Annotated in this window: 59 protein-coding genes and 1 pseudogene (2 of these 60 running past the window's edge); 38 read left to right on the top strand and 22 right to left on the bottom strand. The window is 36.6% G+C overall.

The genetic code is table 11. The annotated features are described in order from the left end of the window. Both OXPF_RS20790 and OXPF_RS23455 read left to right on the top strand, forming a co-directional pair. Nucleotides 1-8, top strand: the final stretch of a protein-coding gene (locus OXPF_RS20790; RefSeq protein WP_054877122.1) for a hypothetical protein. It extends 364 nt beyond the left edge of the window; the window shows 8 of its 372 coding nt (coding positions 365-372); the start codon falls outside the window, past its left edge; it ends in the stop codon at nt 6-8. A 17-nt stretch (nt 9-25) separates the two neighbouring features. Continuing rightward, entirely contained in the window at nt 26-160 is a 135-nt protein-coding gene (locus tag OXPF_RS23455; RefSeq protein WP_278308414.1) for a hypothetical protein, read from the top strand. Nucleotides 161-195: 35 nt separating this feature from the next. On the opposite strand, the gene OXPF_RS20785 is transcribed toward OXPF_RS23455, so the two are convergent. Then, entirely contained in the window at nt 196-1,317 is a 1,122-nt protein-coding gene (locus OXPF_RS20785) for a TFIIB-type zinc ribbon-containing protein (protein ID WP_054877121.1), read from the bottom strand. A 14-nt stretch (nt 1,318-1,331) separates the two neighbouring features. Continuing rightward, nucleotides 1,332-2,465, bottom strand: a complete 1,134-nt coding sequence (locus OXPF_RS20780; RefSeq protein WP_054877120.1) for an SPFH domain-containing protein — start codon at nt 2,463-2,465, stop codon at nt 1,332-1,334. Between the two features lie 200 nt (nt 2,466-2,665). Between OXPF_RS20780 and OXPF_RS20775 the strand changes: the two genes are divergently transcribed. Then, complete coding sequence (locus OXPF_RS20775) at nt 2,666-3,073, top strand: gamma-glutamylcyclotransferase family protein (RefSeq protein WP_242854473.1); 408 nt, start codon at nt 2,666-2,668, stop codon at nt 3,071-3,073. On the opposite strand, the gene sfsA is transcribed toward OXPF_RS20775, so the two are convergent. Further along, nucleotides 3,070-3,756 carry a DNA/RNA nuclease SfsA gene (gene sfsA, locus OXPF_RS20770; RefSeq protein WP_054877119.1) on the bottom strand — a complete coding sequence of 229 codons (687 nt, stop codon included), beginning with the start codon at nt 3,754-3,756 and terminating at the stop codon, nt 3,070-3,072. The two genes, OXPF_RS20775 and sfsA, sit on opposite strands and share 4 nt — an antisense overlap. Before the next feature lie 241 nt (nt 3,757-3,997). Here sfsA and OXPF_RS20765 point away from each other — a divergent pair, with 241 nt between their 5' ends. Beyond that, on the top strand, nt 3,998-4,228 hold the full coding sequence (locus tag OXPF_RS20765; protein WP_054877118.1) for a hypothetical protein: 231 nt from the start codon (nt 3,998-4,000) through the stop codon (nt 4,226-4,228). A 66-nt stretch (nt 4,229-4,294) separates the two neighbouring features. Here OXPF_RS20765 and OXPF_RS20760 read toward each other — a convergent pair whose 3' ends face one another. Next, nucleotides 4,295-5,110: an alpha/beta fold hydrolase gene (locus OXPF_RS20760; RefSeq protein ID WP_054877117.1), complete on the bottom strand. Its 816-nt coding sequence runs from the start codon at nt 5,108-5,110 to the stop codon at nt 4,295-4,297. Nucleotides 5,111-5,366: 256 nt separating this feature from the next. On the opposite strand from OXPF_RS20760, the gene OXPF_RS20755 reads away from it, so the two are divergent. After that, entirely contained in the window at nt 5,367-6,902 is a 1,536-nt protein-coding gene (locus OXPF_RS20755) for a methyl-accepting chemotaxis protein (protein ID WP_054877116.1), read from the top strand. A gap of 40 nt (nt 6,903-6,942) precedes the next feature. Here the strand turns inward: OXPF_RS20755 and OXPF_RS20750 are convergent, their stop codons facing one another. Both OXPF_RS20750 and OXPF_RS20745 read right to left on the bottom strand, forming a co-directional pair. Beyond that, nucleotides 6,943-7,641, bottom strand: coding sequence for a PHP domain-containing protein (locus OXPF_RS20750; RefSeq protein ID WP_054877115.1), 699 nt, complete (start codon nt 7,639-7,641; stop codon nt 6,943-6,945). Further along, entirely contained in the window at nt 7,638-8,216 is a 579-nt protein-coding gene (locus OXPF_RS20745) for a hypothetical protein (protein WP_341443089.1), read from the bottom strand. Before OXPF_RS20745 ends, OXPF_RS20750 begins: the two co-directional genes overlap by 4 nt. A gap of 134 nt (nt 8,217-8,350) precedes the next feature. Between OXPF_RS20745 and OXPF_RS20740 the strand changes: the two genes are divergently transcribed. From OXPF_RS20740 to OXPF_RS20710, 7 genes are all read left to right on the top strand, one after another. Further along, nucleotides 8,351-8,818 (top strand): GNAT family N-acetyltransferase, encoded by a 468-nt coding sequence (locus OXPF_RS20740; RefSeq protein WP_054877273.1) that lies wholly within the window; start codon nt 8,351-8,353, stop codon nt 8,816-8,818. A gap of 16 nt (nt 8,819-8,834) precedes the next feature. After that, the gene (locus tag OXPF_RS20735; protein WP_054877114.1) at nt 8,835-9,548 is read left to right on the top strand and encodes a GNAT family N-acetyltransferase; all 714 of its coding nucleotides are present in this window, start codon (nt 8,835-8,837) and stop codon (nt 9,546-9,548) included. 523 nt (nt 9,549-10,071) lie between these two features. Beyond that, nucleotides 10,072-10,608: a GNAT family N-acetyltransferase gene (locus tag OXPF_RS20730; RefSeq protein WP_054877113.1), complete on the top strand. Its 537-nt coding sequence runs from the start codon at nt 10,072-10,074 to the stop codon at nt 10,606-10,608. A 269-nt stretch (nt 10,609-10,877) separates the two neighbouring features. Further along, a complete protein-coding gene (locus OXPF_RS20725; protein WP_054877112.1) occupies nt 10,878-12,482 on the top strand; it encodes a hypothetical protein in 1,605 nt (534 codons plus the stop codon). Between the two features lie 74 nt (nt 12,483-12,556). After that, nucleotides 12,557-12,874: a hypothetical protein gene (locus tag OXPF_RS20720; RefSeq protein WP_054877111.1), complete on the top strand. Its 318-nt coding sequence runs from the start codon at nt 12,557-12,559 to the stop codon at nt 12,872-12,874. A 19-nt stretch (nt 12,875-12,893) separates the two neighbouring features. Further along, the gene (locus OXPF_RS20715) at nt 12,894-13,403 is read left to right on the top strand and encodes an HD domain-containing protein (RefSeq protein ID WP_242854472.1); all 510 of its coding nucleotides are present in this window, start codon (nt 12,894-12,896) and stop codon (nt 13,401-13,403) included. Then, on the top strand, nt 13,400-13,831 hold the full coding sequence (locus OXPF_RS20710) for a GNAT family N-acetyltransferase (RefSeq protein WP_054877110.1): 432 nt from the start codon (nt 13,400-13,402) through the stop codon (nt 13,829-13,831). Before OXPF_RS20715 ends, OXPF_RS20710 begins: the two co-directional genes overlap by 4 nt. Before the next feature lie 45 nt (nt 13,832-13,876). Here the strand turns inward: OXPF_RS20710 and OXPF_RS22000 are convergent, their stop codons facing one another. Beyond that, nucleotides 13,877-14,026 carry an aspartyl-phosphate phosphatase Spo0E family protein gene (locus OXPF_RS22000; RefSeq protein WP_160317286.1) on the bottom strand — a complete coding sequence of 50 codons (150 nt, stop codon included), beginning with the start codon at nt 14,024-14,026 and terminating at the stop codon, nt 13,877-13,879. 314 nt (nt 14,027-14,340) lie between these two features. Here OXPF_RS22000 and OXPF_RS20705 point away from each other — a divergent pair, with 314 nt between their 5' ends. Both OXPF_RS20705 and feoB read left to right on the top strand, forming a co-directional pair. Further along, the gene (locus OXPF_RS20705) at nt 14,341-14,631 is read left to right on the top strand and encodes a FeoA family protein (protein WP_054877109.1); all 291 of its coding nucleotides are present in this window, start codon (nt 14,341-14,343) and stop codon (nt 14,629-14,631) included. Between the two features lie 11 nt (nt 14,632-14,642). Continuing rightward, nucleotides 14,643-16,804, top strand: a pseudogene (feoB, locus tag OXPF_RS23450) (ferrous iron transport protein B). 27 nt (nt 16,805-16,831) lie between these two features. On the opposite strand, the gene OXPF_RS20690 reads toward feoB, so the two are convergent. Then, on the bottom strand, nt 16,832-17,248 hold the full coding sequence (locus OXPF_RS20690) for a metal-dependent transcriptional regulator (protein WP_054877106.1): 417 nt from the start codon (nt 17,246-17,248) through the stop codon (nt 16,832-16,834). A gap of 211 nt (nt 17,249-17,459) precedes the next feature. After that, entirely contained in the window at nt 17,460-19,205 is a 1,746-nt protein-coding gene (locus OXPF_RS20685) for an ABC transporter ATP-binding protein (protein ID WP_054877105.1), read from the bottom strand. A gap of 187 nt (nt 19,206-19,392) precedes the next feature. Here OXPF_RS20685 and OXPF_RS20680 point away from each other — a divergent pair, with 187 nt between their 5' ends. Next, on the top strand, nt 19,393-20,355 hold the full coding sequence (locus OXPF_RS20680) for a tocopherol cyclase family protein (protein WP_054877104.1): 963 nt from the start codon (nt 19,393-19,395) through the stop codon (nt 20,353-20,355). A 6-nt stretch (nt 20,356-20,361) separates the two neighbouring features. Here OXPF_RS20680 and OXPF_RS20675 read toward each other — a convergent pair whose 3' ends face one another. Continuing rightward, the gene (locus OXPF_RS20675; protein WP_054877103.1) at nt 20,362-21,204 is read right to left on the bottom strand and encodes a MurR/RpiR family transcriptional regulator; all 843 of its coding nucleotides are present in this window, start codon (nt 21,202-21,204) and stop codon (nt 20,362-20,364) included. A gap of 230 nt (nt 21,205-21,434) precedes the next feature. On the opposite strand from OXPF_RS20675, the gene OXPF_RS20670 reads away from it, so the two are divergent. The 7 genes from OXPF_RS20670 (at nt 21,435) to OXPF_RS20640 (ending at nt 29,913) form a co-directional block, all read left to right on the top strand. Continuing rightward, complete coding sequence (locus tag OXPF_RS20670) at nt 21,435-22,286, top strand: DUF8171 family membrane protein (protein ID WP_054877102.1); 852 nt, start codon at nt 21,435-21,437, stop codon at nt 22,284-22,286. A 1-nt stretch (nt 22,287) separates the two neighbouring features. Next, nucleotides 22,288-23,337, top strand: coding sequence for an energy-coupling factor ABC transporter ATP-binding protein (locus tag OXPF_RS22905; RefSeq protein ID WP_054877101.1), 1,050 nt, complete (start codon nt 22,288-22,290; stop codon nt 23,335-23,337). 2 nt (nt 23,338-23,339) lie between these two features. Further along, nucleotides 23,340-24,035, top strand: coding sequence for an energy-coupling factor ABC transporter ATP-binding protein (locus OXPF_RS22900; RefSeq protein ID WP_054877100.1), 696 nt, complete (start codon nt 23,340-23,342; stop codon nt 24,033-24,035). Further along, nucleotides 24,007-24,816, top strand: coding sequence for an energy-coupling factor transporter transmembrane component T family protein (locus OXPF_RS20655; protein ID WP_054877099.1), 810 nt, complete (start codon nt 24,007-24,009; stop codon nt 24,814-24,816). Before OXPF_RS22900 ends, OXPF_RS20655 begins: the two co-directional genes overlap by 29 nt. A gap of 16 nt (nt 24,817-24,832) precedes the next feature. Continuing rightward, nucleotides 24,833-25,570, top strand: a complete 738-nt coding sequence (locus tag OXPF_RS20650) for a PHP domain-containing protein (protein ID WP_054877098.1) — start codon at nt 24,833-24,835, stop codon at nt 25,568-25,570. Between the two features lie 224 nt (nt 25,571-25,794). Next, on the top strand, nt 25,795-27,858 hold the full coding sequence (locus tag OXPF_RS20645) for a putative bifunctional diguanylate cyclase/phosphodiesterase (RefSeq protein ID WP_054877097.1): 2,064 nt from the start codon (nt 25,795-25,797) through the stop codon (nt 27,856-27,858). 36 nt (nt 27,859-27,894) lie between these two features. Then, nucleotides 27,895-29,913 (top strand): PAS domain S-box protein, encoded by a 2,019-nt coding sequence (locus OXPF_RS20640; protein ID WP_054877096.1) that lies wholly within the window; start codon nt 27,895-27,897, stop codon nt 29,911-29,913. A 2-nt stretch (nt 29,914-29,915) separates the two neighbouring features. On the opposite strand, the gene OXPF_RS20635 is transcribed toward OXPF_RS20640, so the two are convergent. Further along, on the bottom strand, nt 29,916-30,704 hold the full coding sequence (locus tag OXPF_RS20635) for a LytR/AlgR family response regulator transcription factor (protein ID WP_054877095.1): 789 nt from the start codon (nt 30,702-30,704) through the stop codon (nt 29,916-29,918). A 243-nt stretch (nt 30,705-30,947) separates the two neighbouring features. Here OXPF_RS20635 and OXPF_RS20630 point away from each other — a divergent pair, with 243 nt between their 5' ends. The 4 genes from OXPF_RS20630 (at nt 30,948) to OXPF_RS20615 (ending at nt 35,097) form a co-directional block, all read left to right on the top strand. Beyond that, nucleotides 30,948-31,331: a GntR family transcriptional regulator gene (locus OXPF_RS20630; RefSeq protein ID WP_054877094.1), complete on the top strand. Its 384-nt coding sequence runs from the start codon at nt 30,948-30,950 to the stop codon at nt 31,329-31,331. Then, nucleotides 31,328-32,227, top strand: coding sequence for an ABC transporter ATP-binding protein (locus OXPF_RS20625; protein ID WP_054877093.1), 900 nt, complete (start codon nt 31,328-31,330; stop codon nt 32,225-32,227). Before OXPF_RS20630 ends, OXPF_RS20625 begins: the two co-directional genes overlap by 4 nt. After that, complete coding sequence (locus OXPF_RS20620; RefSeq protein ID WP_054877092.1) at nt 32,202-34,328, top strand: DUF6449 domain-containing protein; 2,127 nt, start codon at nt 32,202-32,204, stop codon at nt 34,326-34,328. The genes OXPF_RS20625 and OXPF_RS20620 overlap by 26 nt, the downstream gene beginning before the upstream one ends. Before the next feature lie 115 nt (nt 34,329-34,443). After that, entirely contained in the window at nt 34,444-35,097 is a 654-nt protein-coding gene (locus OXPF_RS20615; protein ID WP_083480081.1) for a TraX family protein, read from the top strand. Between the two features lie 98 nt (nt 35,098-35,195). Here the strand turns inward: OXPF_RS20615 and OXPF_RS20610 are convergent, their stop codons facing one another. Together OXPF_RS20610 and OXPF_RS20605 are read right to left on the bottom strand one after the other, a co-directional pair. Next, entirely contained in the window at nt 35,196-36,464 is a 1,269-nt protein-coding gene (locus OXPF_RS20610; RefSeq protein ID WP_054877090.1) for an MFS transporter, read from the bottom strand. Between the two features lie 516 nt (nt 36,465-36,980). Further along, a complete protein-coding gene (locus OXPF_RS20605; protein ID WP_054877089.1) occupies nt 36,981-38,375 on the bottom strand; it encodes an SLC13 family permease in 1,395 nt (464 codons plus the stop codon). 553 nt (nt 38,376-38,928) lie between these two features. Between OXPF_RS20605 and OXPF_RS20600 the strand changes: the two genes are divergently transcribed. Next, complete coding sequence (locus OXPF_RS20600) at nt 38,929-39,513, top strand: hypothetical protein (RefSeq protein ID WP_054877088.1); 585 nt, start codon at nt 38,929-38,931, stop codon at nt 39,511-39,513. Between the two features lie 94 nt (nt 39,514-39,607). Here OXPF_RS20600 and OXPF_RS22720 read toward each other — a convergent pair whose 3' ends face one another. Both OXPF_RS22720 and OXPF_RS22715 read right to left on the bottom strand, forming a co-directional pair. Further along, nucleotides 39,608-39,766, bottom strand: coding sequence for a hypothetical protein (locus OXPF_RS22720; protein ID WP_160317285.1), 159 nt, complete (start codon nt 39,764-39,766; stop codon nt 39,608-39,610). A 512-nt stretch (nt 39,767-40,278) separates the two neighbouring features. Beyond that, the gene (locus OXPF_RS22715) at nt 40,279-40,428 is read right to left on the bottom strand and encodes a hypothetical protein (protein WP_160317284.1); all 150 of its coding nucleotides are present in this window, start codon (nt 40,426-40,428) and stop codon (nt 40,279-40,281) included. A gap of 307 nt (nt 40,429-40,735) precedes the next feature. Between OXPF_RS22715 and OXPF_RS20595 the strand changes: the two genes are divergently transcribed. Genes OXPF_RS20595 through OXPF_RS20585 form a run of 3 tightly spaced genes read left to right on the top strand, consistent with a single transcriptional unit; the run spans nt 40,736 to nt 45,144 of the window. Continuing rightward, entirely contained in the window at nt 40,736-41,677 is a 942-nt protein-coding gene (locus OXPF_RS20595) for an AAA family ATPase (protein ID WP_054877087.1), read from the top strand. Further along, nucleotides 41,670-42,869, top strand: a complete 1,200-nt coding sequence (locus OXPF_RS20590) for a DUF58 domain-containing protein (protein WP_054877086.1) — start codon at nt 41,670-41,672, stop codon at nt 42,867-42,869. Before OXPF_RS20595 ends, OXPF_RS20590 begins: the two co-directional genes overlap by 8 nt. Continuing rightward, complete coding sequence (locus OXPF_RS20585) at nt 42,850-45,144, top strand: transglutaminase domain-containing protein (protein WP_160317283.1); 2,295 nt, start codon at nt 42,850-42,852, stop codon at nt 45,142-45,144. Before OXPF_RS20590 ends, OXPF_RS20585 begins: the two co-directional genes overlap by 20 nt. A gap of 127 nt (nt 45,145-45,271) precedes the next feature. On the opposite strand, the gene OXPF_RS20580 is transcribed toward OXPF_RS20585, so the two are convergent. From OXPF_RS20580 to OXPF_RS20570, 3 genes are all read right to left on the bottom strand, one after another. Continuing rightward, nucleotides 45,272-45,769: an SEC-C metal-binding domain-containing protein gene (locus OXPF_RS20580; protein WP_054877084.1), complete on the bottom strand. Its 498-nt coding sequence runs from the start codon at nt 45,767-45,769 to the stop codon at nt 45,272-45,274. Nucleotides 45,770-45,858: 89 nt separating this feature from the next. Continuing rightward, nucleotides 45,859-47,961, bottom strand: coding sequence for an RNA degradosome polyphosphate kinase (locus OXPF_RS20575; protein WP_423230591.1), 2,103 nt, complete (start codon nt 47,959-47,961; stop codon nt 45,859-45,861). A 14-nt stretch (nt 47,962-47,975) separates the two neighbouring features. Further along, nucleotides 47,976-49,529 carry a Ppx/GppA phosphatase family protein gene (locus tag OXPF_RS20570; protein WP_054877082.1) on the bottom strand — a complete coding sequence of 518 codons (1,554 nt, stop codon included), beginning with the start codon at nt 49,527-49,529 and terminating at the stop codon, nt 47,976-47,978. A gap of 242 nt (nt 49,530-49,771) precedes the next feature. On the opposite strand from OXPF_RS20570, the gene OXPF_RS20565 reads away from it, so the two are divergent. Then, nucleotides 49,772-51,274 (top strand): Ppx/GppA phosphatase family protein, encoded by a 1,503-nt coding sequence (locus tag OXPF_RS20565; RefSeq protein ID WP_054877081.1) that lies wholly within the window; start codon nt 49,772-49,774, stop codon nt 51,272-51,274. A 68-nt stretch (nt 51,275-51,342) separates the two neighbouring features. Next, entirely contained in the window at nt 51,343-51,930 is a 588-nt protein-coding gene (locus OXPF_RS20560) for a hypothetical protein (RefSeq protein ID WP_054877080.1), read from the top strand. Between the two features lie 28 nt (nt 51,931-51,958). On the opposite strand, the gene OXPF_RS20555 is transcribed toward OXPF_RS20560, so the two are convergent. The 4 genes from OXPF_RS20555 to OXPF_RS22710 all read right to left on the bottom strand — a co-directional run bounded on the left by OXPF_RS20555 (nt 51,959) and on the right by OXPF_RS22710 (nt 54,595). After that, nucleotides 51,959-52,696: an amino acid ABC transporter ATP-binding protein gene (locus OXPF_RS20555; RefSeq protein WP_054877079.1), complete on the bottom strand. Its 738-nt coding sequence runs from the start codon at nt 52,694-52,696 to the stop codon at nt 51,959-51,961. After that, nucleotides 52,686-53,471, bottom strand: coding sequence for an amino acid ABC transporter permease (locus OXPF_RS20550; RefSeq protein WP_054877078.1), 786 nt, complete (start codon nt 53,469-53,471; stop codon nt 52,686-52,688). Before OXPF_RS20550 ends, OXPF_RS20555 begins: the two co-directional genes overlap by 11 nt. 12 nt (nt 53,472-53,483) lie before the next feature. Continuing rightward, nucleotides 53,484-54,284: a transporter substrate-binding domain-containing protein gene (locus OXPF_RS20545; RefSeq protein WP_054877077.1), complete on the bottom strand. Its 801-nt coding sequence runs from the start codon at nt 54,282-54,284 to the stop codon at nt 53,484-53,486. A 167-nt stretch (nt 54,285-54,451) separates the two neighbouring features. Continuing rightward, nucleotides 54,452-54,595 (bottom strand): hypothetical protein, encoded by a 144-nt coding sequence (locus OXPF_RS22710; protein ID WP_160317282.1) that lies wholly within the window; start codon nt 54,593-54,595, stop codon nt 54,452-54,454. Nucleotides 54,596-54,770: 175 nt separating this feature from the next. Here OXPF_RS22710 and OXPF_RS20540 point away from each other — a divergent pair, with 175 nt between their 5' ends. From OXPF_RS20540 to OXPF_RS20515, 6 genes are all read left to right on the top strand, one after another. Beyond that, nucleotides 54,771-55,337 carry a class I SAM-dependent methyltransferase gene (locus tag OXPF_RS20540; protein ID WP_054877076.1) on the top strand — a complete coding sequence of 189 codons (567 nt, stop codon included), beginning with the start codon at nt 54,771-54,773 and terminating at the stop codon, nt 55,335-55,337. 181 nt (nt 55,338-55,518) lie between these two features. Beyond that, a complete protein-coding gene (locus tag OXPF_RS20535) occupies nt 55,519-55,770 on the top strand; it encodes a hypothetical protein (protein ID WP_054877075.1) in 252 nt (83 codons plus the stop codon). 99 nt (nt 55,771-55,869) lie between these two features. Next, nucleotides 55,870-56,328: a methylated-DNA--[protein]-cysteine S-methyltransferase gene (locus tag OXPF_RS20530; RefSeq protein ID WP_054877074.1), complete on the top strand. Its 459-nt coding sequence runs from the start codon at nt 55,870-55,872 to the stop codon at nt 56,326-56,328. A gap of 1 nt (nt 56,329) precedes the next feature. After that, nucleotides 56,330-56,932, top strand: coding sequence for a DNA-3-methyladenine glycosylase family protein (locus OXPF_RS20525; RefSeq protein ID WP_083480079.1), 603 nt, complete (start codon nt 56,330-56,332; stop codon nt 56,930-56,932). Between the two features lie 13 nt (nt 56,933-56,945). Then, nucleotides 56,946-57,410 carry an aminoacyl-tRNA deacylase gene (locus OXPF_RS20520; protein WP_054877073.1) on the top strand — a complete coding sequence of 155 codons (465 nt, stop codon included), beginning with the start codon at nt 56,946-56,948 and terminating at the stop codon, nt 57,408-57,410. Nucleotides 57,411-57,527: 117 nt separating this feature from the next. Next, on the top strand, nt 57,528-57,671 hold the 5' portion of the coding sequence (locus tag OXPF_RS20515; protein ID WP_160317281.1) for a hypothetical protein. Its footprint extends 1,686 nt past the window's final position; 144 of the gene's 1,830 nt are visible here — the first part of the coding sequence; the start codon lies at nt 57,528-57,530; its stop codon lies off the right edge, out of view.

The raw sequence follows: 57,671 nt of genomic DNA, 5'->3' as shown, positions 1-57,671 counted from the left end.
AATTTTAAAAAGGGAGGTGAGTTAAGTGGAGCCTATAAGAATCTTTCTGGCAATAGTTTTTGTGTTATTTATTGCAGGGGGAATATGGGCTATCTATATGTCAGGCAGGCATATAGATGCCGGCAAGGATAAAAGGCGTAAAAACAATAAAAAAATTTAATATAAAAGCCCTTGCAAAAGCAGGGGCTTGTTATATTATCTGCTTTTATTGAATATAAACACCAACGCCGATATAACTGCTATAAATGCGAGGATAACCAGACCCACCTTAAGAGGGCTTATGGGTGCGTGACCCTGGACTTCCCCGGTCTGCCCGTTCACCATATATCTATAGGTTTTCCCTTTGTAAATATATGCCGACATCCATACAGGCAGCAGTATGTGTTTGAATTTTATATCGCAGTAAGTAGTGTCAACAGATAAGCACCTGACTTCATCAGCATTTATTTGCCGGATGACTGCGTTGTTTATTTCCTCACGGATATGATTTTTCGCCCTGTCCCAGCCTTCCTTAAGGTTTATGCTATATCTTTCCGCGAGGAAACCGGACAGGAACTGGGGTTTGTACATAACAAGCTCGTTTAAATGAAAGGGCTCCAGCTTTTTCATAAGTCCTTCATTCACCTGATTTGAAGCATTGACCAGTACATCGTTGAAAAACTCATCATATCGACCTGAGACATATCTCCACCTTATCTTCCTAACCTGCTCCGTAACCATTTTGCGATGTCCGTTTTCCTCCACCCATCTGGTTTCTGTCTCATAGTAATATGTACCGGCTTCTGCCGTGTATGTTGAGTATGCATTGGAGTCATATGTCCAGGAAGGTATGTATACCCCGGATAGCCTGCCGCCCTTGAACTCATTTTTAAGGGCTTTGGGGGCAAAAAACCTATTTTTTATCCACATTTTGAAGCCTTCCAGTGCATTCTCTCTGGTAATTTTGAAAGGTATGAGGGATTCAGGTACGATACCCGGTGATTCCTCCTGTTTCACAACATGGGGCGACCCGCAGAATGCACAAAATTTTGCTGCATCAGTTTCGTCCAGTACAGTCTGGGCTCCGCAGTTTTGACAGCGTATTACCCTCTTTTCATTGCCCCAGTTTTGATGCGCCGTATCTTCGGCAGAAAAAAAATCATGCTCTTGTATTCCGTAACTTGTCTTTTCAACATCTGTTTTGCCTCCGCAATAAGGGCATATTAATGCCTGGCACTCCGGAGCGAATTCCATATTGCCCCCGCATGAGGGGCAGGGGTAGTTATGGGTACTCTCCCTTTTTATATTACCTTCAGAATTATCCGGTACAGTCTCCATAAGTAAGTTCCTCCCTACTGCATTTTATTGCCGCATTCAGGGCAAAATTTTGAGCCCGGCTTCAATTTGTTTCCGCAGCCTTTACATACTAAATCGGCTGCTTGAGATGTACCGCACTCAGGGCAGAATTTCGTACCCTGGTCAATTTCACTGCCGCATTTTATGCATTTCTCACTGGGCGGAGCCATTGGCTTTCCGCATTGAGGACAAAATTTATAGCCCGCAGGTACTCGCGAATTGCAGCCGGGACACCGATCTTCCATAGTCATTGGCTGTTGAAGCTGGTTCATAGTTTTGAAAGCCTCACCCATCATATTTCCCAGAGCGGCTCCTGCACCCAAGCCTACTCCTGCACCGGCAATGCCGCCTCCGGGATTATTGGCCGCATCCTTTATAGCTTCTGCTGCCTGGTACTGTGCGTACTGCTGCATATTGCCTATTACTCCCATTGAAGTCCTTTTATCCAATACCTTTTCTACTTCTTCAGGCAGGGATATATTTTCAAAAAAGAAGGATGTAAGCGTAAGCCCATATGTGTCAAATCTGGGCTGCAGTTTTTCTTTAGCCTGACTGCTTAGTTCGTCATAATACATGGCAAGGTCTATGGCAGCTACCTTTGTCTCTCCTAATAGATCGGATATCCCTGATACTATGGAACGGCGGAGCTGTCCTGCTATACTTTCGGTATCAAATTCTCCGTTGGTGCCCAATATTTCCTTGAGAAACTTTACAGGGTCGGCAATGCGGAAGGAGAATATGCCAAAAGCCCTCAAACGCAGCATCCCAAATTCTGCATCCCTCATCATCACCGGATTTGTGGTACCCCATTTCTGGTCAGTAAACTGTTTAGTGTTGACAAAATATACTTCAGCCTTAAAAGGCGAGTTGAATCCATATTGCCAGGACTTAAGCTTGGTAAGAACAGGCATGTTCTGTGTGTCAAGGCTGTATCTTCCCGGGCCGAATACGTCGGCAACCTGCCCTTCATTAACAAATACCGCCGCCTGAGATTCCCTTACCGTAAGCTGGGCTCCCATCTTTATTTCCTTACCATGCACAGGAAAGCGGTATACCATGGTATTCAAGCTGTCATCCGTCCATTCAATCACTTCTATAAATTGACTTTTAATAAAATCAAATAGCCCCATTTAATTACCCCCTTTTATTGCTATTATAGCAAATACAGCCTGAAAAATAATGGTTTTTTAAAATTTCATAGTATACTATATAGAAAAGTATTGATGATTTGTATAGTTCAGAAAACTTGTTTGTACGTTTTATTTACTATAAATTGCAGTTAAATATTAGTTTTCATTGAAAATATCAGATACATTTAGAGATAGCAGGGGTGATTTTTCATGCTGAAAATATTTGTTTATGGGACGTTGATGGAGGGTTCCTCAAACATAATTTTTTTGAAGACAGTATAGCTTCAATAAGAAAAGCTAAAACAAGGGGTGATTTATATCATCTGCCGGAAGGTTATCCGGCCTTAATTAAGGGTACCGGGGAAGTTTTCGGAGAGCTTATAGAGTTTTCATCAAAGGAAATTTTAAAAAGCATAGACTGCCTGGAGGATTACTTCGGACCGGGCTTGAATAACCTTTATGAAAGGGTGGAAACTGTGGCTGAGCTTATTGGCGGCGAAAAAACCGGCTGTTTTATATACATCTATTGCAATGAGGATTATGCAATAAAGAATGGTATATTGGTACCCAAGGGTGACTGGAGAGAACACATGAAAAACAGAGGCTAAATTATAACCTCTATTTCCTTATCCACGATTATTTCGTTTTCCTTAACCAATGAATCAAAGGCAAGTATTTTTACTCCCTTTTCCTTTGCTTTTTTTAAAGCTTTTGAAAACTCGGGATCCATATTAATATTAGGAGTGAAGATGTCAACGCCCTTCATTTGAATCAGGAAAAATATATACCCTCTATAGCCTTCATCAATTGCTTCTATCATTTCATTAACGTGCTTATAACCGCGCTCTGTTGGAGCGTCGGGAAAGAGGGCTGTCCCATTCTGTTCCAGCGTCACACCCTTTATCTCGATAAAACCTTGTTCAGATGGAGTTTCAAAATATATATCAAATCTGGAATTTTTGTAAGTGACCTCTCTTTTTAGTTTTATCACATCATTAAGCGCATCGATTTTTTTATTTTGTATTCCTTCAAATATGCAAGCATTAGGTACCTGGGAATCTATATTTATAAGGGTGTCTCCTTTATAGCCGCCGATAAGTGAATAGGCAGTTTTACGGTCCGGGTTACCTGCTTTTTCAAGGATGACTTTAATGCCGGGGATTAATATTTCCCTGCAGCGCCCCGTGTTTTTGACATGGACGATTTCTTCTTTACCATTAAGCAGTACATGGGCTATAAAGCGGTTAGGCCTTTTTATAAATTCAGCAGCAAATGTATCTTTATATTTCACGGCAAACCTCCGGATACGTTACATAATTTCTATTAAATTAACATGAAAAATTTAATGTTTATATTTTACTATAGTACCTTATTTCAGGAAAGGGCGCTACTTGAAAAATTTTCTGCTGCTATGGCTTTTATCCTTATATATGCTAAAATAAAAAGAGTACAAGTTATGATTATTGAGGCATTACAATATACATAAAGGGAATAATAAAGAAAGTATTTTATTACAGGAAGGGGAGTAATATATGAGTCCTAAAAATGATAAGGAGCCCAAAATGTCTTTGCTGGAATTTTTAATGAGCGAAGAGATAAGAGGCAAGGTTATACTTGCGTTTGTGGGTATTGGCGTTGCAACTGTAGGAGGCTTTCTATCCAATACAAACCGCACTTTATCTATGATTATAATGTTTATAGGCTGCGCCTTGACAGTGGCAGCAGTGGAGCAGATAACCAAGGAAATGCCGAAAATCTGGTAAATATTTTAGTTTATACATATAAAAAATATAAAAAGATAGGAATAAACTCCTATCTTTTTTGATGATTTACTCTTCAATAAATTGCATAAGCTCTTTATTAAACTTGTCATGTTCATCGTAAAATAGTCCATGTCCGCTTTCCTGAAAAGCCACAAGCCTTGAATTCTTAATCCCTTTATTTTGTGCTTCGGCAAGAGGAAAGAGGCATACTTTATCATGAATTCCGTGAAGAATGAGAGTGGGAACGCTGATTTTCCCCATATCAGAAAACAGTTCTTCTTCACCAAGCCAGGTTTTGGCAATAGAGGCGGTTGCCCATCCTGCAGCTTCAAGTCCTAATTGGAAGAACCAATCAGACAAGGCTTCAGTTGTGAGCTTGTAAAAGAACATGTTACTAAATTCTCTAAGCATTTTCGGACGGTCTCTGTAGGTTTCTTCAATGATGCTGTTCACAGCATCATTTGGAAGTCCGTAGGGAAAGTTTTGCCGGATAATCAGGCTGGGTACCGCCGCGGCACATAAGACCAGCTTGGATATACCGTATTCATTGTGCCTAGACATATATCTTACTGCAATAGAACCTCCTGTTGAATGCCCCAATAAAGTTGCTTCATTTAGCTTAAGGGCTTCAATGACGCTTCTTAAATCATCGGATAGCCTGTCGTAACCGTAGCCTGAATACGGTTTATCCGAATCTCCAAAACCTCTTGTATCTATTCCTATGCATCTGTATCCCAATTGGGGAAGTGCGTTAAACTGATATTCAAACAATTTGTGGCTTCCCGGCCAGCCATGAAGAAAAAGGATAGCTTTTTTGCCCTTTGGATTCAAGTCTTCTACGTAAATTTTTACGTCTGGTTCTACTCTTACATAAAAGCCCATATAATTTCCTCGTTTATATAAATTAAATTACTATCATTTTATGCTAGGTTCACATTATTGTTCATAATATTTATTTTAAAAGATATATTACGTGTAATCAGCAAACATTGATTTTGCTGTTGAATAAAGTAAAAAATTATGATAAAGTAATATAATAATTGTTAAATTTTACAAAGTCAAGGCAATGGCGTCTGGAAAGCTTTTATTTACCATGGCGCTTTTTTATTTACCGCAAAATGACGAGGGGGTATTACTTATGTTAAAATTCAAAGCTATTATAACTTACTGCGTAATAGGCATATTATCTTTAGGCTTGGCGGCATTGCCGATTGATATTTTATGGGTCAAGCTTATTATTTTTCCCATAGTTATGACGGCAGCAGTTTTTATTATTTTAAGCAGGCAGAATAAAGAGTCCTTAGAGCTTAACAGCACCGTTTTAACATTAAAAAAGGATCTGAAAAGATTCAATTCAGAGGCACAGGTTGCATCAAGCCAGGTATCTTCCGTATCTGAACAGCTTCACGTGACCATGGAGGAAAATAATACCTTTGCGTTTAGGCTGTATGCCGAGACTGAAGGAATGGTTGGGCAGAATGCTGAGGTTAATTCAAGCATAAGCAGCACCATAAGTGCCGTAAAAAACATAATTGAACTTTTAGATGAAGCAAACAGCAATTCATACAGAATGAAGGAAAAAAGCCAGGCTTCAGATAATGTCATAAATAGCAGTCTGGAAGAAATAATGGAGATAGTAAATACAATGGGCGGTATCAGAAGTTCTTCCGATAAAACCATCGAATATATGGAAAGGCTTGAAACCTCCTCAAAGGAAATAGTAAAAATACTGGAGACAGTAAATAATATTTCCACCCAGACTCATCTTTTATCCTTGAATGCTTCCATAGAATCGGCCAGGGCAGGGGAGGCAGGGAAAGGCTTTTCCGTAGTGGCAGAAGAAATAAGAAAGCTGGCATTAACTACCTCCGATGCGGTAGGGGAAATTAAAACACTTATAAATTACATTCAGGAAGAGGTAAACGGCGTTTTTGAAGTAGTTAAAGAAAATTCAAAAAAGGTGGAAAAGGGTGTGGAGCTGACGGGCAATATTGAAAAGAACTTAAGTAAAATCGACCATGCTTTTAGAGAGGTTACCGAATTGGTGGAAAAGACTATAGATTTGTCCGGAGAAGAAGAGAAGCTTACCAGGGAAATCGAAAACAATATTGAATCGGTGGAAGGAAATGTAAGGCGAACAACTCAATCGGTCAATAATGTTATGGAATCAGTTCAAAAGCACAAAAACAGCATTGAAGGAATTTCGGAATTAAGTCAGAGGCTTTATGAGTCGGCAGGAAGTTTGTCAAATTTGTTTGTAAAGGGTGATTTGAGCAGCGATGACGATAATTCAAATATAAATTTGGACAACCACATAAATTTCTGCAAGCAGATTTTCAAGGAGCTTTACAGTACATCGGGCTATGATTCACTTGACAAAAATGTACATGAAAGGATATTGACCAATACCAAAAACAAGAACAGCTTTATTGAAGCCATATGGTCCAATGACAGCAAGGGTATGTTTATTTTCTCGCTGCCTCAGTCAGGCTTGGCAAATGCCAAGGTGAGGGAATGGTTCCAAAAAAGCATTGCAGGGGAGGATTATATATCTCCTGTTTACATATCGGCAATTACCAAAAGTCCCTGCATCACTATATCATCTCCCATTAAAAACAGTTTGGGCGAAATAATAGGTGTAGTGGGCATAGATATAGAACTAAAAAATAATTAGAAAACGCCGGAGGCAGCTAATGTAAGCTGCCTCCGGCGTTTTATGGGCCGATATGAAGGTATGGTTTAGCAACTTTTAAAAACCTTTTAAGCTCTGCTTCATTGAGATGAGGGTTGCCGATGGAACAATGGGTTTTATATCCCGAACCCTTTGAGTGAAAATCGGATCCGCCGGTATAAAACTTGAATTTGGAAAGTGCAATATCTATAAAATACAATGTATCATAATCGCTGTTGTTACAGTATTTAGCTTCGATGCCTTCAAAGGGCTGGCTAAGTATATAAGGGAGATATTTCATACTTATACGAACAGGGTGAGCCAGTACAGGGACAGCATTGAATATCCTCAATAGCTCAATACCCTCGGTTACGGACAGATGATCACCTGAACCGTCGGTTTGCATAAAGCCTGATAATATTCCTCTTGCTTCCTTAAGCTTATGAGCCTTTACAAATTTAAGTATTCTCTGAAAGGTATCATTATAAAAGCTTAAATCTCTGAAATATCCAAGCACATGTATGCTCTGCTCCCTGTATTTTGCCGATATTTCCACAGCCGGAATTACATTGACACCATACTGGCTCCCTGCTTCAAAAGCTTCTTCTATTCCATTGATTGTATTATGGTCTGCTATTGCTATAGTATCGATATCAAGGATTTTTGCTTCCGCCACTATTTGCCGGGGGCCGAGGCTGCCGTCAGATGCCGTTGAATGTATATGAAGGTCACCTCTTGTCATTGCATTCCCCCCGAAGTTATTGATTTTATATTTTTACGGCAGGGATATTCCATCCATTTCTTATAAAGCTCCGGCCTCATAAGCCTGGCATAGTTTAAAAATTCATCCTTGAGGTTAAGCTCTTTTAGGCCTTTAAGTATTAAAGAGGGTTTTTCCGTCTTTTTCTTCAAAGCCTTGGCGGTATCAATAAGCTTAAGACATATTTCAGGCGTTACAAAAATATGAAATATCGCTGAATCCAGCCTTCTGTAGCCCACTTTTGCCATAGCCTCGTAAAGTTCTATAATTCCGCTCATTATTTCAGGCGTAAGGGCATGCTTTTGAAGGTATTTGTTAAGCTCAATGCCATTTATGCATTCCCTTATGATGTAATCCTCACCGGCACTTATAAGCCTTGGAAAATGAATATCACTTTGTGCCATTATAAGAGCCTTCAGTTCATCCTCGCATTCATCTTTTCTTTTGAAAACTTTAATGCATTTGTAAGAATCAATTCTGTATACCTTTCCCTGGGTTCCCTTTCCTAAAATTTTAAGCTCTCTTAAGTTCAAGCCTTCGTATTCTATAATTGACACCACCTGGATTTTTAAGCTCTTAATGCCAATATATGAAGAAACTCAAATTTTGTACTATGTTAACCGAATATTTACTTATATTGAACATATATAGGAGGGAGTGATATCATTAAGTTGAAAGATTGGTGGTAAATATGAGCTTAGATGACTTAAAAATAATAATAAGCCTGGAACAGCCCGATACTTTTGATGCCGTTAATCTCACGGGTGAATTATCGGAAGTACTCAAATCAATAACGGGAGACAGCGGGAGGAATTCTTTCAACCCCGATGATGTAAAGCTTAAAAGATCTGTATTTGTTGTTGCAAGGGATTCTCTTGGTAATGCCATAGGATGCGGCGCTTTGCGTCCTATAGATGAAAATATTGCTGAAGTCAAAAGGATGTATGTGAGAAAAAAACACATGGGCTGCGGTTCTAAAATCCTGAGCTATCTTGAAGATAAAGCAAGGGAATTTAATTATTCTGCTCTTTGGCTTGAAACTCGGCTTATTAATAATAATGCAGTTTCATTCTATGAGAGAAATGGATATAAGCGTATAAAAAATTACGGTAAATATATAGATTATCCCCAATCCGTCTGTTTTGAAAAAAAATTATAATAAATCAGGTGGTAAAATGAATGATAAAAATTATATATTGGAGTATCTTAAAAGGGATAGAATCAGCAATGTAAATATTATTAATTTTATTGAAAGCTATCCAATTCATCATATAGAAAAGGTAGGACAATCCATATTTGTGAAAGGCGTGAGCGACAGAAAGTGGGTTTATATAAGCTGCAGCTCCATAGAAGAACTTAAAATAATTAAAGATAAGTTAACCGAGGAAGATAAAAACTTTGCCATTATTGAGGACTGGATGATTCCAATACTGGTGCAGGGTAAAAATATAAAGCGGAAACTATCCGTATTAAGATTGGTTTTTGATGATGATAAAAAACTGTCCGGTTTAAAGCATAATACCTCTGAATTGAAGGCAGAAGATGCATTATTCTTATATGACAATTCCGATTATAAAGAGTATCTTTCCGTTGAATATATAACTGAGCGTATAAAAAACGGTATAAGCTCCTGTATTCGAATTCAGCAAAAGGCAGTTGCCTGGGGAATGACACAGGATGACGGAGCAATAGGTTTTCTTCATGTGCTGCCAAAATACAGAAGGATGGGGTACGGAAAGGATATAACCATAAACTTAATAAATAAATTAAGAAGGATTGGAAAAATTCCCTTTGTGCATATTGAAGAAGAAAATGATAAATCCATGAATCTGGCACTGAGCCTTGGATTTAGAAAAGACAGGATTGTAAGCTGGATGGAGATTGAATAATAATAAGGAACATAACGATCTTAACTCGCACCATTATAGATACCTTAATGCCCAGTTATGACCTTGCAGCCAAGTCTAAACAGTTCACTACCTATAATGATGGTTCGTTCAACCATGGAGGATACTTACACAGCCATATACAACCTGACGGCTCTATATGACCATTACATCACCCTGCATGATCTTAGCTCGACCTTGTTAGATAAGTTGGAGCCCTATTATAATCGAGATTAGTCGACCATAATAAAACCTTTCCTAACCATACAAAATCTTCCCGCCGACCGTATATCGGCCTTTCGACTAATATACAATCTTTGGCCGGCCTATATACACCCCATCTAAGAGCACATATAAGCCTTGGCTCAACCGTTATATCCCTTACGATATTATATTGCCCGCATTCGAAGAATTAATGTAATATATTAATATGTAAATTTAATAAATGTTGGATTTAAATGGTAATGTGTTCAGCCTTAGTATGATTATGATTTTCAAACTTACAATGTTAAAAAGAGGGTAAACTATGGAATCATATAAATTAAAGAGCGGGCAGACTCTTATTATAAGGGAAGCAGTTAAAAGTGATGCAGCAGAATATATAGAATATCTTGATAAAATAGGGTCTCAATCAGATTTTCTTACCTTTGGCAAAGGAGAATTAAGTATTACTGCCAGTCAAGAAGAGTCTAACATAGAGGATATTAATAATTCCAATAATAAAATACTTATTTTAGCATTAATAGATGAGAAAATAGTGGGCGGACTGAATTTCGCTGGAGGTGAAAGACGAAGAACAAAGCATACAGGCGAAATGGGCATAACGGTTCTAAAAGAATACTGGGCATTAGGAATAGGCTCTAAATTATTAGAGTATTTTATTAATTGGTCAAAAAATTCAGAAGTCATCCGGAAAATAAATTTAAGGGTACGAAGCGATAACTATCGCGCAATAAATTTATATGAAAAATTTAATTTTGTGAAACAGGGTGTTAGCACAAGAGATTTTTATATAGACAAACAATTCTATAACGCTATATCTATGGGGCTGGAAATTGATTAAATTATAGATGCGCTGCATAATACCAAATAAATTTTACTCTTATCTCCATAAGAATACATTTGATTCTTGCGGAGATTTTTGTTGTGCAATAAAGAGGTTTCCAGTACTCGAAATCCAACGGTAGCTAGCGGGTGGGGCCATATTATAAAACGTATAAACTCTATATGTCAATAATTTATTTGGATAATACTTAACAGTACCATAATTAAAGCTTAACACGAGGGAATTATCATATAAAATAAACAGAACATAAAAGTGAAGGAGAAAATATGTTATCTTTTAAGCAAAAGACAGCCTTTTTTATAAGTCCTCTTATAATTTTTCTATTCACCTTTATTATCCCTATTGGCAGTTCCCTTGCAGCTCAAAATGAAAAAGTAAACATTACTGTAGATTATTTTTATATGAAACCCTGTGAAGCTTGCAAGGACGAAGAGGATTTTATAAAGCATTTCAATGAAATCTTAAGTGAAGAACTTGAATTTGTTGATGTGGATTTAAGGCTTCATAATACTTTTCAAATGGAGAACAGCAAGCTTTTAAATGAATATTATACTGCGTATAATGTCACGGATGAGGCAAAAGAATCTGCAAACATACTTTTTATAGGAGACGCATTCATACCTGACGACAAAGACTTTAACAGAAGGTTAAAGGAAGAGTTTAATAAAGCCGTTGATATAAACAGGAAGGGAAAAGGTAAAAGTGTAACGGTAAACACAGGAGCAGGCAATCAGATGAATAGGGATTTTTTTATAAATATTGATGATAAATTCAACAATTCCACGGATTCACAGATCATATATTTTTATGTGTCGCCTTGCAGCTCCTGCGAAGAAGTAAACGCATATATGCAAAACCTAAATGAAGAATATGAAACGAATGTTAATGGGACAAAAATCACATCCAAAGTATTAATAACAAAACTTAATGTAGGCCAAATGGTAAACTTACAGCTTGCTCAGAAATATTTTGAGGAATATAAGGTGCCGGAAAATGCCCAAAAGGTGCCCATAGTATTTATCGGGGATGCTTTCCTCTCGGGTGAAAACAATATTAAATCACAGCTTGAAAATAAAATCATAGACGGATATGGCTTGAAAACAAAGTTGCTGAATGATATGGGGGAAGAAAAGCTTTTAGAAACCTTTTCAGGATATGAGGCTTCAGGGGTATTGCTGACAGGCCTTATAAACGGCTTCAATCCCTGCGCATTGTCTATGATGCTGTTTTTTATTTCCATGATTGCAATAAGGGGATTAAATGTATTAAAGCTTGGACTGGCTTATATAACAGGAAAATTTATTGCATATTTTCTAATAGGCACTTTGTTTTTTAATATTTTTATTAAAAGTAGCAGTATTTGGTTTGATTCTATACAGAGCATTATAAAAATAATACTTATAATTGTGGCTCTCATTTTTACCATACTTAATTTAAGAGATTATTTTGCTGCTAAAGATGAGAACTATGAAAAAATAAAGCTCCAGCTTCCTGTTTTTTTAAGGCGCTTAAATCATAGCTGGATCAAGAAAATAACCTCAATTGAAAATTCCGGAATCCTCATTTTTGTATGCTTTGGATTGGGATTGCTCATATCCGTAGGCGAGTTTTTATGCGTAGGGCAAGTTTACCTTGCAACTATAATATATATTATGAGGACAAGCTTAAGCTTCAACCTTAAGGCAGTAATGTATTTCATCATATACGGAATTGCTCTTATAATACCCTTGCTGATTTTGACCTTTACAGTTCACAAAGGAAGGGAAGTATTTGACCTGTCCGATATCTTAAGGCAGAAAATGCACATCATAAAACTTGTAAATGCCCTGTTTTTTCTCGCCTTCAGTATTGTCGTGCTGTTGATATTTTAAGTTAGGATATATCTCTCTCATGCCCCAGGCTGGAGATGTAAAGGCATGTCACCTTATACAAGGAGGAAAATCACATGAACAGAAATGATAATGTTATTATCCGGGCTGTCGACATGGAAGATAACATCATTTTTGACAAAAAGCCCACCGCTTTACCGTTAAAGGAAGAGCTCATAATAAGCGACAGCATCAAATTTTTTAACGACCCGGAGCCCTGCATGATTCACAGGTCGGCTGTCATGAAGAGGATTTATCTTAACATAATCGACTCATTATGGAAATTAGTAAAAGATGATATGGAGCTTTCCTGGAGTATAATACCTGATTCCGTTAAAAATTATCTGGATATTAAGGATGAAATAAAATATATTAGAATAATAAAGGATAAATAGCTTTTAACGGAGGAAAATTATGGAAGGGATTATGATTAGCCTCATCTTAAACAAAATGATTCTTTATTTTGACGGTGATATTAAGCGTATAAATCATGCTCTTAAAGTTTTAAGCTTTGCAAAGTGCATAGGTGAAACTGAAAAAGTTTCATCACATAAACTCAAATCTCTTGAAATTGCAGCAGTACTTCACGATATAGGCATAAAATTAAGTGAAATCAAGTATGGTTCTTCCGCCGGAAAATATCAGGAAATAGAAGGTCCGCCTGTAGCCCTGGATATACTTTCGGAGTTTGACCTGGATAAAAGCATTTTAGACAGAATAATGTTTTTGATTGGAAATCATCATACTTACAATAAAATAGATGATATTGACTTTCAAATATTGGTGGAAGCTGATTTTTTAGTAAATATATTCGAAGACGGTATGGGAATTAATGAGATAGAATCAGTTAAGAGTAAATATTTTAAAACAAGCACGGGCTTAGCCATTTTAGAGAACATGTACCTGCATGGGAGGGCAAAATGAATATAAGGTTAATGACAATTGATGACTATGATAAGGTGTTTGAAATGTGGACAACAACCCCGGGTATGGGCGTCAGAAGCATGGATGATTCGAGAGAGGGAATAAACAAATTCCTTTTAAGAAATCCTTCAACCAATTTTGTGGCAACAGTCCATGAGAAAATAGTCGGTACCATAATGTGCGGTCATGATGGGCGAAGGGGTTACATATATCATACCTGTGTAAGTGATAAGCACCGCAAGCTAAAAATAGGAAGCTCAATGGTGGATGCAGTATTAGAAGCATTATCTAAGGAAGGAATAAACAAATGCGCACTGGTTGTTTTTAGCAGTAATGATACGGGAAATTCCTTCTGGCAGTCCCTTGGCTGGGAAAAGAGAGAGGATTTAAATTATTATAACAAAAGCATAAACAATGATAATATGTAAAGATGATAATAAACCCATGGAAATATAACAGCTTAATACAGGCTGTTATTTATTTTGGGTTTCGGAATAATATTGCGCTATAAGCTTGTCTAATTTTTCGCTTAAATTAATTAACCTTGACATGTCGTTGCTGTTTTCATTTACGATGCTGTTTAGTTCTTCTTGAAGCACCTTAATTTCATCGATTAATTTCATAATATACCATCTTTTCTTTTTAATGTTTTTATAACAACATCCTATATTATACATTGCCTTTTTTGCTTTATCAATATTGTAATAAAAAATTTTAATAAATAAATATTATTTTAATACATACTGGAAAATTCAATTAAATACCCTTATACCCATTAACTATTAGCCTGGTGTAACACTTTTTTGTCTCATGCATAGGATGTAATAGGTTATTAGCCTGGTCTAATTGTTCTGAGATATGCCTACATATTGATTAATTTGTAAAAGGAATTGGAATTAACATTAATTAGCCAAGGCTAATTGAGGAGGGAATAAGAATGAATAATACGGTATCATTGACATTTCAAAATACCTGTGAGGTTCTTCAAGGAAGCTTAAAATTATCCGATGTTCCCCTAGGTAAGGCATGCAAGGTCAGAACTATAAATGCACAAGGACTCCTAAGGAACAGGATGCTCGATATAGGCATAATTCCAGACACTGAGATAAAAGCAATGCGAAGGAACAGAACGGGAGATACGACAGCTTTTTTGATAAGAGGCGCGCTCATGGCATTAAGAAGAGAGGAATCTTCTCTTATAGATATTGAACTAATACAGGAAAATTAAGGAGGTTATGTATGGGCTTAACACGGCAGTCAGGTACTAAGGAAGGGATGGCAGATGTCTTCAATGTGGAAAAGCTTAATGGGAATGAAGCTGTAATAGCGCTGGCGGGAAATCCTAATACAGGGAAAAGCACTGTATTTAATGCTTTAACCGGTCTTCATCAGCACACGGGAAACTGGCCGGGTAAAACGGTGACCAACGCCCGGGGAAATTACAGGCACAGAGATTGCGACTTTATATTGATAGATTTACCGGGAACTTATTCACTTCTTGCAAGTTCCATTGAAGAGCAGGTGGCCCGGGATTTTATCTGCTTTGGAAATCCTGATGCAACCATAGTAGTTACAGATGCTACCAATCTTGAAAGAAACCTGAATTTGGTATTGCAGGTAATGGAGCTGACGGACAACGTGATTATGTGCGTAAACTTAATGGACGAAGCAAAAAGGAAAAACATAGAGGTAGATGCAAGCGGATTATCCATTGAGCTTGGGATTCCCGTTGTGACTGCCGCCGCAAGAGAAGGCACTGGGTTATGTGAGCTTATGGATTGTGTGTATGATGTAGCTGCGGGGAAATTAAAGCCGCATCCTAAAAGAATGAAATATGAAGAGGATATAGAAGGGGCATTGAAAAACATTATGCCAAGGCTGAGTGAGTACATTGAAGATGAGATAAAGGCAAGATGGATCGCATTGAGGCTTTTAGACGGAGATAAAACCATAATAGATTCCATAAAAGAATATATGTTAGGGACAGGTGAAATACTCTTATGAACCGCATTAGCTCAAATGAATTTTTAAAATTAATATCCATATCCGAGGATGTAAAATTAAAATACTCAAATCAATTCAGGGATAAGCTGGTTAAAAGCATTTATACTAGGGCAGAGGACATTGCACAAAAAACCGTCAAAAATAAGAACTCAGAAAAAAGTAGCATAGACAATAAAATAGATGATATCATAACCTCCAGAACATTTGGAATACCTTTGATGCTTTTTTTGCTGGCAGGTGTTTTCTGGATAACGGTGGAAGGTGCTAACATACCTTCACAAATGCTGGCAGATTTATTATTTAAAGCTGAAGAAAAAATAACTTTAATGTTTCAGTATCTAAATGCCCCCAACTGGCTTCACGGAATTCTGGTTTTGGGTTTATTCAGAACTGCTGCATGGGTATTATCTGTAATGCTTCCCCCCATGGCAATTTTCTTTCCAATATTTACATTGCTGGAGGATTTGGGGTATCTTCCCAGAGTGGCCTTTAATCTTGACCACATGTTTAAAAAAGCCTGTGCTCATGGGAAACAGGCACTGACCATGTGCATGGGATTTGGCTGCAATGCGGCAGGGGTTATTGCCTGCAGGATTATTGACTCTCCAAGGGAAAGGCTTATTGCCATACTGACGAACAATTTCGTGCCCTGTAACGGGAGATTTCCCACCCTTATTACAATTGCCGGCATATTTGCAGGGGGTATCATAGGATATAAGTATGGTTCTGTAATTGCATCCTTAAGCGTTGCTTTGCTTGTTGTGGCGGGAATAGCCATTTCACTTTTAGTATCGTATGTTTTATCAAAAACCCTTTTAAAGGGTGTGCCATCCTTTTTCATACTTGAGCTTCCCCCATACAGAAAGCCCCAGTTGGGGAGGATAATATATACCTCCATAATTGACAGGACAATATTCGTACTGGGAAGAGCCATGGTAGTAGCGGCGCCGGCAGGGGCGATAACCTGGATTTTAGGAAACTTATATATAGGTGATATGAGCATAATTGCTCACGTTGCTAATTTTTTAAATCCCTTTGCTCAAATAATTGGAATTGACGGATTTATCCTCATGGCTTTTATATTGGGACTCCCTGCAAATGAAATAGTTTTGCCCATTCTAATAATGAGCTATCTGTCCCAGGGGGCCATGATTGAAATGGAAAGCCTGGATGAATTCAGAAGACTTCTTATAAATCATGGATGGACCTGGGTGACCGCATTAAATACAATGATTTTTTCGCTGCTTCACTTTCCCTGCGGAACCACATTATGGACTATAAGAAAGGAAACGGGGAGCATTAAATGGACTGTACTCGGAGCAATTATTCCTACGGCAATAGGCATTATAATATGCTTTACAATAGCCCAGATTGCAAGAATATTAAACTTAGTGTAGTGGCCTCTATAAGGCCATTTTCTTATTTTAAAGGCTAGTGTCTTTGGAGACGAAATTTAAAAAGCCTTCCTTTATTTTTGGGTTATTATTAAAATAGTCCACCATATGTTCGATGGAGTGCATGGTAGGCAGGGAAAGATAATGTTCCATTGCCTCGGCCTCATCGGCTATGTTGCATTTTGAACCTATAATTTCTAAAAATTCTCTTAAAATACTGTTCCTTTTAACAAGATAGTTCCCCAGTTCTTCACCTTTATCGGTAAGGGTAATTTCATCATGAGGTTTGTATATGAGATATTCCTTATCATGAAGCCTTTTTAAAGCCTTTACCACAGAAGGCATGGATACGCTGAGGCTGTCAGCTATGTCGCTTACTCTTATGGAATTTTTAATTGAAAGCCTGTATATTTCCTCAAGATAATCTTCAAGGCTTGGGGACAGCATATTTTCACCTCCTAAAATTAAAAGACCTTTATTTCAACATAAGTATGTTGAAATAAAGGTCTGGCTCTCAGTATAAACTGTACTAAAGCGGGCTTTCGCCATTATGTCGACCTTAGTAACCAGGAAAATTTCCCTGTGAGTTACTCCCCCTTATCTCTTTAATTCAGTATATGAAAAAGTTTAAAAAAATTGACAGATAATTTTAAAAAACTTAATCGACACTCTCTGATATTTCTGCAAACTGGGTGTTGTACAGGGCGGCATATATTCCGTTTTTAGTTAAAAGCTCATCGTGGCTGCCTTCCTCTTCAATGCCGTTATCCGTTAAAACCAGTATTTTATCCGCGTTTTTTATAGTGGATAGCCTATGTGCTATAACTAAGGTAGTTCTTGAATCTGAAAGCTTCTCTAAGGATTGCTGTACTATTTTTTCGCTCTGGTTATCAAGGGAGGAGGTTGCTTCATCCAGTATAAGCACAGGAGGATTCTTTAAAAATGCACGGGCAATGCTTATCCTTTGCTTTTGTCCTCCTGATAATTTAACTCCTCTCTCGCCGACATAAGTATTGTAGCCATTTTCAAAGGCCATTATAAATTCGTGGGCATTTGCATTTTTTGAGGCTTCTATTATTTCTTCATCCGATGCATCAGGCTTTCCGTATCTTATGTTTTCCATGATGCTTCCGGCAAAGAGGTAAACATCCTGCTGCACAATACCTATCTTTTTTCTTAGGGAATCAAGCTTAATATCCCTTATATCTTTTCCGTCTATTTTTATACTCCCTTCAGTGACATCATAAAATCTTGGAATAAGGCTGCATAAAGTGGTTTTTCCGCCGCCGGACTGGCCTACTAAAGCTATGGTTTCTCCTTTGTTTATGGTCAATGAAATATTCCTCAATACATAATCCCCTGAGGAATATTTAAAGGACACATCTTCAAAGACTATATCCTTGTTGAAATCATTTATGTCAACAGCATCCTCCTTATCCTCTATGTCGGGATTGATGGCTAAAATCTCCTCATATCTTAAAAAGCCCGTCATGCCTCTTTGAAATTGCTCGGTAAAGTGAAGTATGGTACGTATGGGTGCTAAGAATGTATTGATAAATAAAAGATAAGCCACCAAGTCCGCAGCGTTTATGGAACCGGAACCGATAAAGAGGGCTCCTATTATGGCTGCGGATACATATATTAGGCCTTCAAACAAGGTTACACCGCTGTAAAATCTCCCCATATATTCATAGCTGTCCTCTTTGGTTGCAAGAAACAGCTTGTTTCCTTTTTTGAACTTTTCTACTTCAATACCTTCGTTTGAAAAGGACTGCACCACCCTGACACCGGCTATACTGTCCTCTAGCTGGGCATTTACATCGGCTATCTTTTCCTTATTCCTTGTAAATACCGCCCTCATCTTGTCATTATAGTAAAAGGAAAACCAGGTCATTACCGGAAGGAAGGCAAAGGTTATTAAAGTAAGCTTCACGTTTATGGTGAGGAGTATTATAAATGCGCCTAGTATTTTTGTAACGGAAATGAATATCTCCTCGGGGCCATGGTGGGCCAGTTCGGCTATATCCAAAAGGTCATTTACTATTCGGGACATAATCTGACCGGTCTTGTTGTTGTCAAAATAAGTGAAGGACAGCTTCTGAAGATGCGTGAAAAGCTTATTTCTCATGTCATATTCCATCCTGGCTCCCATTATATGTCCCCAGGAGGTTATATAATAATTGCAGAAATACTGGATTATATATAACGCAAACATCAATATTCCTATTTTTATTATGGTACCGGAAGCCGCAGCAGCCTGAGTCTGAAGCCTGTTTAGTATATCCCTTACCAGGACGGGAAACATAAGGTCTATGCCGGATGCTGTCAATGCACACGCCATATCCGTAAAAAAAATCAACTTATAAGGCTTATAATATTTCATAAATTTTCTAATCATATCCATAAATTTCCCCCCAAACCAAATACTGTAGTTAAAGAATCGGATAATAGCCGCCTTTTCTATTTTAGTATAAATTCTGTAGGTTTGCATCCCATATTTATACTTAACTTATTAATTTACAGAATGAAATATAATACTTTGAAGGACGGGGCAATACTATAATAAAATATTTGGCAAATGAGGGAAGAGAATGTTTAAAGTATTCAGACAGGAAGCATTTTTAGGAAAGCTGTCTTATAAAAGATATTTTGAAGGCTGGTATTTCAAGCATGTAAGCCGGAATCTTTTAAATGCATATTCCTTTATCCCAGGAATATCGCTGTGCCCTGAAAATCCCCATGCATTCATACAGGTTATAGACGGCGTTACGGGAGAGACAAAATACATACAATACAGCCTTGATGAATTCTCATGGGACAGTAAAGGATTTATGGTTAAAGTAGGCCATTCGGTATTTACCGATAAACATATATCTGTAAATATCCAGGATGAAAAAACAAAAATAGCAGCAAAAATAAATTATAAGGATTCTGTAAAATACCCCAAGAGCCTTTTATCACCGGGGATCATGGGGTGGTATTCCTATGTACCATATATGGAGTGCAAGCATGCGATAGTTTCCCTCAACCATGATCTTTGGGGAGAAATGTCAATTGACGGGAAAACATTTGATTTTACCGGCGGCAAAGGCTATATAGAAAAGGATTGGGGCACATCCTTTCCAAAGGAGTGGCTGTGGCTTCATTGCAACAATTTTGAGAGCAAAGATGCTTCGGTTTTTATTTCTATTGCAAATATACCCTGGCTTAAAAGCTATTTTATAGGCTTTATTGCATTTTTATATACAGGAAAGGAGTTATTCAGATTTGCCACCTATAATAAATCGAAGATAACTAAGCTGGTGAAAGTTGAGAATTCGATACATATATCTATTATGAACAATAAATACAAAATGGATATGGAAATTCAGCCGGAAAACTCCGGTGTCCTTATGGCGCCGGTTATGGGGAATATGGACAGGAGAATAAAAGAGAGCATTGATTCAAAGGTAACAGTAAGATTAGAAGATACAAAGGGCGGTATAATATTTGGAGACAACGGAATCAGGGCGGGTTTGGAAGTAATAGACAGCATATTCCATTACTTCATATGAAATTTATCAATACTTTGGTATATATTCCTCATAATGTTTGCGGAGCTTATGCAGCTCATCCAATTTGCAAAGGGATTCTTTTTCATTTTTGCGGGAAACTCCTACAATAAGAGATTCTAAAAGTGCAATGGGGGCGACCATGGAGTGAAACTCCCATAATTCTCCGCGGGCAGTATAAAGGACAATATTGCTTTTTTCTATCATTTCAGAAACTAAAAGATCTGTGATTAACAGTGTTGTGCATATCTTTTGCCCGGCAAAATCCAAAAGCACCCTTACTTCCGGCAATATATTGACAAAACCGAAAATTACAATGACATCCTGACAGTCGATATTGACCAGCGATTCAAATATTTCATGGCCGCTTTTGGCTATTTTTTTTATATCTAAACCTAGTCGATTTAAACGGAATTGAAAAAGGTCAACCAGACATTCGCAGGAACCTGAGCCGTAAACATAGATGTTTCTGGCGCCTGTTATTGCAGAAACGGCCTTCTTAAATTGTTCAGTATCAAGATGCAGCAATGTTTCGTTCAAATAGCTGGAAGCTAAATGAAATATTTCTTCCGTTAAATTCCCTTTTCCTGTTTTGTTTAAAATATCTTCAAGCTTATTTGCCGGTGTGGTGGTCATTTTTTCTTTCAGATACTTTTTAAACTCTTTGCTGTTTGAAAACCCAATTGTCCTCCAAAATCTTGAGATAGTAGCAGGGCTTATTTTAAGCTCTTCGGCTATCTCTTTTTCTGTAAGATACGCCAGGCGGGCATGGTTTTTTGAAATGAAATCCGCAATTTTTTTCTGACTGCCTGTCATATCATCTATCTGTGTATTTAAATCTAAAAAATTCATAATAAATTCTCCTACTTATTTAGTTTCTTACTTTCTATTATAAATATTTTTCAACAAAATGAAATATTTTTTTCATAAATTTTATAATGATGATTTATTTACATCCAATTAACATACCTTTAATGGATGATTAATGTAAAAAAAATATAATGGAATTGCCAGATTGTAGGAAACTTCTTTTTATTTAGATGGGGTTTTCTGCAAAATAAAAATTTCAGGAGGAATTATATATGGAAAATTCATTAGTAAAGAACCAAAATGAACAGTCCAAGACAGTTATGCTCTTCATCTTGGCAATGTCATTATCAGGACTTGAGAACCTGGTGGCGGAAATTTTACCTGAGCTCAAAGTGGGACCTTTGGAAATTGGTATATCCAGCTTTATCTTTATTCCTATCGTACTATGCATATTGTTTGATAACTTCTGGGTAGCTCTGGCAGCGCCTATAGGCGAGATAGTTTTTGCCGACCTTTTGCTGGGTGAATTCGGAGGCTTGGGAGAATTTGAAGAAGTCATAATACTTACCATGGGTCTTTTTTTAGCAGGTAAAATGGTAAAGGACATTAAAGACAGAAAACAGCTCATGTGGGCCGCCCTCATAGGCTTTGGCTTTCAGGAATTTGCAGGCACTCTGATTGACATCGGAAAAGTATGGGTAGGAGTCGAAGCCTTAGAAGCCGTACCCGGGCTTCCGGAAAGTATAGTAATAATCGAAGGCGTAGATTTTTTAATCGAATTCATTGTAACGGGAATCATTTTTGGACTTATACCTACATTATATTTCATTCCTAAATTTTACGGTAAAATTGAACCTCTTTTAGGTATCAAACCCCGAGTATTTGACAATTCCAAAAGCGCAATACCGCCGGCTCTTATATTCGGAGCGGTTATATCTGCCATACTTGGCACAGTAATATCTTTCATGGCTGAAATGGGCATAACCATAATCGAATGGGAAGGTGAATTTTTAGATAAATTTGGTGATAATTTTATTTGGGTTCCCATTGCAGTAGCAGCGCTGGTTGTGGTTTCCATCTTTATATTTGGAAGAAATAAATCCGCAGTGTCAAAGGAGATATAGCATGCCTCAAGGGATTATTTCCATCAAGGGTCTGTCGTTTACTTACCCCGGAGATACGGTGCCTTCTTTAAAAAATATAGGCCTTGAAATCAACGAAGGGGATTTTACTGCCATAATCGGAAGCAACGGCAGCGGAAAAACCACTCTTTGCAAAGTGATAAACGGGGTGATTCCCCATTATATTACCGGAGATTTTGAAGGTACAGTGGAAGTTAAGGGTAAAAATACCCTTAACTTTTCTGTGGCTTCTCTGGCCTTAAATGTGGCATATGTATATCAGGATTTCGAAAACCAGCTGGTACGCTCAACAGTACATGATGATGTGATATTCGCCCCCTTGAATTTCGGATATACGGATTATAAAAAACGCGGCGAAGATGCCTTAAAATTATTGAGTCTGGAACACATAAAGGATAAATTTATATGGGAATTGAGCGGAGGTCAAAAACACATGGCAGCCCTTGCAGGAGTGATGTCTCTGAATCCTGATATTATAATAGTCGATGAGCCGGCAGCACAGTTAGACCCTGTAAATGCAGTGCTAATATATGAAAAATTAAAAGCATTAAATGAAGTATACAGAAAAACCGTCATTGTCATTGAACACCACAGCGAATTCATAGCAGATTACTGCAATTCGGTGATAATGATGGATGAGGGGCGCTTATTGTGGAAAAAGGATGTAAAGGAAGCATTGAACAGTCCTGAATTAAAGGGAAAAAACATATATCCGCCACAGGTTACCCAGGCAGCGTATATATTGTCACGAAGCAGTTTAAAGAATGAAAATTTTAACGGTTATCCCATAAGCATCAAAGGTTGCAGAGAGTATTTCGGCAATATTAACATGGTCTCTGTAAATGATGATAAAGGCATTGAATTAAAAAACAGTGAAAAAAAGCCTGCAATTGTTTTTGAAGGCGTCTCATACGGCAGCAAAGCATTGGACAATGAGATGAAGTTGGCTTTGAATGATATAAATCTTACCGTATATGAAGGTGAGAGGCTGGCTTTGGTCGGAAGCAACGTGCAGGAAAATCAACTCTTTTAAAATTGATCTCCGGTATCATAAAACCTGTTTCAGGAAATGTCTTTGTATACGGCAATGATACTCAAAAGATACAAATCGGAAAGCTGTCAGAAAAAGCGGCATATATTTATCAAAACCCTGAAGAGATGTTCATAGAAGACAGCATCCGAAAGGATATAGAATATTTTCTGAAGTCCAGAAGATATGAAAATTATCAGGAAGCGGTGAACAACATAGTTGATATTTTGGATCTTGCAAAGCTTCAGGATAAGGATGGGAGGCTGTTAAGCGGCGGGCAGCAGCGCAGGGCATCGATTGCAATAGGAGTAGCCTGTAATCCTTCGGTTATTTTGCTGGACGAACCTACCGGAAGTTTAGATATTTCTAACCGAAAAAACATGGTCTCAATATTGGAGCATTTAAGGGATAAAATAAAAACAGCGGTAATAACCACCCATGATATGCAGCTTGTGGCAGAGTGGGCTGACAGAATTGTGGTAATGAAGGAGGGCAAAATACTGGCAATTGGTAATAAGCATGATATTTTCAATAACAAAGAACTCCTTAAGAAAGCCAATTTAAAATCTCCTCAGATTGTGGAGCTGTGTCAGGAGCTAGATATTACGCCTTTGATTTTCACTCTGAATGAATTTGAAAGAAGGGTTTTTAAAACCAGGGAGGGTTCGAACTATGGAATATATGACAAAGCTCTTCAATAAAATTTCGGTAGAAAGGATTAAGATTGAATTATATAAAACTGCTTTTGGAAGCAATGAAACCCTTATTTCCCGGTTGGATCCCAGGATTTTAATCATATGGTACCTTATATTTGCGCTTATTCCATGGTTTATATTTGACAGAGCAGTGCTTATAGGGCTTTTTCTGTTTGTTGCAGCTGTAGCATATGTTTCAAAGGTCAGTAAATTTATTATCTTTCTTCTTTGTACAGGCATAGCAATGGAATTGCTATGCTACAGCCTGGTTGCCTATATTTTCGGAGGAGGTGTTGATGCCTTCCTGGCCATGACAGTTTTAACTTTAAAGCTTGTTGTCATCTCACTTTCAAGCATAGCAATATTCTGCAACATGGATCCTGAAAGGCTGAGTGATGCATTATTAAGCTTCGGAGTTCCCGGGCATGTCACTTTTGCAGTTTCCTATGGTTATAGGATGGTGCCTGTTTTAATAGAGGAATATAATAATATAATAAATTCATACAGGCTCCGTGGAGTGCCGCCTGATAAAAAGGGGTTTTTGTATTGGCGCCAAATTGCATACATGCTGAATATGGCAGTCGGGGCCTTTTATCCCTTGGTATTAAATACGGCCAAAAGGACGAGGACTACGGTTGAGGCACTGGAGGTAAGAGGATTTTCCTATGCCCTTTTAAACCGGGAAGTGAAAAAACTGAAATTATCCTATTTAAAGATCGGCTATAAGGAGATGGCGTTTTTATTAGGCTCACTGCTTTATATTTATTTACTGATATCAATTTTATAAACTTAAGGAGTTACTTATGGATATAGATTTACATTGCCATGCAAAGCTTTCAAAAAAAAGCCAATTCAGCAGGTCTAATTTTAATAATTTAATAAGAGCGGCGCTAAGGAGCGGTTTTCATGCCATAGCAGTAACCGAGCATTTTAATACGTCCGGCTTTGAAAAAATTTATGAATTGATGGACAGCTACCCTTATATTGATGATCATTATATCATAGATGGGCTTAAAGTATTCTGCGGAATGGAAGTGGATATAAAAGAAGGCGGTCATGTTGCCATAATCGGGAAAAGGGATGATGTATCAAGCCTTCATAATGTGCTGTCACCGAACTTGAACAAAGAAAATTATCCTTCTATAGATTATTTGATTAAAGAAGCAAAAAAAAGAAATATGATAATGATAGGAGCACATTCGTACAGAAATAACAAATCGCTAAGCAATCTTCCGGATGACATATTGAAACAATTAGATTTTTTAGAATTAAACGGCAAGGACTATAAAAAAAGCCATATGGTAATGAGGCTTGCACAATCCCTTAACATGAAAGTGACAGCCGGGAGCGATACTCATTACTGGCTTCAGATGGGATGCATAAGAAACCGCCTCAATGCTGAAGCAAATACAATAGAAGAGTTAAGAAAAGCCTTAAGTAAAAGCAATACTATCATAATCTCGCCTGTCATCGGATTAAAAGTTAAAGCTGCGGCAGCGGTGAAAAAAATAATGAAGCAATTTCAAAGAGTCTCTTTTTAAGAGATTCTTTTTTATATATAATCAACATATGCATTTCATTATGTCTACTGCATTATATAATGCTGCTAATTACATTTTATCAGAATAAAATATCATTTTATGACATGACTGTAGAAAATTGTATATTTTAGTAATAAAATATATTATTAAATAATAAAGTAATAATAATTCAAATTTTCATGTCTTAATGCATATCCTTTTATGAAAACGGAGCTGATACCTCAATGGATAAGAGATTGCAGAGAACATATCAAAATTCAATACCACACTTAACTGTAAAATTCATGCCGCTAAAGGCAGTGGGTTTATATCTGCTGTCCGGCATTTTCTGCGTATTTCTAATAGATGTTGTTCTGCATAAATTCATTTCGGACATGGATACAGTTCTCATACTTAAAATGGTCAAAAGCCTTTTATATCTGACAGCAACATCTTATGTATTATACAGGATTATCATTTATTACAGAAAAAATATAGGTATATATGTTGAGCAGCTTAACGTTTTTGAAAATGATTTAAAAAACTTAAGCATACAGCTATCTGCTGCTGAAGATGAACTAACTGTCAAATACAATGAACTTAAAAATAAAGAGGAAGACATCAGGGTATGGAAGGAAAGACTGGATTTAATAATCGAAGGTACAAGCAACACCATATGGGAATGGGATATAACGGCAGGAAAATTTCAATTTACGGAAAAGGTAACCAACACATTAGGATACTCTTATGAGGAATTTGACTGTATATCAATAAGAGATATTGTCCATCCGGATGACAGGGATGCTTTGTCAAAAGATATTGAAAATCACTTATCAGGAAGAACCATGTATTTTCAGAGTGAGTTTAGAATGAAGCCCCGCATAGGCGAATATAAATGGGTATTTGCAAGCGGAAAAGGAATAAAGGGTGATGACGGGAAGATAATCAGCATGATAGGCTCGCTGAACGATATAACAGAGAGAAAAGAGACGGAGGAGAAGCTTGTAAAGCTTGTATACTATGACTATTTAACAGGACTTCAAAACAGGGCTCTCTTTGAAGAGAGACTGGGAAGTATTTTAAAAGAAGCAGTTATTTCGGATAAAAGAGGTTCGGTATTATTTATAGATCTCGATAATTTCAAAAAAGTAAATGATTCCTTAGGTCATGATTATGGTGATCAATTGATAAAGCTTGCTGCCCAAATGCTTAAATTGACTTTGGGGCCTGATGATGAGGTATGCAGATTTGGAGGAGACGAATTCATAATATTACATCCGCAAAATGAAGGAGATGTGACCAGCGCACAACTGGCCAAAAATATTCTGGATATTTTTGTGAATCCATTTGAAATAGGAGAAAAACAGGTTTATGTAACTACCAGCATAGGCATAGCCCTTTATCCCGATGACGGCGTGGACGTAAGCACCATTTTGAAAAATGCGGACGCGGCCATGTACGAAGCAAAGAGGTCGGGAAAAAATACATACAGTTTCTATAACAGAAAAGTAATTTCAGAGATAATCAAGAGAACCGAGCTTGAAAAAAGGATGAGAAATGCCATTGAAAATGATGAATTTTATTTGTGCTATCAGCCTCAGTTTAATATTAAAACCGGAGAAATAACAAGCCTGGAAGCTCTTATCAGATGGAACAGCCCGGAATATGGAGTGGTGGTGCCTGCAGAATTTATATCCATAGCCGAGGAATCCGGCTTTATAATTCAGATAGGAGAATGGGTTCTTAAAAATGTATGTATGCAAAGCAGGATATGGAAAGATAAGGGCTACAATTTTGAACACATAGCCATAAATATATCACCTATACAGTTGAAACATTCGGGCTTCATTCAAGCGGTTAATAATATTTTGGAGGAAACAGAAGTACTAACCAGCTTCATAGAGTTTGAAATAACGGAAAATGTGCTCATCGAGCCTTTTTATCAAAGTATAGAAATACTTACAAAGCTTCAGGATATGGGTATTAAAATTGCATTGGATGATTTTGGCACAGGATATTCATCCTTGAACTATTTAAAAATGCTGCCCATAAACTCCTTGAAAATAGATAAATCCTTTATCGATAACATAACCGCCGACTCAGATGTAATGTCAATTGTTGAGGGCATAATAACACTGGCTCATAAAATGAAGTTATCTGTAATTGCCGAAGGAGTGGAGACAGGAGAACAATTTAATATATTAAAAGATGAACAATGCGATAAAATTCAGGGGCATTATATAGCAAGGCCATTATCTCCTTATGAGATTGGAGAGTTATTGGAAAAACAATTGACTATATGCCCATGATAAGCTGAGTTATACCATATATTGCGGAGGTAATTTATGAGCACTATGGATGAAGGATATAAAATCAAAGAAGAGGATATTTATAATGAGAAATTCCAAAATGCTTTAGACACTCTTATTTTCGTTGATAAAGAGGATAAAATAATTGAAGCCAATAAAAGCGCAGTTAAGTTCTATGGATATACATATGATGAGCTTATAGGTAAAAGCATAGGGGATTTATGGCATTTTAATAAGGGGGATAAGGGCAGGGCAAAATTAAGCAATGTGAAGGATACCGGAGAGAATTTTGAGGCCGTTCACTATAAAAAGGATGGCAGTTTTGTTCATGTAGAAGTCATTTCCATGAAAACAGGTATAGATGATATTGTGTTATATGTTATAAGGGATATCTCTGAGAGGATTGAAAAAGAAAATGCCATGAGAAGGCTGGCTGCAATAGTCGAGCATTCACAGGATGCCATAATAAGTACGGATTTAGAAAACATTATAACCAGCTGGAATTATGGAGCGGAAAGAATATACGGATATAAGGAAGACGAGGTAGTCGGCAAAAGTATATTGATTCTTGTACCCCATGATAGGGCAGAAGAAGCAAAGAAAAATATTGAAAACACCATGGGCGGAATATTTTTGAACAATTTTGAAACCATGCGCATGGCAAAAGACGGACATCTTGTCAATGTTTCCTTAACTGTTTCCGCAATAAAGAATGATGACGGAAATGTTATAGGCGCATCCATGATAGCAAGGGATATAACCGAACGTGTGGAAAAGGAAAAAGAGCTAAGCGAAAAGTACGAAGAACTGACATCTATTTATGAAGAGCTGGCAGCAGAAGAAGAAGAATTAAGACACAATTATAAGGAAATGGAAGCCTTAAAAGAAGAAGCGGAAAGGGCAAATAGGGCTAAAAGCCAGTTTCTTGCAAATATGAGCCATGAAATAAGGACTCCCATGAATGGGATTATCTGCATTACGGAATTATTAGCTGAAACAGTGCTTAATGAACAGCAGCATGAATACATAGGCATGCTTAAAGAATCATCAAGAATGCTTATGGAAATAATAGACAACCTGCTGGATATATCAAAAATCGAATCAGGAAAGTTCAAGCTCAACAAAGAGACCTTTAACCTAAAGGATACTATTGAAAAAATAATCAAAGAGCTATGGCTTGTGAGCCAGAAAAAGAACATAGAGATTATGTATTTTATAGAGCCCTTTATAAATCATGAGCTTATAGGGGATTCATTAAGGCTTAGCCAGGTATTGATAAACATTGTGAATAATGCCATCAAATTTACCGAAAGAGGCCACATATTCATCAGGGTAAGCAAGGTAAAAAACGATGAAAACACCATAAGATTATTATTCTCCGTCGAGGATACTGGAATAGGAATGTCGGATGAAACAAAGGAAAGGCTCTTTAAAGTATTCAGCCAAGGGGATGATTCCTATACTAAAAAATACCGGGGAACAGGATTAGGGCTGGCCATATGCAAGGATATAGTAAATATGATGAACGGAAAGATATGGGTAAACAGCAAAGAAAATGAAGGCAGCACCTTTTATTTCACCGCTGATTTTTCAATCGATGACAGCGCCTTAAAGTCAAATTACATAGAAAATAAAGCAAATACCGCATCAAATACAAGAGATGGTGCTGACTCTAAAGCTTCAACCATACTTATAGTGGATGATAATGAAATAAACAAGAAAGTGGCTTCTGCCTTTATGAAGAACAAGGGCTACAAAGTTTTGTGTGCTTCCAATGGAAGAGAGGCCCTTTATATGCTGGACGGTAATAAAGTGGATTTGATATTGATGGATATACAGATGCCGGAATTAAACGGGTTTGAAGCCACCAAAATTATAAGAGATACGGAAAGATATACAAATGCTCATATACCGATTATAGCCATGACCGCATATGCCATGTCGGGTGACAGGCAAAAATGCATAGATGCCGGTATGGATGATTATATTTCAAAGCCTCTTGAGGCAAATGAACTGTATAAAAAAGTCGAAAGCTATTTAAAAAGACCGGTATGATTTTACCGGTTTTTATATTGCATGTGCCCAGCATGGGCGTTATCTAAGCTTGCCAGATTTTTTAAAAAGGTCCTTTTGTTCCGGGATATGAGGCATTTATCTCCTGTAGACATAGTTACGGACATATCCTGCAGATTTGCTTCTGTTATGTGCCGGGTATTTATTAAAAAGGATTTATGGGAACGGAAAAAGGTATCCGTCAGTTCATTGATGGAGCTTTCGATATCCTTTAAGGTGCCGTAGTATTCGATGCTGCCATCATTGGTATGTATGATAAGCTTGGGGCCGAAGGATTCAATGTATACTATATCATTTACCGGTATATGGTATTCCTGGTATCCGGATTTTACCGCAATGGAATTATGTTTGACAGGAAAATAAACATTGGAGATTTTTTTAAAGTCTTCAACAAGGGCTGTAAGGGAGTCGGCTATATCGGAATAGCTAATGGGCTTGACTAAAAAATCAAATACTTTCAACCGATACTTAAATACCATCATAGTCATATATACGGAGTGCGTAACATATATTATGTAGGATAAGGGCTCTTTTTCCCTTATAACCCTCCCTAAGGCTAAACCGTTGATTTCATCATCAAAATCCATATCCAGTATATATACATTTATTTGTCCGGAGTTTTTGTTTGCATACTCCAGCACATCTGAAGGGTTAGTGGTATATAAGCCAAGACTGGCATCCATATCATGTTCCGATATGAATTTTTTTATATAACTGCACGTGTTCTCTAAAAAATTCTTATTATTATCAGCCAGAATAAAATTCAAATGCATTTAAAAACCACCTGCCATAAAATACGCATATCTTCATATTTTAAATAAGAAATTCTACATAATTTAAGAATTTCCTTTTAGATGGAATTAAGTTCCTTAACTTTTTTCAATCTTCTTAAGTAAACTTCCGTATTTATGCTATATTAATCTTTTAAGATTGACTAAAAAATAAAGATTTGTTATGCTCTAAGTGTATTAATAAAACTAGTACACTTAGTACGCCTTCCAGGAAGGAGGAAGAGTATGATCTCCATTGATTATAGGGATAAAAGGCCAATTTACGAACAGTTGATTGAAGGAATAGAGGATATGGCAATAAGGGGGATTTTAGAGCCGGACAGCCAGTTAATATCTGTGCGGCAATTAGCCTTGGAGCTTTCCATCAATCCTAACACCATTCAAAGAGCCTATGCCGAACTTGAGAAAAAAGGGATAATTTACAGTATTAAAGGACGGGGAAGCTTTGTATCGGGGAACCTTGAAAAGCTTCGCACAGAGAGAAAGCAGCTGATATTTAAAGAATTTGACTATATTCTAGGTAGGGCGGTAAAAGAGGGAATACAAAAACATGAGCTGCTTGAATTCTGCCAAAAGTATTTTGATGGGCAAAAGGAGGGAATAGAATGATAAGTGCAAAGAATGTTACAAAGTATTTTGATGACATCAAGGCTATAGACGACGTAACGGCTGTGATAAAGGAAGGTTCGGTATTTGGACTTATCGGGTCTAACGGTGCAGGAAAGTCTACTTTTTTAAGAATGCTGAGCGGGGTTATAAAGCCTGACAGGGGAGAAATAACCATAGACGGTGAAAATGTATTTGAAAACATAAAGGTAAAAGAAAGATTTTTTTATATATCCGATGAGCAGTATTTTTTTCCAAATACTACGCCAAAGGCTCTTAAAGAGTATTATAAAAACATATATAAAAACTTCGATTCTAAAAGATTCGATTCCTTGATGAAAGGCTTCAACCTGGATGAAAACAGAAAGATAAATACATTTTCAAAGGGTATGAAAAAACAGGTATCTGTCATATGTGCGGTATCATCCATGACGGATTATATTTTCTGTGATGAAACCTTCGACGGACTGGATCCGGTTGTGAGGCAGGCGGTAAAGAGCATATTTGCAGGTGATATGGAAGACAGAGGTTTGACTCCTGTTATAGCCTCCCACAATTTAAGGGAATTAGAGGATATATGCGACCACATAGGACTTTTGCACAGAGGCGGAATTCTCCTTTCAAAGGATTTGGAGGATATGAAGCTTGGAATACATAAAATACAATGCGTCTTTACACAATCAAAAACCAGGGAAGACTTTTCGGACATTGAAATTTTATCCTTTGAAAAAAGGGGTTCATTATATACCATAACAGCAAGAGGTAAAAGAGAAGAGCTTACATTAAGGATTCAAAAGGAAGAAACTATATTCTTCGAGCTTTTGCCTTTATCCCTGGAAGAAATATTTATAAGCGAGACGGAGGTGCGCGGATATGACATCAAAAAGCTCATATTTTGATTTATCCCTTATAATGGATAAGCTTAGAAAAAGCCCCTGGATAATAACCATGTATTCCGTCATTTTGTTCTTTGCCATGCCGGTTTTTCTGATTATAAGAATGCAAAATATAAGCAGCAGGATGGCACAAAATCCTGATTCATATATTCCAAGTGTTATTTCCGGATTTTTTAGCATAGATTCAAAAACTATAATTATACTCATAATACCTGCCGCCGTAATAGCAGCTGCTACCGCATTCTATTATATAAACTCAAAAAAGCAGGTAGATTTTTATCATTCACTTCCCATATTGCGTGAAAAGCTTTTTGTTTCAAACTATATAGCAGGGGTTTTATGTTTCCTGCTGCCCTATACCGTAAGCTTGATACTTTCAGTTATAGCACTTTGGGGTACGGGATTTATATCTTATCTTAATCCATTACTTGCTATATCAGGCTACCTTTTTAACGTACTGTTTTACTTTGTAATTTACACTATAACAATTTTTTCAATGGTACTGTGCGGAAACTTAGTGGTAAGCCTTTTGGGAACTGTGGTATTTTTAATTTACGGGTTATTGTTTTATCTTGTTTATACAGAGTTTATGGCCTATTTCTACAAGAATTACTATCAAATAGCAACCCTTGAAAGCCTGGCGAGAAACGTATCGCCCATACTTGATTTTTTAATTGCCACTACAGATTACAGTTTCTCAGGAGCAAGAATTATATGCTATGTAATTTTGACTGTGGCGCTTACAGCTTTAAGCTTGTATCTTTATAAAAAACGTCCTTCCGAAGCTGCCGGAAGAGCCATGGCCTTTAAATCATCAAGGCCCATTATAAAATATCCGATAGTGCTTTTGTGCACAGCAATTCTGGGGTTGTTCTTTATGTCGGCAGGCGGCGGACACATAGGCTGGATGATATTCGGCTTTGTATGCGGTGCAGCCTTATCCCATTTCATAATAGAAATAATATACAATTTTGACTTTAAAGCTATATTTAACAACATAAAAGGTCTGGCAGCCTTTGCTGTTCTTTTCGGATTGTTTATATGCGTACCTGCCTTTGATATAACAGGTTATGACAGCAAGCTTCCTGATATAACGGAAATAAAAAGCGTAAGATTAAGGATTACAGATTTTAACCGCAGCTCCTATTTTGCAAATGTACAGGAAATAAGCAATACAAATTACTATAGAACAAGGGAAAGGCAGATGTTGGATAAGCTTGATCTTGCTGATATAAAAAACATTGAGGCAGTACATTTGATAGCTAAAATGGGTGTTTTAAACGGCGAGGAAGGCTTGAATAATTCTGATTCTACAATAGGGATTGAATTTGAGCTTAAAAACGGCTTGAAAATAGCCAGAAGGTATAGGAATTTAAAAAGCAGTGAAATAGAGCCTTATATTATGGGGGTCTTTGATACGCAGGAGTTTAAAAACAAATTTTATGCGATGTATTCCATAGACAAGAATAACATTAACCAGGTAAATGTTGAAAATCTTTATGGAAGCAGCGGCAATGACAGAATAGCCCAGATAATCGATGCAAACAGGATAGGCTCACTTATTGATGCTGTAAAAAATGACACATTAGAGCTTAAGGGTAAATCCATGAAAAATGAGACACCTATAATTGCCTTGAATCTTGTAAACAGAAGCTCCGATGAAAGAGTAAATTGGCAGGTAAATGTGGCTGTGTACCCTTCATTTACCCAGACTCTGGATGTGCTTAAAAGTTTCGGTATCAGAAATCCGGAGATAATAAGTGCCGATATGGTGGATTCCATACAAATTTACAATTATGAATATGAAAAATATTACTATGACAAAGCGGCTGCTTATTCTCAAGCTGTTCCAACAAGAGAGTCCATGGGAAGTCCTTATGAAATAAGTATTACAGACAAGGGGGAAATTGAAGAGATATTAAAAAGCAGCATTCCCGAGAGGGCTGTAGCTTACAACCCATTCTTTAAAAGGTATGATGGTTACAGGGTGACTGTAATGTCATCAAAATTCCTTAACGGTTATAATGAAACTTTTATATTCAATGAGGATTTGATACCTCAATTTATAAAAGATAAATTTCCTGAAATGAATAAAATAAATTAAAATGTTTTGATAAAAATCACTGTCAGTTTTCTGGCAGTGATTTTATATTGATTAGTACCGTTATATTGTTGTAGACTAGAGTATAAATAATGTTTTACGAAAGGTAATAATTATCATGGAGACTGAATTGGAGTACAGGGCAGCAGCAAAAGGCGAAGCCAAAAACGACACATTAAAATTTATCGCAATAATTACCATGTTAATCGACCACATCGGATATGTATTCTTCCCGAACTTAATTTTCTTAAGGATAATAGGGAGGATTTCTTTCCCCATATTTGCCTATAACATGACCATAGGATATATAAATACCGGCAACCTTAAGAAATATATGATGAGGCTCTTAGGCTTTGGTGTAATAGCCCAAATACCTTATATATATTTTGCACCCGGCAAAATAAATGTAATGTTTACACTTCTTTTTGGGCTGTATGCCATATATTTTATAGATAAAAAGAAATACTTTTTTGTTCCGGCGCCTTTATTAATAGCTCTGCTTGTTCCAGTTGAATACGGCATATATGGGGTATCTGTTATTATATTATTTTATGTATTCAGAGATAATAAATTATTTATGAGGCTATCTTTTGTTGCCGCAACGGCAATTTACGTATTTTACTACAGATCATCCGTTCAGGCATTTTGCGTATTATCCCTGATTTTCATACTAAAAAAATGGAAATTAAACATATCTATAAGCAAATACTTTTTTTACATTTTCTACCCTTTGCATATTATAATAATCCTGCTTATTAAAAATTATTTATAATCGGTACCGGATACGGCTCCTTTGAAAAAATAAATCCATAAACTCCTGTATAAAAATACCTTCCGAATTTTTCGGAAGGTATTTTTATGAATAAGCAATCAGCTTGCCTTTGCTGCAGCCGCAGGCTTCTGCTTGCTTATTGGGTCTCTTTGCATCCATACGCATATGGCACCTACTGCCTGGAAGCCTGCAACTGTCAACAAAACTGCCGCATAATTTTGAGTCATATCCAGTATAACTCCCAGAAGCACCGGCATTATCACCGAGCCCAGCTGGCTTATAGCATTATATATGCCCAAAACTGTTCCGGCATAAGGACCTTTGGATCTCTCAGTCTGCATAACGTTGTTGTTGTTTCCGAATAAGCCTATTACACCTCTCGCCATCATTATTCCCCACAGGATGGAGACGTTTGATGTCAAAAGCAGGGCTATGGTCCCTATCACGTTCATTACCTGGGTGAAAAGACAGGTGTGCTTTCTATCATTTATAATATCTGTAGCTATTCCGCCTAAAGTAGGTATAAACAGCATTATACCTGCAGCGGCAGCTGTAATAGAACCGGCTACCGGCAATGAGAGGCTGTAGTTGGTCATTAAGAAGGGGATGGTAAATGTATTAAGTCCGTTCATGGTTGCAACGCCTATGGTAGATACTATGGTTCCCAATACGAACTGTTTGGACTTTAAAATATCCATAGCGCCTTTCATATTAGCTGCTTTTTCTTCAGCAGTCAAGCTTCCGCCGGGTTTTTTGACGGCTTTTGCCAGGCCTCTTTCCTTTGCCAAGAAGAAAAATATAACACCTAAGATGATGGTGGAAATGGATGCCACCACGAATGCGTATTTCCAGCCCTGATTATTAACCATGGGTGCAAAAATCGCCCCGTTGAATACGCCGCTTAAGGACGCTCCCGACATTATAATAGCAAAGGCTGTGGCTCTTGTTTTTGAAGAAAACCAGCCTAAATTCATCTTGGTCATACCGGCAAAGAAGGGGCCGCTGGCTATACCGGCAAGAACTCTTAGAATCAAAATTACCCAGTAATTTGAGGAATATGGTATTACCCAGGTAAATACACCTGTCAATATCGTAGCTAAAGCCAATGTCACCTTTGTTCCTATGTTGTCAATTATAATACCTGAAAAGAAATTGGAAACAACGTAACCTACATAGAAGGCAGACATCATTCCTCCGGCCTGAGCCATGGTGATTCCCAAATCTGGAGCAGCTTTTGTTATGGAAACCGTCCATACATTGCGGGCATTAAAATTGGCAGCAAAAATTAGAAGGCATAAAATTGCAATAACCCAGCTATACCACGTTGTCTTATCCTCGTTCATATTTATCGCTTTTTTTTCTTCCATTTGAATTCCTCCATATTTAAACAATTAAATCGAAGTAAGGCCTACCAATGTCTAAAGATATTTCTTACATTTTCACCTCTTCTCTTATTCAAATATAGATTGTACAAAAATTGTCCCTAATGGCTGCAATAAAATAATAAAATTAGGTAAATTTACAACTGAGGGCCAATATTATGTATTTATCGGGTGTTAAGATAGAAGCTTGTGCTCTTTTGGCTGTTGTAGGGGGAAGGGAGTATGCATGGTATGAAATGCCCTTATTAGTATATATGAAGATAAGAAGGAAGATATAAATGGTGGAGTGAGAAGTTGTGCTAATAGTTGCTATAAATTTTGTAATATTTATCATTATTTTACAATTATATCTCTTATAATTAAAATCGTCAAGCTGAGGGATGATTAATAAATATTTGTCTTTTTATAAGAATTAGGATAGCAGTTACCAAAAGGCAAAGACACTGTGAACAAAAAAATCCGATAGGATTTTTCCTATCGGATTGCATTTTTTATATTTATTTATGCCAGGCCTAAAATGCCTATTGTAATAGGTACCCATATTGCAACTACTACTGCTATAATTACCTGCAGTATAAGAGTTGATTTTGGCATTTCCCACATTTCGTAATATCCTGTCAGGTATGTGAGAAGCGGTACCGTATCAATTGGCAGGAAGAAGCAGTTACATACAGTAAGGCCAAGAGTCATCATTGTAATTATGGGTGACACGCCTGCATTGTTAGCCAATATTATAAGGGGCGGTGCAAGCATTGGTATAAGTGCCGGTGCAACAGGAACTATTATAAGCATCAAGAATACGATTAGGGCTACCACGAATACCAGTCCGAAGGATGGAAGGTTGATTGATGTCGGGAATACGGCTGTTGATATCCATTTGCTTACTCCGTTTGTAACCAATAAGTTACCTACTGATATAACGCTGGCAACTAAGAAGAATGCGGGCCAGCTGATGCTCTTTATGAATTCATCCCATGTAAGTATTGCAATCTTTGGTACGAATAAGAAACCAAAGCCTACAATAGTAACTAATGTTACGTTGAATACAGGATACCATGAACTCAGTACCCATAATATGAACATCGCTGCAAATACCACCATAACATAAGCTTCGCTGAAATCTATCTTTTTAGGGACATCCAGATTATCTACATATTTCTTTATCTCAATCTGAGGAATTTCAACGGGTTTATATATTTTTACTATTAATAACCAGGCAATGGGCAATGTAACTAATACAATGGGGATTCCGAATACCATCCATTCTACGAATGTTACCCTTAACTGTGTCTGCTGTTCTAAAAGGTTAAGTACCAACAGGTTTAATGAAGAACCTGCAGGTGTCATCATACCTCCCAGCATACTTGCAACAGGGAGTCCTATCATAAATGCTTTGCCTGTTCTTTTTTTATCTTCAGGATTTTTATAAATTTTAAGGAAGTCAAGGATTAATGCGATAAATATAACTGTTGTGGCAACATTTGATAAAACTGAAGAAATTATAGCGGCACAAACCATTAAAGCAAATAAAACCAATTTTACATTTTTACCGAAAACAGTGATAAGAGTCTGAAGCAATCTCTTAGAAATAGGAACCTTTGTAATAGCTGCAGATATCCCAAAAGAAACAAGTACGAAAAAGACTATTGGATTAGTATATCCGCTTAAAGCAACACCAAGATTTGGCGCCGCCCCGAAAATTACCAATAAAGCGGTGCTGAGCATACAGGATACACCAAGAGGAATGGGCTCTGTAATGATTAGTATGAGCAATGCAACGAGTATTCCTAATGTATTTCTTCCGGGTACTGTGAATAGTTCTGTAGTTGGTATAAAATTCATTACAATTAAAACCAGGATCGATAAAATGAGTCCAAAAACTTGTGATTTTTTCATAAATACACCTCAAATCAAATTTTTAAGCATTAATTTCTTTTATGAAATTTTGGTGTTCGATTAGTCCGCAGTTCTTTTAGCATACATGAACAACACTAATTTGTTCTTTTGGCCCTTCCGATTCATAGTCCATTCTTAATGATTGCCTCCATATCACCTCTTTCAAAGTAAAAGTTTCATGCTTTGTGCTCTATTAATTATAGCATCGTTGTAATAATTGTACAATTTATGTAATAATATTTTCATAAAATTATTGTTCAGAATCTGAATATAGCTTTCATTTTCTCTGAATAGCTTAAAAAATAAAAAATAACAAAAATTATATAAATATTATAAATTTATATAGTCATAAATAGTTTATTATGTTGATTCTTATTTCTTTTAATTATTAACCGTGGTTGGATTCTAAGCTAAAATGCCGATTTTTATTATAATAATTAATTTTCTTCAATTCCTCCTATTTATTGCGAATTTTATATTTATTTTTGTAAAAAATAAATACAGACTGAATAGTCCAGGATGCAATATTCATTTATAAAACAGGAGGATGCATATGAAAATTAAATCATTAATATTATCAATTACTTCGGCGTTGATTTTAACATTGGCTGTGACGACGGGATGCACATCAAATAATACGTCGCCTACCCCGACACCTTCGCCAACAGCAACGCCGTCACCGACGGAAACACCAGATACAACCACAACAGCTTCAATTGTTGATACCAATGAAGCCTTTGAAAAAGCTATAAGCAGCTCCGGCACATGGATTATTTGTACCCTTAAAGATTTGACATTTGAAAAAGAACTGGTTTTAGACGGTGAATTCAAAAACGGGAAAAAAGATGCTGCCGGAAAAGACGTTATTCAGCGTAAAATAGCTCTTTATACTCAGGATGACGCTCACAACGTAACAGCCAGATTTAATCTGACAGCTCCTAAATTAACTATAAACAGTCCGGAGGCCAGAATCCAGAGCGGTACCTTCAAAGGTGATTTATATGTTTCAGCTAAAAACTTTCAGCTGGTGGATGCCAAAGTGGATGGCAATGTATACTTCACCACTGAGGAAGCTCAATCCACATTTAAAATGGATGACAAGAGCTCTGTTACAGGAAAAAGAGAACTGAAAAAATAATAAATGCCTTTATTTAAGGGCAAAACAGCAGGTAGGGAATCCTACCTGCTGTTCTTTAATATAATCGTTCAATTTTATTAAAACATAAAGAGTCTCAGCAAACCACCTTATTTAATAAATAGTCTATATATATATTGTCATCACAAGCCATTTGCATATCCAGCTGGGATTCATTTATTACATCTTTATAACAGGCGAATTCACAAGGCTTGCCGTTCTTTAAAAAATATTTACACTGACTGCATCTGGTCATTATAAAACACCTCCTTTTTGGAAAAATGCTCAATTACGGTCTCGGCACACCTACGACAATATCATTTGAACAAATGTTGTATTATTTTGTTATTAATTGCAATTATATTATATGAAATAATACTAAAAGATGTGTTATATAAAAATATTATTAAATCATATTTTGTTATATAACATTATAACATTAATAACCAATCTTTGCAATAATTAATAAAATATTACAATGGGATTACAGTCCTTGATAAATAAGAATTTATATGATCTCAATCTGTATTGGCATAGAATTTTTTAAAAAAATGTTTAAAATTATTTGAAATGCACTGGCTACCAGCACAGCTATGTGCTGATTAGGACGTGTTCATAATATGAATTCTGGAAATAATAGCTGTAAAAGATCTATAAAAATAGCATTATGGGTATTATTGTTGTACTATTTTTACCTGAAGGCAAAAAAACTGATCCGAACTAAATGCCGAGATCAGTTTGATGATTCATTTATTAATCAATTTCTATTTAATCGATATTCCAGATAAGTTTCACCATACAGGGCACTTCTGCTGAATATCTGGTTTTATTCATCAAATTAATGAGATGTTTGTAATTATTAAATTCACATATTCTTTCATCTTTCTTAAAAAATTTGCACTGATTACAATCTGCCATATAAGAGCACCTCCCGATTAATTTTGTGTTTTATAGCCTCAATATATAGTATTAAAGTTCTGAAGAAAAAGTGTAATATAACAATTGTGTTATATATCATTCTGTTATATAACATTATAACAAATGAAATTATAAATGCAATACTTTATTTATAAAAAATTGAAATAAATTTTAAATTACCTTTTATCTGTCACAGAAAAGTAACAAAATCAGGAGTTTTTATAGTGATTAGAATTAAAGTCATTATGGTATAATTATAGGAAAACAATTTAAATGGAAAAGAATTACAAGGATGGGTGTATATTGAATGCAAAAATTAATTGATGATCTGGCTCGATGCATAGAAAAGGCTATATTAGGAAAGGCAGAGGTAATATATGATATTCTAAAATGCCTTATTGCCGGCGGCCACGTGCTTATAGAAGATGTTCCGGGAGTGGGTAAAACTACCCTGGTAAAAGCCCTGGCAAAAACCCTTAGCCTTAATTACAACAGAATACAATTTACACCGGATTTACTGCCATCGGACATTACGGGTGTTTCTATATATAACAGAAACAGCGACAGGTTTGAATTTATCAAAGGGCCTATCTTTTCCAATATAATTCTCGCCGACGAAATAAACAGAGCATCTCCCAAAACCCAATCAGCCCTGTTGGAAGTTATGGAAGAGTCCCAGGTTACAGAAGGAAATAATACATACAGTATGGATATGCCTTTTATGGTACTTGCCACTCAAAACCCTGTAGAGCACGAAGGAACCTATATGTTGCCGGCAGCACAGCTCGATCGTTTCATGATGAAGGTCAAGATAGGATATGCTGATGAGGAAAGTGAATCTAGAATATTGCAGCTTTATGGCTCCCATGATCCATTAGAAGGAATATGGCCCCGTGCGGGCGCCGAGGATATTATATATCTGCAGAAGTCCTCTCGTGAAGTCTTTGCATCAAAAGAAATAACCGATTATATTATAAGAATTGTGAATGCAACAAGAGAAAATAAAAACACAGCCTTAGGCGCCAGCACAAGAGCAGCTCTGTCCATGTTGAAAGTTGCAAAAGCTGCTGCTCTGATGGAGGGACGGGATTATGTAGTTCCCCAGGATGTATGGGATAATGGAGTTTCTGTTTTAAGCCACAGAGTAAGTTTAAAACCTTCGGCGATAGTCGAGAACCTGACAGGCGAGACCATAATACAGGATATTTTAAAAAGGCTTCCTGTGCCGAGGGTGATGAAACATGCTTAAGGTAAATATAAACTTTGTACTTATCCTTGGGATTTTTATTGCCTTTGCTCTGATAGAAGGCGGCAGCCTGCCGTATATAGCCTGCTACGGCATGCTTTCAATCTTCCTGCTGAGTTTATTGCATATCATCGTTTTAAAGCTGCTCATATTTGTGCAAATCAAACAGGATGAAAAGGTGAAGGAAACAGGAGACAGCGTTAAATATACCATCATAATAAAAAATAAGGCTTTTCTTCCCATACCTTATATAACAATGGAAAACCGTGGCAAGAGCATTGGAAAAGAAAATAAAAGCCTTATAGATGATACAGCGGGAAATGATATAACCATTGAAAGTGAAATAAGGATTTTCACAAGAGGAATTTATGATATAGGAAATATGAATTTAAAGATAATGGATATTTTCAGAGTATTTCAAATACAAAAAAATGTGAATTTAAAGGCGGAAATAAAAATATACCCTAAGATATTTAATATCATCAATACGGATTTTAAGGGCAGTGACGGCCCCAGGAAATTTATTGATATTTTAAAGAGCAGCGAAGACATTTATGCCATAAAAGATATTCAAAAATATAAACCGGGAGACAGCTTGAGAAGAATACACTGGAAGGTCAGTGCAAAGCAGGGAGAACTTTATGTAAAAAAGCCTGAAAGAGTTTCCGGATACCGAATTTCAGTTTTCCTAGATATGAATAGGGACAATATGAAGCTGGATTACAAGGGCCTGGAAGAAGAACGTATAATAGATTTTTGTGCCTCCCTTGTTAACTACTTACTTATTAATGATATAAAGGTCAGAATACATGTAAATGCATCAAAGCCCTATGAATTTGATATTAATACCAGGGAAAGTTTTAATTTCTTTATGGAATTTCTGCTTATGCAAAAAAGCGACGGAACAAAGAAACTTGAAGAATTCATATATGAAAATTTATTTAAGCAGGATAATCAAAGCGCATCACTTGTAATCTGCCACGGTATAGCTAACAGTATGGCAAGTACATTAATAAAGATGTACAATTCAGGCTATAGCATTTATGTGTTTTATAAATCCGATCATATTGAAACCATGCAAAATATAAGCAAGCTTGAGAATTCGAATATTGAATGCTTCAATTCCTGCGAAATTATAGAAGGGAAAAATTCAACAGGTGGTTTTGTTGAAGAGGATGTCAGAGAAAGTGTTTAATAAATATAAGTCCCTCATTTTTTACAGAATAAATGATATATTCTTGTTTTTTACCGTAATCCTTATTATAAGGATAATGGAGAAAAGCTATATGATTTTAAACGTGAATTACATTTTCGTAATATTCCTCTACATTGCAGGGTACCTGCTGTATGGCCTACTTAACTTTATCATGCGCAAGTTTTCACTGACGCTTTTATTATCAGGATGCTATATCATGTTCCTTCTCTTCTTTTCCTTTTTAAAAAAGGACCACCTTTCTTTTATTCAAAATGTGTTTATAACTAGCTATTATAATATTGACAGGTCATTAAGGCTGTATAATGCCACTGAATTCTGGGACTATATACCTTACTTTTTAATTACCGTCCCTTTCTTTACGGCTGTTTTTGTTTTTTTATTGAAAAAGAAAAAGGTGATTTTTTTAATTGCATTCGTGCTTATATTTCTGATGCGCCTGTGGTACACGGGTTATGGCAGCGGTAAGGATAAGTATTTTTTACTATCCCTGTTTTTGTGCACAGCATTTTATGGCATAAATACTTATACTGCAAGGGCAGCGCATTCTCAAAAAGAAGAGTTTTTTATATCTGCAAAAAGGGGAAGAATAGTGGCCTTTGTTATTGTAATATCCTTTACAGTGACATATTTATGTTATTTATTGCTGAATAATTTAGGAAGTGAAAGCTATATACAGTCTTTCAACAAGCTTAAGATGGAAAACAATTTTTTAAGAGGAATTATAAATGACAACACTTATAATTTGAGCACTTCGGGGTTTTCCACCAACGATAAAAAATTAGGAGGCCAAATTAAGCCGGATGACAGCGTGGCTTTTCGGGTGGAGGCTGACGGACAGTATTATTTAAAGGGCAGGGTATTGGATTATTATGATGGTTTTACATGGAAAAAAAGCAGCGAAAACTATGAGGATATAAGAAATAAGCCCATAGAAAGAAATTACCGGGATTGGTTATGGTATTTTATGCGGCAGGGATACTCAAGGAGTAACAGCAATCAAAGATATTTGATTGACAGCAAAGTTCTGGCCATTTTCCCTGATAAGCTAATAACCTCCACTGTTTTTACACCCAATAATACTTATGATGCTGCAGTGCATGAGGCTGTTATAGGTGCTGATGACACAGGAAGCTTCATAACCTTAAACAGGTTTGGCATAGATGATCCTTACTCTGTATACTTTACCTGGAGCAGGATGAATATTGAAAACTTTTCAAAGCTTTATGATACAGGCTTAGATATAAGGTATTTATACGATGAAGAGTATTATGAAAATAACATAAAGACAGCATACGGAAAATACCTTCAGGTTCCTGATAATATATCACCCGAAGTTTACAGCCTGGTAGAGGAAATAACAAAGGACGGCATAACCGCCTCAGATAAAGTATATAAAATATATAAGTATTTGTATGAAACTTACCCCTATTCCATGGATGTATCGGATGTTCCGGAAGGTCAGGAATTTATAGATTACTTTCTTTTTACGGAAAAAAAGGGTTACTGCGTATATTTTGCAACAGCTGCTGCTATTTTCTTAAGGATAGCCGGCATTCCCGCAAGATATGTTGAAGGCTTTAATATGGGGGATGTAAAGGATGAAGGGGGCATGTATGTTGTCACAAACAGCATGGCCCATGCTTGGACAGAGGTTTTGCTGATACCTGAAGCAAATTACTGGACAATTTTAGATTGTACGCCGCCAAGGCAGGCATTCATTGAGAACGTAACTTTTGAAGCGCTGAAGACATATGAAACACAAGATACTGCTGCTGCGGCACCGGAGGTTTATAAGAGCCAAAATAATATGGATAACAGCCCTCTTGCAATTGAGGATCAGGAGAGCACCGGTGCTCCGGTATCCTTTGAATTGTCAGGGCTTATAATATATCCTTTGCTGGGCGCGGTATTATTATATATAATGTCAAGCTTCATCATTTTTAACCTTATTAAAATAACTGCCCTTAATTCCAAAAGTGTAATACCCATATATAATTACGCCAAGAAAAGGCTTAAGGTTATAGGCTTTGACTCAAGCATATATTTTGATGATATAAACTGGGCGGACAGTATCGAGGATAGTGAGCTTAAAAATATTGTGAAAGAAATGCTTGCTGCCTCAAATGAAGAGTATTTCGGAAAAAGAGAGATAAAGGGTTTTAACAAGAAGGAGATTTACGGAGCCCTTGAAGGGTATATGAAGAAAAAGCAAAATATTGTTATATATTATTTAAGAAAATATTTTGAACTATAGAACTCCACCCTCTGTAGTAATCAAAGATTGCCAGAGGGTACCGGGAACCTTGTTTCTTCACAATGATAAAAAAGGCCGGATAATTTATTTACCCAGGCCTTTTGAGCTTAAAATATTAACTATTCCATTATTTGCCGCAGCATTTTTTGTATTTTTTACCGCTTCCACAGGGACATGGATCATTTCTTCCGGTTTTATCTTCCTTAACCACGGTCTTTGTCCTGTTATAAGCTGTTTTTATCTCTTTTCTTTTTTCCTTGGAAAGTATAGGTTCCCATTGAGGAAGATTATAAAGCCATTCAGCCTCAGCTTCATGCATATTATAATAAAGTTTTTCAAAATCAATTGTTATATCAATTTTACTGTCCTCTGTAAGCTCTTCTTCCACCAGGGGAGTTTCAAGGCTGGTATTTATACCTGATATGAATCCGGCAAAATCAATACTTGTCATATGGTATTCTTCTGCCAGCTCGGCAAATTTTCCGGATATTTTATTGTTATTGTTAGAAAGAAGTTCTTCATATATGTGCTGTTCTTTTAAAAGGTACTCCTTCCAGAACTTATCATATTCCTCCTGAGTTCTTTCTTTGTAAGCAATTTCTTCCCATTGTTTAATCAAGCTCATTTACGGTTTCTCCTTTGACATATAATTTACCGTTGATATTATAGCATAAAGGGTGGAGCTTTTAAAGGAAAATGCAAAGGTGCAGTACCCTAATATGCCGCTATGGATTTAAATTTTACTTCCTTGTAATTATTCACGGTATTTATTGATTTCCTGGATGCAATGTCAAAGAATACCTCCTGGCTGTTTATAATTTCTCTGTTTCTTCTGTTCATTCTGGCATAATTGCCGTCAAAATTGAGTGTTCTTGCTTTAACAGTGTCTTTTAGGGATATATTAAGAATATTGATTACCTCACTCTTTAAATTCTCATTTTCGATAGGGAATAACAATTCCACCCTTCTGTCCAAATTTCTGTTCATCCAGTCGGCGCTGGACAGAAATACCGTTGTATCACCATCGCTATGGAAATAAAATATACGGCTGTGTTCCAAGAATCTTCCTATGATGCTCCGTACGGTAATCCTTTCGCTTACACCGGGTATACCCGGCCTTAAACAGCATATTCCCCTTACTATAAGATGTATTTCAACTCCTGCGCAGGAAGCATCATATAAAGCTTCAATAATTTCCCGATCAACAAGCGAATTGACCTTTGCAATTATTTTTGCCTCTTTCATATTTCTGGCATTTAAAGCTTCATTCTTTATCATGCTTAAAAACTTCTGCCTGAGATTCAGCGGCGATAAAATCAGTTTATTAAGCTCCGTAGGCTCAGAAAGACCTGAGAGCATATTAAACAAAGCAGAAGCATCAGAACCTATGTTGGGATTTGAAGTAAAGAGTCCCAAATCGGTATATACTCTGGCCGTTACATCATTGTAATTGCCGGTGCCTAAGTGAACATACCTTTTAATTCCTTTTTCCTCTTTGCGTACAATAAGCAATACTTTACAATGAGTTTTAAGACCTACAAGCCCGTATATAACATGACACCCGGCTTTTTCCAGTCTTTTTGCCCAATGAATATTATTTTCCTCATCAAACCGGGCTTTTAATTCCACAAGAACCGTGACCTGTTTTCCGTTTTCGGCGGCACGGATCAATGAATCTATTATGGGGGATTTCCCGCTTACTCTGTACAATGTCTGCTTTATTGCAAGGACATCTGGGTCATTGGAAGCCAAATGCACCAAATTAATTATGGGATCAAAAGATTGATACGGATGATGAAGAAGTATATCTTTTTTTGATATAATACTGAACATATCTTCATTTTCGGCAAAATCCAGGGATACTTGGGGAGAAATAGCTTCATATCTTAAATGATCATATCCTTCCATATCGATGATTCTCATAAGATAAGTCAAGTCAATGGGACCTTCTATCTCATATATTTGCTCTTTTGATACCTCAAGCTCATCCCTTATAATTGAAAGAAGACTTTTGCTCATTCCTTTTTCGATTTCCAGCCTTATTACGGCTCCCCATTTGCGTTTTCTCAAAGACTCCTGTATGGTTAAGAGCAAATCTTCGGCTTCCTCTTCATCCAATGTAAGGTCCGCATTTCTGGTTATTCTGTAGCAGCTGGAAGTTATAATTGAGTGGCCTGTAAAAAGTGAATTAAGATTCATTTTGATTATATCTTCAAGGAGCATAAAACATCTCATATTGTCCCCACAAGGTATATCAACCAGACGTGAAAGGACTGAAGGTACCTGGACTGTTGCAAAATAACAATCCTCGCTGCCGTTTTTATTAAGAAGCAACGCGATGTTTAGAGTCTTATTAAGCACAAGAGGAAATTTCCTGCTTTGATCCACCACCATAGGGGTAAGGACAGGATATATGTTTTTGACAAAATAATCCTGTACATAATTTTTCTGCTCATCGGTGAGTTCTTTACCTTTTAAAAATAATATATTTTCTTTGCCTAAGGCTTTTTTTAGTATACGGTTGTAACAGTTGTACTGAACATTAACAAGTTCATGGGCTTTAAATGATATCTTCTTTGTTTGTTCTTCAGGGGTAAGCCCTGCAGGGTCAGGCTCTTTAAAGCCGGCTTGTATTTGGTCATGCAGCGAACCGACCCTTATCATAAAAAATTCATCCATGTTGCCTGATACTATTGAAAGGAATTTCAATCTTTCAAAGAGAGGATTGGATGTATCCTGTGCTTCTTCCAATACCCGCTTATTGAATTCCAGCCAGCTCAGTTCTCTGTTTATAAAATTTTGAGACGAAAAATGCATATTTTCCATTTCTATCATCCTTTATGTTTAATCAACGGTATTATTCCCATTACTTCTTCGAAAAAAGGAGTATTATGGATGAAATCCCACTCTTCCAATAAAGTATCGGTATTTGAATATATATGAAATAAAAGTGCATCGCCGGATGGCTCTATTTGAAGCTTTTTTATTTTTTGCCTGTGGGATACATCCAGGGATTCTGCAAGTTTTAAAATGGCTGAGAGCTTGGACACAACAATTTTTTCTCTGTCGGTAAGAATTCTGTAATTTTCATCGGAATAGACAGGTATATCGTAAGCATGGTATTTTGCAATACCGGCAATCAGTAAAATCTCCCTGTTGGAAAAGCCTGTTATTTTTCTTACCCGTATAATGCTGTATGAATGGATATGGTGCTCGCTCAAATTCACATAATTGCCTGTATCATGGAGGATTGCCGCCACCTGCAGATAAAGCCTTTCATCATTATTAAGTCCGTGGTATTTGGCTGACTGGTCAAAAATCGATAATGAAATTTCCTCAACGAATTTTGCATGATTCTTGTCCACATTATATTTTTCGGCAATATACCATGCGGAGCTTATGATATCCGAGATGGAATTTATATTTCCTGGAGTATCAAATAATTTGTCTGCGATATTATAAAGAATACCATGTCTTAGAGAAACCATGGGAGCAAGTATGCCTTTGGCTTTGGTAAGCTTTAAAAAGCAATGGAACAATATAACGGAGGGTAAAAGAATTTCACATTCCTTTTTTGTGATTTTATATTCATTTATAATCCTGTCGCTTCCCATAGTCGTCATTTTTTCATATAAGCTTACCATGTCTTTTTTGTGTATGAATAATATACCGTCGTTTTTATCGATGTTGTTGCCGAACAATTTTACTATGGTATTTAATTCACCGCCTAAACCGATAAAATTTTGTATATTCATATTTTTTATGGAGGATTCTATAAGGTAAATTTTACTTTCTATGAATTCCTCCATGACTCCGGGGAAATTCAATGACTTAGACTCCAGACCGGACAATGTTTCATGAAGCCTTAATGAACCTAACTTTATATATTCTGTAAGCAATAAATTTTCCGACTCATATATGGAAATTTCAACACCGCCGGAAGCTATATTTATAATAAGCAAAGGCAGCGCATCGGAAAGTATTGAATGGGAGAGCTGCTTTCTTAAAGCTTTATATAGAAAGAATCTTTCCTGAGCATTGTTTATTATCTCAATTTCTATTCCGGTTTTAAGCCGTACCTGCTCCATAATATATTCACGGTTTTCCGCTTCCCTTATACCGCTGGTGGATACAGCCTTATAATTCTTTACCCTGTAATCCTTTATAAGTTTTACAAATTTTTTTAAGTCAGCACATGTTTCGTGTATCGTCTGTATTGAAATTCTTCCTGTTGAGAAAGTATCCCTGCCGATATTTGTGGATTTTACGATGTCTTCAAGAATAAAATAATTCCCATCGGCAGAAATTTCTCCTATAGCCATTCGAAGATAATTTGAGCCTACATCTATTGAAGCAGCTACTTGTAAATCCTTTTTTTTACTCATAGTAACACCTTTTTGAGCTATTGTATTAATAATTAAATTTTATCATTATTCGCGTTATTGTGACATTAATTGAGAAAATTTAACCAATATTTAACATAACAATAAATGAGGCGGTTCATAATTATAGAAGTAATAATATAGGCCTATTTATAGATATATGGTATTGAAAATGCACGGTTTATGAAATATTATATTGTTTAATATGATTAAAATACTTAAAGGGCACAAAATGAGGTATCGGCATGAAGAAAATAGGAATTATTGATATCGGGTCAAACTCTATGAGGTTGGTGGTAATAAAAATCAACGATGACTTATCCTATAGAGTTATAGATGAAAAGAAAGAAACTGTAAAATTGGGAATGGATATGACTTATGACGGTAACTTAAGCCGGGACAGAGTCGATAAAGCCATGATTAGTTTAAGTTTTTTTAAAGATATGTGTATTGCAATAGGGGTAGATGAAATCATTGCCGTGGCAACAGAAGCAGTGAGAAGAGCAAGAAATCAGCAATATTTTGTAGAGAGGGCAAAAGATATGCTTGGCATAGAAATAAAAGTACTTTCGGGCAAGGAAGAAGCATTTTACGATTATTTCGGCGCTGTAAATACCCTGGATTTCAATGATGCGCTCATTATGGATATCGGCGGCTGTAGCAACCAGCTAATACTTGTAAAAGATAAAAAAATAATTGAATCAGTGAGCCTTCCCTTCGGTTCCTTAAACTTAAGTGAAAAGTTCCATTTAAAAGAAGCTGTAAATGAACAAAATGAAAATGATTTTATAACTTATTTAGCCGATGAATATAATAAAATACCCTGGCTTAATAAGGCAAAAGGGCTGCCCTTAATAGGAATAGGCGGAACTATAAGGGGAATAGGTAAAATAAACAGAAAAAGAAATCATTACTTATTGGAAATGCCACACAATTATAAAATGGAAATAAGAGATATAAAAGATATTTATGAATTGGTGAAATCCAAGGATGTTTCACAAAAACAAAAGCTTAAAGGTTTGTCAAAGGACAGGGCGGATATATTCACCGGTGCCGTCGGAGCAATTGCACATCTCGCTGAATTATGTGAGGCAAGTGAAATATTGGTCAGCGGCAGCGGTTTGAGAGAAGGGCTTTTTTTTGAGTATTTATTTAAAGATAAAAAACCATTGACCGATGTCCTTGATTACTCAATAAACAACATAGTAAATGATTTTGAACTGGATAAGCTGCACGCACAAAGGGTATGGAGCTTCAGTAAAATGCTTTATTTTAATTTAAAGGATGCCCATAATATCGGAGAAGCTCCCCAAAAGATATTAAAAACTGCATCCCTGCTGCATGATTGCGGGGTGAATATTAGCTATTACGACCATCATAGACATTCCTTCTACATGATATTGAATGCCAAAACTTATGGACTTACCCATAAGGAACAGCTCATGGCTGCGCATATCTCTGCTTTTCACAGAAAAGAAGAGTTCAAAATAGATACTTATAAATACAGAAATATATTAAATGAAGCTGATATATTAACCATTCAAAAATTAGGAGTGTTGTTAAAAATTTCCGAATGCCTCGATGAACGGCTGAACGGCAATATACAGGGTATTCAATGCAGTATTGATGAGGATAGCGTGACCATAAAATTATCGTCAAAGGATAATCCGGAAATTGAAATAAAAGATGCCTTAGAGGTTTCATCTGCCTTCAAAAAGCTATTTGGCAAGAAACTGTACATAAAATAATAATACATAATCATATTGCATCTCTCGTATAAATAAAGAAAATAATTATGAACACACGAGGGATGGTTATGGAAAACATAGATATTTTCCTTAAAAATAACAATACATTTGAACTTTTGAATAAATATGCTTACGAAGATGAGCACGTCCACGAAAAAAAAGTCACAATATATGCCCTGATGATTTTTGACTTATTAAATAAAGATATGCTGACGGTTTTCTCCCACAGGAATATGTTAAAATACAGCAGTTTTTTTCATGATTTAGGGCGATTTATCAATAAGAAAAACCATCATAAACACACTAGGTATATAATACTTTATGACAAGTATTTTGATTGCCTTCCTTATAATTTGCGGTCTATGCTGTCATTAATCGCAGGAGGCCATAAAAAATCCATTGATAAGGATATTAAGTATCATGATTTACATGAACAGCAAATCATTATGAAATTGACCTCCATTTTAAGGATAGCAGACGCTTTGGATAACAGGCACAATAAAAATATTGCCGTTAAAAAAATTGAAGTTACCCCGACAGAGCTGATTATTTTTATGCAGGAGGAGGATTTAAGTAAAATCTCCCGTAAATTGCATAAAAAATCCGCTCTTTTTAAAGAGTATTACAATAAAGAGGCGGTATTGAAGCCCTTATAAGATTAAATCCTGAATGTATGGTGCAAATCTATATTTTCCATTCCAATACTTTGCTTAAAAAGCCTTTTAGTTCACTGCTTTTAGGGCTTGAAAACATATTTGCTGAAGAGTCATGCTCTATTATCCGGCCATCTGATAAGAACATGACTTTGCTGCAGGCATTTTTTGCAAAACCCATTTCATGTGTAATAAGTATGATGGACATTTTATCATTTCTTAGCTCATTTACCATATCGAGTACTTCATTTGTAAGCTCTGGGTCTAAAGCACTGGTGGGTTCATCAAGCAGCAGCAGTTTTGGCTTTACTGCTATAGCCCTCGCAATGGCAATTCTTTGCTGCTGGCCTCCGGAAAGCTCATTAGGCTTTTTGGAACCATCTTTCCTTAATCCGAAACGGTCAAGGAGTGAATTTGTGGTTTCATAAGCTTCGTTTTTACTGTATCCATGTACATTAATAAGGGGCATGGCTATGTTTTCTAAAGCAGAGAGGTGAGAAAATAATCCCTTGGATTGAAAAACAAAGCCGATGCTGCGCCGGTAGAGAATAAGCTTATTTTCTGAAAATTCTATGTTTTGCCCGTCTACTTTAAGTTCGCCGGATGTAGGGGAAATCAATCCTCCTAAAATACGAAGCAGGGTTGATTTGCCGCCGCCGGAAGGACCTATAATTGCAAGGGTATCTAAATCATCACAATAATTAATATTATGAAGTATAGGCCTGTTATCACTAAAAGTTTTATTTATGCTTTTTATTTCAATTATCATATTTAAACCTCCTCTCCACAGCCCTGGTTACCATGGAAAGCGGAAAAGTCAAAGACAAGTACAGCAGCCCGAGAAACAAATAGCACTCAAAGATTGCAAAATTGGTAGCGCTGATTTCCCTTATGGTTTGTGTAAGTTCAATAACGGAAATAATGGATAATAATGACGAATCTTTAATAATGGAAGCAAATTGCCCGGCAAGAGCAGGCAATATACGGGCTATGAGCTGAGGAAAAATTACCAGCCTCATTGTCTGCTTGCTGTCAAGCCCTACTGCTTTTGCGGCTTCAAGCTGAGTTGCATCAATCGAATCCAGCCCGCCCCTTATGATTTCGGATATATATGCTCCTTCAAAAATTGATAAAATCAAAACGCCTGCAATGAAGCGGCTGCTTATACCCCATGCAGTGCCTATTATATAAAAGAATAAATAAACCTGCATTATCATTGGAGTACCGCGGATGAACTGTATGTAAGTCTTGCAAAAATAAGACAGGGGCAGAATTTTAGATTTACTGCCCATAGCTGATAAAAACCCTATTAATAAGCTAACTAACAAGCTTATTGTGCTGAGTTCGATGGTAGTGATAAAGCCTGTAAAAAGCCTGTATTTAAAATCCAGAAGTACGGAAAAATCAAAAGAAAGATTAAGCCTTTTCATGGACCAGAAGAAAAATACTATGAATGCCCCGCAGGCAATTATAATATTGACAGCCCTTTGAAGGTTGGTTTCCTTATTGTTCTCCTGTCGTATAAATATGCTTAATAACTTCATATATTATCCGGCCTAATCAAGAGAAAAGAACCAGTCGAATCCAAGATCCTCAAAGGTTTTCTTTTCTTGTGAAAGATATTTTTCAGTCAGTTTATCAAATCCGCCTTCTGAATAGAATTTATCTATGAACTCATCTACCTTCGTTTTGAGCTCGGTATTTCCTTTTTGTATACCTGCTCCCCAATACTCCGCATCCTGAAAGGGTATAAATATTGCTCCGGTGGTATCTAAATTATTTTGATTGTTGCGGTAAATGGTAAGCTGATCATATATAAATCCGTCTGCTTTTCCCTGCACAACCTCTGTAACGCATGCGCTTTCATCGGCAAGCACAATAAGCTCCGCATTTTTAAGATTGTTTTGCGCATAGATATGGCCTGTGGAGTTCAATTTTACGGCTATTTTTTTGCCGCTTTGATTTAAATCGTTGATGGATTTTATATTTGAATTTTTGTTTACCAGCACTGCAAGCATTGCCTTTGCATAAGGCTTTGAAAAATCAATTTTTTCAAGTCTTTCTTCTTTAATGGTCATGGACGAAATTACGATATCAACTTGTCCCGTCTGAAGGGCGGGTATAAGGCCATCCCATGCAATATTTTCTATTTTAACAGGCCTGCCCAAATATTCTCCAAGAGACTTTGCAAAATCCACACTTATGCCTGTGGGGTTTCCCTGAGCATCCTTTGTCTCAAAGGGCGGATAAGCCAGCTCCATACCAACGGTCAATGCATTATCCTCCTTTTTATTGCAGCCTGCAAATAATGCACAAAAGAGTACAACAATCAGTACAACCGGTAAAAATTTTTTCATTTCTTCACCTCGTTTAATTATTATTGATGTAATTTGTAACACAACGTAATAATAGCATCGTTTGCTGATAGTGTAAATAAGGATGAAATTTAATACTAAGTATGTAGACGCTTTCTATCAGACAACTTAGGTTAAAAAGAACACCGCCGGAAAACCGACGGCTACAATTAGTTTATGGAACGTTCTCGCGGGACATCGCATGCTTTGGGAGGTTCAGTTTCCCTTACATAGCAGTCTTCGCACACTATTCTGTGAAGATATACCTGTTCTTCACCTTCGGGTATTTCTGCATTGCATTTGGAACAATTCATGTATTTCCCTCCTTCCCTTTTATATCTTTTATATATTCTTATTCATATATTTTATTCCATACATACTATGTTATTAAATTTTATTTTGCAATATTATATAATTCGATGGTAGCCAGCCTGAAGTAAGCATATAATTGAAATTACCAGCACAAATGTTTAATAGGGAGGAAATTTGATGGAACAAAATCTTGAAAATCAAATTAAAAAACTTGAAAGTCCCGAAAGAATTGCAGAATTAAAGCCCAAGGAAACGCTTTTAAAGGCAGGTCTTACGGCAGGTATGGCAGTTGCGGACATTGGGGCAGGATCAGGAATATTTTCATTTGCAGCTGCTGAAATCACAAATGAAACAATATATGCTCTGGAAGTAAATATTAAAATGCTTGAGTTTATTGATGCCAAGTGCAGGGAAAGCAAAATCAATAATATATGCACTGTTGAAATCAACGGAGATAATATAAACCTTCCTGCATATTCCGTGGATATGGTTATTATGTCTAACGTGCTCCATAACATTGAAAACAAGGCATTGGAATTTAATGAGGTTAATAGAATATTAAAAAACAATGGAAGGCTTCTACTCATTGAATGGAAAAGGAAAAGGACTGATAATGGTCCGCATTTTGAAAAAAGAATTGACAAAAAGGAGGCTGTATTTTTGGGAAGTGGGGCTGGATTTTCTGTAACAGACGAAATGGAGTTTGGGAAAAACCTATACGGCATTGTATTCAGGAAGATGTAAGTTTAAAAGCTGTAATAATATAATTTAAAAATCCATTACTTTAAAATAATAATATTTTCTGCTATTAATTATCCAGAATGTTTAAATCAAGTTAAAAATATTCATTTTTTATTTGAATATGTGTCAATATATGTCGCATATATAAATATAATATATTGAGATAAAAAACAGAGGTGATTTTATGGCAGGAGGCAATGTAGGAAATATAACAGCAAGAGCAAATGTTGCCAGTTGCAGATGCTCAAGAGGCGGCAGTTGCGTATGTGATAATTTTCAGACCAATGAAATTGGAGTAAACAACGGCAGGAATTTGACTGCTACCGAGGATGTATCGGATATAGCTGCAAATAACAATACCACAAATGCAGCCAACAACACAAATTCCAATGCTGGCAACTACAATTTAGATGCATTTTTCAGCCAAATTTATTAATAAAAGATAGGCTCCTATATCGGAGCCTTTTACATTTTAAGTTTGTTTTATGATAGAATAAATCAAGGTAATAGTTTTAAAAGATGAGGAGGGTAAAATATGCCGGCATATTTTTATGAGAGTATTTTAGGTGAAATTTGCATAGCAGAAAATAATGGTGAAATAACAAATGTGTACTTCCCGAATGAAAAGCTGTCTTTAGATATGGAAATAGCTGAAGCGCCAATTTTAAAGGAGGCAAACAATCAGCTTCAAAGTTATTTGAAAGGTCAACTGAAGGAATTTTCTCTTCCCCTTAATCCCAAGGGCACGGAATTTATGAAAAAGGTATGGATTGCCCTATGTGAGATACCTTACGGAGAGACTGCGTCCTATAAAGATATTGCAGAAAAAATAGGGTCTCCCAAAGCCGCCAGGGCTGTTGGCCTTGCAAATAACAGAAATCCTATTCCAATTATAATTCCCTGCCACAGGGTTATTGGGAAAAATGGTTCTCTTATAGGCTATGGCGGAGGATTGGAATTGAAAAAAACATTGCTTTCTATAGAGGAGAGATAAGGTGGATATTTTTGAATACGGGCAAAGGGAAATGGATTATTTAAAAAAGAAGGACAGAAAGTTAGCCGCGGCAATTGATAAAATCGGCATCATAAAGCGCGGAATCACAAAAGATACATTTGCTGCCCTCGTATCGAGCATTATAAGCCAGCAAATTTCCGGCAAGGCTGCTGAAACTGTATGGAACAGGCTTCAAAATTTACTTGGAAGTGTCACGCCAGAGGCTATAGCTGATAAAGATATATCGGAAATACAAGGCTGCGGCATGTCATTAAAAAAGGCAGGATACATAAAAGGAATTGCACAGGCAGCGCTTTCAAAAGAAGTGGATTTTGAAAATCTTTATAAATTAAGCGATGAGGAAATAATAAAAAAGCTTTCATCATTGCACGGAGTGGGAGTGTGGACGGCTGAAATGCTTTTAATATTTTCACTTTGCCGCCCTGACGTGTTAAGCTACAAGGATTTAGCCATTCAAAGGGGTATGATGAATTTATACGGACACAAGGAGCTTACAAAAGAAAGGTTTGAAAGATACAGGAAAAGGTATTCGCCTTACGGGTCGGTAGCCTCCCTTTATCTTTGGGCACTGTCCGTTATGTAAGAGAGGTAAACATATGAAAGAATTTGAAGAGAAACTAAAAAAATATATACGGGAAAATAAAATAGCTGCAGAGCATCTTGCCTTTACCCAATCCTGTCATTCTGTTTCCGAAGCAGCTTTAGCCTGCGGGGCAACACCTGAGGACTTTGTAAAAAACATATGCATGATAGATGAAGAAAACAATTTGATTGTTGCAATAGTAAAAGGTGAAGACAGAGCCAGCAGGACAAAGGTCGGAAAGGCATTGGGCATAAATATGCCTAAAGTTGCAAATGAGGATGAGATTTTAAAATATACAGGTTATCCCTGCGGAGGTGTACCTTCCTTCGGATACAAAGCCTCCTTTGTCATAGACCCAAGGGTAATGGAAAAAGAAATAGTATATACCGGAGGTGGTTCCACCCATTCCCTGGTAAGAATTAAAAGCAGTGATTTAAAGAAGGCAAACGGCGGTGCGGTTATAAGCATAAGAAAGTAAAATTCGGTGTTTCTAAGTATTGTTAATCTAAAGTTTATACCATGTTAATATTTATTTGCTATAATTTGGTATAGGTAAATGAAGCAGAAAGATATTACGATACCGTCGGTGATGTTTATGATGAAGGAAAGGGACAAAATCACTACTTTGCGCATTGCTTTTTTGTTTACTGTAATCATAAGTACATTCTCAATTTTAAGAATAACGGCTGAGGTTATTTTTAGCGGTATAATTTTTAACCACAGCGGAACATTTGAAAGA

Source organism: Oxobacter pfennigii, assembly GCF_001317355.1.
GTDB lineage: Bacteria > Bacillota > Clostridia > Clostridiales > Oxobacteraceae > Oxobacter > Oxobacter pfennigii.
This window is presented reverse-complemented; position numbering and strand designations above follow the sequence as displayed.

Excerpts from the sequence above, each read along its gene's own strand:
- OXPF_RS20785 (WP_054877121.1), bottom strand. The coding sequence starts at position 1,317 with ATGGAGACTGTACCGGATAATTCTGAAGGTAATATAAAAAGGGAGAGT.
- OXPF_RS20780 (WP_054877120.1), bottom strand. The coding sequence starts at position 2,465 with ATGGGGCTATTTGATTTTATTAAAAGTCAATTTATAGAAGTGATTGAA.
- OXPF_RS20765 (WP_054877118.1), top strand. The coding sequence starts at position 3,998 with ATGAGTCCTAAAAATGATAAGGAGCCCAAAATGTCTTTGCTGGAATTT.
- OXPF_RS20760 (WP_054877117.1), bottom strand. The coding sequence starts at position 5,110 with ATGGGCTTTTATGTAAGAGTAGAACCAGACGTAAAAATTTACGTAGAA.
- OXPF_RS20755 (WP_054877116.1), top strand. The coding sequence starts at position 5,367 with ATGTTAAAATTCAAAGCTATTATAACTTACTGCGTAATAGGCATATTA.
- OXPF_RS20750 (WP_054877115.1), bottom strand. The coding sequence starts at position 7,641 with ATGACAAGAGGTGACCTTCATATACATTCAACGGCATCTGACGGCAGC.
- OXPF_RS20740 (WP_054877273.1), top strand. The coding sequence starts at position 8,351 with ATGAGCTTAGATGACTTAAAAATAATAATAAGCCTGGAACAGCCCGAT.
- OXPF_RS20735 (WP_054877114.1), top strand. The coding sequence starts at position 8,835 with ATGAATGATAAAAATTATATATTGGAGTATCTTAAAAGGGATAGAATC.
- OXPF_RS20730 (WP_054877113.1), top strand. The coding sequence starts at position 10,072 with ATGGAATCATATAAATTAAAGAGCGGGCAGACTCTTATTATAAGGGAA.
- OXPF_RS20725 (WP_054877112.1), top strand. The coding sequence starts at position 10,878 with ATGTTATCTTTTAAGCAAAAGACAGCCTTTTTTATAAGTCCTCTTATA.
- OXPF_RS20720 (WP_054877111.1), top strand. The coding sequence starts at position 12,557 with ATGAACAGAAATGATAATGTTATTATCCGGGCTGTCGACATGGAAGAT.
- OXPF_RS20715 (WP_242854472.1), top strand. The coding sequence starts at position 12,894 with ATGGAAGGGATTATGATTAGCCTCATCTTAAACAAAATGATTCTTTAT.
- OXPF_RS20710 (WP_054877110.1), top strand. The coding sequence starts at position 13,400 with ATGAATATAAGGTTAATGACAATTGATGACTATGATAAGGTGTTTGAA.
- OXPF_RS22000 (WP_160317286.1), bottom strand. The coding sequence starts at position 14,026 with ATGAAATTAATCGATGAAATTAAGGTGCTTCAAGAAGAACTAAACAGC.
- OXPF_RS20705 (WP_054877109.1), top strand. The coding sequence starts at position 14,341 with ATGAATAATACGGTATCATTGACATTTCAAAATACCTGTGAGGTTCTT.
- OXPF_RS20690 (WP_054877106.1), bottom strand. The coding sequence starts at position 17,248 with ATGCTGTCCCCAAGCCTTGAAGATTATCTTGAGGAAATATACAGGCTT.
- OXPF_RS20685 (WP_054877105.1), bottom strand. The coding sequence starts at position 19,205 with ATGGATATGATTAGAAAATTTATGAAATATTATAAGCCTTATAAGTTG.
- OXPF_RS20680 (WP_054877104.1), top strand. The coding sequence starts at position 19,393 with ATGTTTAAAGTATTCAGACAGGAAGCATTTTTAGGAAAGCTGTCTTAT.
- OXPF_RS20675 (WP_054877103.1), bottom strand. The coding sequence starts at position 21,204 with ATGAATTTTTTAGATTTAAATACACAGATAGATGATATGACAGGCAGT.
- OXPF_RS20670 (WP_054877102.1), top strand. The coding sequence starts at position 21,435 with ATGGAAAATTCATTAGTAAAGAACCAAAATGAACAGTCCAAGACAGTT.
- OXPF_RS22905 (WP_054877101.1), top strand. The coding sequence starts at position 22,288 with ATGCCTCAAGGGATTATTTCCATCAAGGGTCTGTCGTTTACTTACCCC.
- OXPF_RS20655 (WP_054877099.1), top strand. The coding sequence starts at position 24,007 with ATGGAATATATGACAAAGCTCTTCAATAAAATTTCGGTAGAAAGGATT.
- OXPF_RS20650 (WP_054877098.1), top strand. The coding sequence starts at position 24,833 with ATGGATATAGATTTACATTGCCATGCAAAGCTTTCAAAAAAAAGCCAA.
- OXPF_RS20645 (WP_054877097.1), top strand. The coding sequence starts at position 25,795 with ATGGATAAGAGATTGCAGAGAACATATCAAAATTCAATACCACACTTA.
- OXPF_RS20640 (WP_054877096.1), top strand. The coding sequence starts at position 27,895 with ATGAGCACTATGGATGAAGGATATAAAATCAAAGAAGAGGATATTTAT.
- OXPF_RS20635 (WP_054877095.1), bottom strand. The coding sequence starts at position 30,704 with ATGCATTTGAATTTTATTCTGGCTGATAATAATAAGAATTTTTTAGAG.
- OXPF_RS20630 (WP_054877094.1), top strand. The coding sequence starts at position 30,948 with ATGATCTCCATTGATTATAGGGATAAAAGGCCAATTTACGAACAGTTG.
- OXPF_RS20625 (WP_054877093.1), top strand. The coding sequence starts at position 31,328 with ATGATAAGTGCAAAGAATGTTACAAAGTATTTTGATGACATCAAGGCT.
- OXPF_RS20620 (WP_054877092.1), top strand. The coding sequence starts at position 32,202 with ATGACATCAAAAAGCTCATATTTTGATTTATCCCTTATAATGGATAAG.
- OXPF_RS20615 (WP_083480081.1), top strand. The coding sequence starts at position 34,444 with ATGGAGACTGAATTGGAGTACAGGGCAGCAGCAAAAGGCGAAGCCAAA.
- OXPF_RS20610 (WP_054877090.1), bottom strand. The coding sequence starts at position 36,464 with ATGGAAGAAAAAAAAGCGATAAATATGAACGAGGATAAGACAACGTGG.
- OXPF_RS20605 (WP_054877089.1), bottom strand. The coding sequence starts at position 38,375 with ATGAAAAAATCACAAGTTTTTGGACTCATTTTATCGATCCTGGTTTTA.
- OXPF_RS20600 (WP_054877088.1), top strand. The coding sequence starts at position 38,929 with ATGAAAATTAAATCATTAATATTATCAATTACTTCGGCGTTGATTTTA.
- OXPF_RS22720 (WP_160317285.1), bottom strand. The coding sequence starts at position 39,766 with ATGACCAGATGCAGTCAGTGTAAATATTTTTTAAAGAACGGCAAGCCT.
- OXPF_RS22715 (WP_160317284.1), bottom strand. The coding sequence starts at position 40,428 with ATGGCAGATTGTAATCAGTGCAAATTTTTTAAGAAAGATGAAAGAATA.
- OXPF_RS20595 (WP_054877087.1), top strand. The coding sequence starts at position 40,736 with ATGCAAAAATTAATTGATGATCTGGCTCGATGCATAGAAAAGGCTATA.
- OXPF_RS20590 (WP_054877086.1), top strand. The coding sequence starts at position 41,670 with ATGCTTAAGGTAAATATAAACTTTGTACTTATCCTTGGGATTTTTATT.
- OXPF_RS20585 (WP_160317283.1), top strand. The coding sequence starts at position 42,850 with ATGTCAGAGAAAGTGTTTAATAAATATAAGTCCCTCATTTTTTACAGA.
- OXPF_RS20580 (WP_054877084.1), bottom strand. The coding sequence starts at position 45,769 with ATGAGCTTGATTAAACAATGGGAAGAAATTGCTTACAAAGAAAGAACT.
- OXPF_RS20575 (WP_423230591.1), bottom strand. The coding sequence starts at position 47,961 with ATGCATTTTTCGTCTCAAAATTTTATAAACAGAGAACTGAGCTGGCTG.
- OXPF_RS20570 (WP_054877082.1), bottom strand. The coding sequence starts at position 49,529 with ATGAGTAAAAAAAAGGATTTACAAGTAGCTGCTTCAATAGATGTAGGC.
- OXPF_RS20565 (WP_054877081.1), top strand. The coding sequence starts at position 49,772 with ATGAAGAAAATAGGAATTATTGATATCGGGTCAAACTCTATGAGGTTG.
- OXPF_RS20560 (WP_054877080.1), top strand. The coding sequence starts at position 51,343 with ATGGAAAACATAGATATTTTCCTTAAAAATAACAATACATTTGAACTT.
- OXPF_RS20555 (WP_054877079.1), bottom strand. The coding sequence starts at position 52,696 with ATGATAATTGAAATAAAAAGCATAAATAAAACTTTTAGTGATAACAGG.
- OXPF_RS20550 (WP_054877078.1), bottom strand. The coding sequence starts at position 53,471 with ATGAAGTTATTAAGCATATTTATACGACAGGAGAACAATAAGGAAACC.
- OXPF_RS20545 (WP_054877077.1), bottom strand. The coding sequence starts at position 54,284 with ATGAAAAAATTTTTACCGGTTGTACTGATTGTTGTACTCTTTTGTGCA.
- OXPF_RS22710 (WP_160317282.1), bottom strand. The coding sequence starts at position 54,595 with ATGAATTGTTCCAAATGCAATGCAGAAATACCCGAAGGTGAAGAACAG.
- OXPF_RS20540 (WP_054877076.1), top strand. The coding sequence starts at position 54,771 with ATGGAACAAAATCTTGAAAATCAAATTAAAAAACTTGAAAGTCCCGAA.
- OXPF_RS20535 (WP_054877075.1), top strand. The coding sequence starts at position 55,519 with ATGGCAGGAGGCAATGTAGGAAATATAACAGCAAGAGCAAATGTTGCC.
- OXPF_RS20530 (WP_054877074.1), top strand. The coding sequence starts at position 55,870 with ATGCCGGCATATTTTTATGAGAGTATTTTAGGTGAAATTTGCATAGCA.
- OXPF_RS20520 (WP_054877073.1), top strand. The coding sequence starts at position 56,946 with ATGAAAGAATTTGAAGAGAAACTAAAAAAATATATACGGGAAAATAAA.